The sequence below is a fragment of the Arthrobacter sp. AOP29-A2-19 genome (assembly GCF_058138025.1).
The window spans coordinates 3,108,512-3,165,864 of sequence record NZ_CM176894.1 but is presented as its reverse complement, the minus strand read 5'-3'; the positions used below and the strand labels follow the sequence as shown (position 1 = coordinate 3,165,864).

General features: G+C 69.7%; 46 protein-coding genes, 1 tRNA gene, 1 other RNA gene and 1 pseudogene (1 of these 49 cut by a window edge). 25 read left to right on the top strand and 24 right to left on the bottom strand.

Features of this window, described 5'->3' with window-relative positions:
• The first annotated feature begins 35 nt into the window (after positions 1–35).
• The 3 genes from AC3ZJJ_RS14565 to AC3ZJJ_RS14555 all read left to right on the top strand — a co-directional run bounded on the left by AC3ZJJ_RS14565 (position 36) and on the right by AC3ZJJ_RS14555 (position 3,171).
• The gene (locus AC3ZJJ_RS14565) at positions 36–1,457 is read left to right on the top strand and encodes a DUF1990 family protein (protein WP_489892537.1); all 1,422 of its coding nucleotides are present in this window, start codon (positions 36–38) and stop codon (positions 1,455–1,457) included.
• Positions 1,458–1,466: 9 nt separating this feature from the next.
• Entirely contained in the window at positions 1,467–2,369 is a 903-nt protein-coding gene (locus AC3ZJJ_RS14560; RefSeq protein WP_489892536.1) for an SDR family oxidoreductase, read from the top strand.
• A 106-nt stretch (positions 2,370–2,475) separates the two neighbouring features.
• Positions 2,476–3,171, top strand: coding sequence for a TetR/AcrR family transcriptional regulator (locus tag AC3ZJJ_RS14555; protein WP_489892535.1), 696 nt, complete (start codon positions 2,476–2,478; stop codon positions 3,169–3,171).
• 66 nt (positions 3,172–3,237) lie between these two features.
• On the opposite strand, the gene purL is transcribed toward AC3ZJJ_RS14555, so the two are convergent.
• From purL to purS, 3 genes are read right to left on the bottom strand one after another with little or no spacing between them, the layout of a single operon-like run.
• The gene (gene purL / locus AC3ZJJ_RS14550) at positions 3,238–5,544 is read right to left on the bottom strand and encodes a phosphoribosylformylglycinamidine synthase subunit PurL (protein WP_489892534.1); all 2,307 of its coding nucleotides are present in this window, start codon (positions 5,542–5,544) and stop codon (positions 3,238–3,240) included.
• Positions 5,541–6,296, bottom strand: a complete 756-nt coding sequence (gene purQ, locus AC3ZJJ_RS14545; protein ID WP_489892533.1) for a phosphoribosylformylglycinamidine synthase subunit PurQ — start codon at positions 6,294–6,296, stop codon at positions 5,541–5,543. The genes purL and purQ overlap by 4 nt, the downstream gene beginning before the upstream one ends.
• Entirely contained in the window at positions 6,296–6,547 is a 252-nt protein-coding gene (purS, locus tag AC3ZJJ_RS14540; protein WP_489892532.1) for a phosphoribosylformylglycinamidine synthase subunit PurS, read from the bottom strand. Before purS ends, purQ begins: the two co-directional genes overlap by 1 nt.
• A 164-nt stretch (positions 6,548–6,711) precedes the next feature.
• On the opposite strand from purS, the gene AC3ZJJ_RS14535 reads away from it, so the two are divergent.
• Both AC3ZJJ_RS14535 and AC3ZJJ_RS14530 read left to right on the top strand, forming a co-directional pair.
• The gene (locus AC3ZJJ_RS14535; RefSeq protein ID WP_489892531.1) at positions 6,712–6,915 is read left to right on the top strand and encodes a hypothetical protein; all 204 of its coding nucleotides are present in this window, start codon (positions 6,712–6,714) and stop codon (positions 6,913–6,915) included.
• A complete protein-coding gene (locus AC3ZJJ_RS14530; RefSeq protein WP_489892530.1) occupies positions 6,912–7,307 on the top strand; it encodes a YchJ family protein in 396 nt (131 codons plus the stop codon). Before AC3ZJJ_RS14535 ends, AC3ZJJ_RS14530 begins: the two co-directional genes overlap by 4 nt.
• Before the next feature lie 10 nt (positions 7,308–7,317).
• Here the strand turns inward: AC3ZJJ_RS14530 and AC3ZJJ_RS14525 are convergent, their stop codons facing one another.
• The gene (locus AC3ZJJ_RS14525; RefSeq protein WP_489892529.1) at positions 7,318–8,886 is read right to left on the bottom strand and encodes a Na+/H+ antiporter; all 1,569 of its coding nucleotides are present in this window, start codon (positions 8,884–8,886) and stop codon (positions 7,318–7,320) included.
• A 293-nt stretch (positions 8,887–9,179) separates the two neighbouring features.
• Here AC3ZJJ_RS14525 and AC3ZJJ_RS14520 point away from each other — a divergent pair, with 293 nt between their 5' ends.
• Complete coding sequence (locus AC3ZJJ_RS14520) at positions 9,180–9,464, top strand: hypothetical protein (protein WP_489892528.1); 285 nt, start codon at positions 9,180–9,182, stop codon at positions 9,462–9,464.
• Positions 9,465–9,805: 341 nt separating this feature from the next.
• On the opposite strand, the gene AC3ZJJ_RS14515 is transcribed toward AC3ZJJ_RS14520, so the two are convergent.
• The 3 genes from AC3ZJJ_RS14515 to AC3ZJJ_RS14505 form a co-directional block, all read right to left on the bottom strand.
• Positions 9,806–11,050, bottom strand: coding sequence for an acyl-CoA dehydrogenase family protein (locus AC3ZJJ_RS14515; protein ID WP_489892527.1), 1,245 nt, complete (start codon positions 11,048–11,050; stop codon positions 9,806–9,808).
• Positions 11,051–11,308: 258 nt separating this feature from the next.
• On the bottom strand, positions 11,309–11,785 hold the full coding sequence (locus tag AC3ZJJ_RS14510; protein ID WP_489892525.1) for a universal stress protein: 477 nt from the start codon (positions 11,783–11,785) through the stop codon (positions 11,309–11,311).
• A 26-nt stretch (positions 11,786–11,811) separates the two neighbouring features.
• Positions 11,812–13,236, bottom strand: coding sequence for a CitMHS family transporter (locus AC3ZJJ_RS14505; protein ID WP_489892524.1), 1,425 nt, complete (start codon positions 13,234–13,236; stop codon positions 11,812–11,814).
• A 190-nt stretch (positions 13,237–13,426) separates the two neighbouring features.
• Here AC3ZJJ_RS14505 and AC3ZJJ_RS14500 point away from each other — a divergent pair, with 190 nt between their 5' ends.
• From AC3ZJJ_RS14500 to AC3ZJJ_RS14480, 5 genes and pseudogenes are all read left to right on the top strand, one after another.
• Positions 13,427–15,151: a sensor histidine kinase gene (locus AC3ZJJ_RS14500; RefSeq protein WP_489892523.1), complete on the top strand. Its 1,725-nt coding sequence runs from the start codon at positions 13,427–13,429 to the stop codon at positions 15,149–15,151.
• 4 nt (positions 15,152–15,155) lie between these two features.
• Positions 15,156–15,827: a response regulator gene (locus AC3ZJJ_RS14495; protein ID WP_489892521.1), complete on the top strand. Its 672-nt coding sequence runs from the start codon at positions 15,156–15,158 to the stop codon at positions 15,825–15,827.
• 193 nt (positions 15,828–16,020) lie between these two features.
• Complete coding sequence (locus tag AC3ZJJ_RS14490) at positions 16,021–17,319, top strand: DUF222 domain-containing protein (RefSeq protein ID WP_489892520.1); 1,299 nt, start codon at positions 16,021–16,023, stop codon at positions 17,317–17,319.
• Between the two features lie 58 nt (positions 17,320–17,377).
• Positions 17,378–17,569 (top strand): annotated as a pseudogene (locus AC3ZJJ_RS14485) (HNH endonuclease); the annotation flags it as partial.
• Positions 17,546–17,824, top strand: coding sequence for a hypothetical protein (locus tag AC3ZJJ_RS14480; RefSeq protein WP_489895911.1), 279 nt, complete (start codon positions 17,546–17,548; stop codon positions 17,822–17,824). The pseudogene AC3ZJJ_RS14485 and the gene AC3ZJJ_RS14480, both read left to right, overlap by 24 nt.
• A gap of 126 nt (positions 17,825–17,950) precedes the next feature.
• Here the strand turns inward: AC3ZJJ_RS14480 and AC3ZJJ_RS14475 are convergent, their stop codons facing one another.
• Positions 17,951–18,337: an SSI family serine proteinase inhibitor gene (locus tag AC3ZJJ_RS14475; RefSeq protein ID WP_489892519.1), complete on the bottom strand. Its 387-nt coding sequence runs from the start codon at positions 18,335–18,337 to the stop codon at positions 17,951–17,953.
• 104 nt (positions 18,338–18,441) lie between these two features.
• Positions 18,442–19,341: a 3-methyladenine DNA glycosylase gene (locus AC3ZJJ_RS14470; protein ID WP_489892517.1), complete on the bottom strand. Its 900-nt coding sequence runs from the start codon at positions 19,339–19,341 to the stop codon at positions 18,442–18,444.
• A 193-nt stretch (positions 19,342–19,534) separates the two neighbouring features.
• Between AC3ZJJ_RS14470 and AC3ZJJ_RS14465 the strand changes: the two genes are divergently transcribed.
• Together AC3ZJJ_RS14465 and AC3ZJJ_RS14460 are read left to right on the top strand one after the other, a co-directional pair.
• Positions 19,535–22,636 (top strand): S8 family serine peptidase, encoded by a 3,102-nt coding sequence (locus AC3ZJJ_RS14465; protein WP_489892516.1) that lies wholly within the window; start codon positions 19,535–19,537, stop codon positions 22,634–22,636.
• A gap of 170 nt (positions 22,637–22,806) precedes the next feature.
• Entirely contained in the window at positions 22,807–23,502 is a 696-nt protein-coding gene (locus tag AC3ZJJ_RS14460; protein WP_489892515.1) for a GntR family transcriptional regulator, read from the top strand.
• Between the two features lie 12 nt (positions 23,503–23,514).
• On the opposite strand, the gene AC3ZJJ_RS14455 is transcribed toward AC3ZJJ_RS14460, so the two are convergent.
• The 7 genes from AC3ZJJ_RS14455 to AC3ZJJ_RS14425 form a co-directional block, all read right to left on the bottom strand.
• The gene (locus AC3ZJJ_RS14455) at positions 23,515–24,966 is read right to left on the bottom strand and encodes an MFS transporter (RefSeq protein WP_489892514.1); all 1,452 of its coding nucleotides are present in this window, start codon (positions 24,964–24,966) and stop codon (positions 23,515–23,517) included.
• The gene (locus tag AC3ZJJ_RS14450) at positions 24,963–26,267 is read right to left on the bottom strand and encodes a M20 family metallopeptidase (RefSeq protein ID WP_489892513.1); all 1,305 of its coding nucleotides are present in this window, start codon (positions 26,265–26,267) and stop codon (positions 24,963–24,965) included. The genes AC3ZJJ_RS14455 and AC3ZJJ_RS14450 overlap by 4 nt, the downstream gene beginning before the upstream one ends.
• Positions 26,264–27,484 (bottom strand): aminotransferase-like domain-containing protein, encoded by a 1,221-nt coding sequence (locus AC3ZJJ_RS14445; RefSeq protein ID WP_489892512.1) that lies wholly within the window; start codon positions 27,482–27,484, stop codon positions 26,264–26,266. Before AC3ZJJ_RS14445 ends, AC3ZJJ_RS14450 begins: the two co-directional genes overlap by 4 nt.
• The gene (locus tag AC3ZJJ_RS14440; RefSeq protein WP_489892511.1) at positions 27,481–28,722 is read right to left on the bottom strand and encodes a M24 family metallopeptidase; all 1,242 of its coding nucleotides are present in this window, start codon (positions 28,720–28,722) and stop codon (positions 27,481–27,483) included. Before AC3ZJJ_RS14440 ends, AC3ZJJ_RS14445 begins: the two co-directional genes overlap by 4 nt.
• A 149-nt stretch (positions 28,723–28,871) precedes the next feature.
• The gene (locus tag AC3ZJJ_RS14435; RefSeq protein ID WP_489892510.1) at positions 28,872–30,341 is read right to left on the bottom strand and encodes an NAD-dependent succinate-semialdehyde dehydrogenase; all 1,470 of its coding nucleotides are present in this window, start codon (positions 30,339–30,341) and stop codon (positions 28,872–28,874) included.
• Complete coding sequence (locus AC3ZJJ_RS14430) at positions 30,319–33,387, bottom strand: FAD-binding and (Fe-S)-binding domain-containing protein (RefSeq protein WP_489892509.1); 3,069 nt, start codon at positions 33,385–33,387, stop codon at positions 30,319–30,321. The genes AC3ZJJ_RS14435 and AC3ZJJ_RS14430 overlap by 23 nt, the downstream gene beginning before the upstream one ends.
• Positions 33,384–34,694 carry an aspartate aminotransferase family protein gene (locus AC3ZJJ_RS14425; RefSeq protein WP_489892508.1) on the bottom strand — a complete coding sequence of 437 codons (1,311 nt, stop codon included), beginning with the start codon at positions 34,692–34,694 and terminating at the stop codon, positions 33,384–33,386. Before AC3ZJJ_RS14425 ends, AC3ZJJ_RS14430 begins: the two co-directional genes overlap by 4 nt.
• Before the next feature lie 65 nt (positions 34,695–34,759).
• On the opposite strand from AC3ZJJ_RS14425, the gene AC3ZJJ_RS14420 reads away from it, so the two are divergent.
• The 3 genes from AC3ZJJ_RS14420 (at position 34,760) to AC3ZJJ_RS14410 (ending at position 38,223) form a co-directional block, all read left to right on the top strand.
• Entirely contained in the window at positions 34,760–35,752 is a 993-nt protein-coding gene (locus AC3ZJJ_RS14420) for a D-2-hydroxyacid dehydrogenase (RefSeq protein ID WP_489892507.1), read from the top strand.
• Positions 35,753–36,097: 345 nt separating this feature from the next.
• Positions 36,098–37,270 (top strand): heparan-alpha-glucosaminide N-acetyltransferase domain-containing protein, encoded by a 1,173-nt coding sequence (locus AC3ZJJ_RS14415; RefSeq protein WP_489892506.1) that lies wholly within the window; start codon positions 36,098–36,100, stop codon positions 37,268–37,270.
• Complete coding sequence (locus AC3ZJJ_RS14410; protein WP_489892505.1) at positions 37,267–38,223, top strand: ketopantoate reductase family protein; 957 nt, start codon at positions 37,267–37,269, stop codon at positions 38,221–38,223. The genes AC3ZJJ_RS14415 and AC3ZJJ_RS14410 overlap by 4 nt, the downstream gene beginning before the upstream one ends.
• Here AC3ZJJ_RS14410 and AC3ZJJ_RS14405 read toward each other — a convergent pair.
• Entirely contained in the window at positions 38,220–39,506 is a 1,287-nt protein-coding gene (locus AC3ZJJ_RS14405; protein ID WP_489892504.1) for an aspartate kinase, read from the bottom strand. The genes AC3ZJJ_RS14410 and AC3ZJJ_RS14405 overlap by 4 nt on opposite strands.
• A 235-nt stretch (positions 39,507–39,741) precedes the next feature.
• Between AC3ZJJ_RS14405 and AC3ZJJ_RS14400 the strand changes: the two genes are divergently transcribed.
• Complete coding sequence (locus AC3ZJJ_RS14400; RefSeq protein WP_489892503.1) at positions 39,742–40,701, top strand: ABC transporter ATP-binding protein; 960 nt, start codon at positions 39,742–39,744, stop codon at positions 40,699–40,701.
• A complete protein-coding gene (locus AC3ZJJ_RS14395; protein ID WP_489892502.1) occupies positions 40,698–41,900 on the top strand; it encodes an ABC transporter permease in 1,203 nt (400 codons plus the stop codon). The genes AC3ZJJ_RS14400 and AC3ZJJ_RS14395 overlap by 4 nt, the downstream gene beginning before the upstream one ends.
• Before the next feature lie 36 nt (positions 41,901–41,936).
• Here AC3ZJJ_RS14395 and recR read toward each other — a convergent pair whose 3' ends face one another.
• The 4 genes from recR to ffs form a co-directional block, all read right to left on the bottom strand.
• Positions 41,937–42,536, bottom strand: a complete 600-nt coding sequence (gene recR, locus AC3ZJJ_RS14390) for a recombination mediator RecR (protein ID WP_489892501.1) — start codon at positions 42,534–42,536, stop codon at positions 41,937–41,939.
• Positions 42,537–42,587: 51 nt separating this feature from the next.
• Positions 42,588–45,962 carry a DNA polymerase III subunit gamma and tau gene (locus AC3ZJJ_RS14385; protein ID WP_489892499.1) on the bottom strand — a complete coding sequence of 1,125 codons (3,375 nt, stop codon included), beginning with the start codon at positions 45,960–45,962 and terminating at the stop codon, positions 42,588–42,590.
• Positions 45,959–46,897, bottom strand: a complete 939-nt coding sequence (gluQRS, locus tag AC3ZJJ_RS14380; protein WP_489892498.1) for a tRNA glutamyl-Q(34) synthetase GluQRS — start codon at positions 46,895–46,897, stop codon at positions 45,959–45,961. The genes AC3ZJJ_RS14385 and gluQRS overlap by 4 nt, the downstream gene beginning before the upstream one ends.
• A gap of 20 nt (positions 46,898–46,917) precedes the next feature.
• An RNA gene (gene ffs, locus AC3ZJJ_RS14375) (signal recognition particle sRNA small type) lies at positions 46,918–47,014 on the bottom strand.
• 143 nt (positions 47,015–47,157) lie between these two features.
• On the opposite strand from ffs, the gene AC3ZJJ_RS14370 reads away from it, so the two are divergent.
• The 5 genes from AC3ZJJ_RS14370 to mmsB all read left to right on the top strand — a co-directional run bounded on the left by AC3ZJJ_RS14370 (position 47,158) and on the right by mmsB (position 52,207).
• Positions 47,158–47,242 (top strand) — tRNA-Ser (locus AC3ZJJ_RS14370).
• A gap of 314 nt (positions 47,243–47,556) precedes the next feature.
• The gene (locus AC3ZJJ_RS14365) at positions 47,557–48,168 is read left to right on the top strand and encodes a hypothetical protein (protein WP_489892497.1); all 612 of its coding nucleotides are present in this window, start codon (positions 47,557–47,559) and stop codon (positions 48,166–48,168) included.
• Positions 48,161–49,555: a multicopper oxidase domain-containing protein gene (locus tag AC3ZJJ_RS14360; RefSeq protein WP_489892496.1), complete on the top strand. Its 1,395-nt coding sequence runs from the start codon at positions 48,161–48,163 to the stop codon at positions 49,553–49,555. Before AC3ZJJ_RS14365 ends, AC3ZJJ_RS14360 begins: the two co-directional genes overlap by 8 nt.
• 36 nt (positions 49,556–49,591) lie before the next feature.
• A complete protein-coding gene (locus tag AC3ZJJ_RS14355; protein WP_489892495.1) occupies positions 49,592–51,145 on the top strand; it encodes a multicopper oxidase domain-containing protein in 1,554 nt (517 codons plus the stop codon).
• 138 nt (positions 51,146–51,283) lie between these two features.
• On the top strand, positions 51,284–52,207 hold the full coding sequence (mmsB, locus tag AC3ZJJ_RS14350; RefSeq protein WP_489892494.1) for a 3-hydroxyisobutyrate dehydrogenase: 924 nt from the start codon (positions 51,284–51,286) through the stop codon (positions 52,205–52,207).
• Positions 52,208–52,219: 12 nt separating this feature from the next.
• Here the strand turns inward: mmsB and AC3ZJJ_RS14345 are convergent, their stop codons facing one another.
• Both AC3ZJJ_RS14345 and AC3ZJJ_RS14340 read right to left on the bottom strand, forming a co-directional pair.
• Entirely contained in the window at positions 52,220–53,422 is a 1,203-nt protein-coding gene (locus tag AC3ZJJ_RS14345) for a glycoside hydrolase family 26 protein (protein WP_489892493.1), read from the bottom strand.
• Positions 53,423–53,819: 397 nt separating this feature from the next.
• Entirely contained in the window at positions 53,820–54,506 is a 687-nt protein-coding gene (locus AC3ZJJ_RS14340; protein WP_489892492.1) for a DUF2848 domain-containing protein, read from the bottom strand.
• Positions 54,507–54,650: 144 nt separating this feature from the next.
• Here AC3ZJJ_RS14340 and AC3ZJJ_RS14335 point away from each other — a divergent pair, with 144 nt between their 5' ends.
• Complete coding sequence (locus AC3ZJJ_RS14335; protein ID WP_489892491.1) at positions 54,651–56,039, top strand: MFS transporter; 1,389 nt, start codon at positions 54,651–54,653, stop codon at positions 56,037–56,039.
• Positions 56,040–56,052: 13 nt separating this feature from the next.
• Here AC3ZJJ_RS14335 and AC3ZJJ_RS14330 read toward each other — a convergent pair whose 3' ends face one another.
• Entirely contained in the window at positions 56,053–56,709 is a 657-nt protein-coding gene (locus AC3ZJJ_RS14330; RefSeq protein ID WP_489892490.1) for a GntR family transcriptional regulator, read from the bottom strand.
• A 32-nt stretch (positions 56,710–56,741) separates the two neighbouring features.
• Between AC3ZJJ_RS14330 and AC3ZJJ_RS14325 the strand changes: the two genes are divergently transcribed.
• A protein-coding gene (locus AC3ZJJ_RS14325; protein ID WP_489892489.1) for a carbon-nitrogen hydrolase family protein crosses the window boundary here: on the top strand, positions 56,742–57,353 show its 5' portion. The gene runs 216 nt beyond the window's last position; only the first 612 of its 828 coding nucleotides appear in the window; its start codon is at positions 56,742–56,744; its stop codon lies off the right edge, out of view.

Sequence of the window (57,353 nt, the reverse complement as noted above, 5' to 3'; positions counted from 1 at the left end):
CGACACTTTCCCGGCGCCCGGCGTAGGCTCGGGGCATGGACGTCTTGGCCCCGCTGCGCTCCCGGCTCCGCATGACCTTCGCAGGTCAGAGCGAGGGCGTACCGGCGTGGGAGGACGCGCTCGCGGAGGGCGAAGACGCCGGGTACTTCGCCCCGGGCTCCGCCGTCTGGACGGTCAACGGCGGCATGACGCCGATCGCCGCCGGCATCCGCGCGCTCCTGGTCCAGGCGCTCCACCCCGGCGTGCTCGCCGGCGTCGCGGAGCACTCCGACTACCGGGCCGACCCGCTCGCCAGGCTCGCGGGAACCATCCGCTGGATCTTCACCGTCACCTATGGGGACACCGGGGCGGCCAGGCGTGCGTGCGAGTACGTCAGGAGGCGGCACGTTCCCGTCAGCGGGACGTACGTGGACGGCCGGGGCGCCGATTTGGAGTATTCCGCCAACGATCCGGGGCTTTCGGAGTGGGTGCACCTTGCCTTTATGGACGCCTTCCTGCGCAGCTACGAGGTCTTCGCCGGCCCCGTGCCACAGGGCGCCGATGCCTACGTGCGCGAATGGGCCATCGCGGCGGAACTGATGGGGATCGACGACCCGCCCCGCACCGAGGCGGGACTGCGCGCCAGGATGCGGGAGTACGACGACGGTGGCCGGCTCAGCGGCGGTCCCCGCGTCGAGGAGGTGGTGTCCTTCCTGAAGGAGCCGCCCCTGGATCCCCTCCTGCTGCCCGGGTATCGGCTCCTATTCGCCGCGGTCGTGGACACCCTGCCGGACCGCTACCTGGACCTGCTGGGGCTGCGGCGCCCACGGATGCGGTTGCCGCTTGTCCCCGCCAGCCGCGTGGCGCTGGCGGTCATCGGCGCGGCCCTGGGAGCGAAGGGTCCCAGCGAGCTTGCGGCGCGACGCCGGCTGGCCCGGCTCGGGGTGCTCCCGGACGCGGCTCCGCCCTTCCCGGACCTGACCTACACCGGTTGGGGGTTGACCCGCTCGGGGCGCGCGCCGGACGGCTACCGGACCGCGTTCCACCGCGTCCACGTCGGCAACGGACGCCGGGACTTCGAGCGCCTGGCCGCCGGAATCCTGGGCTGGGACCTTCACCGCGGCGCCGGGCTCACGGTGCGCGCGGACGCACCTGTCGCCGCGGTGGGCGGGCGCATCGTCAGCGGCTTCGGGCTCGGCAAGTTCAGGATTCCGGCGCCCTGCAGGGTGGTTTGGGCCGAAGAGGCCGGGAACCGGGCGGGCTTCGGCTACGGCACACTGCGCGGGCATCCGGAATCGGGCGAGGAGAGCTTCCTCGCCGTCCTGGACGGCGACGGGAGCGTGTACTTCGAGCTTTTCGCCTTCAGCCGGCATGCCAACTGGTTCTACCGCCTGGGCGCACCCGTCGCCTCCGCATGCCAGGCGCTCGTAACGCGCCGCTACATCGGGGCAGCGAAGGCGCTCGCGGCCGGGAGGTAGCCTGAGCACATGCTGCTACCGGATCTGAACGGACAACGCGCCATCGTCACGGGCGCGAACTCGGGCCTCGGCTTCGAGACGGCCAAGGCGCTCGCCGGGGCGGGGGCCGACGTCGTGGTGGCGGTCCGCAACGCCGCCAAGGGACGGGAGGCCATCGCGAGCCTGCGCGGGGCCCATCCGGACGCCCGGCTGGAGCTCGAGGACCTCGACGTCTCGTCCCTGGCCTCCGTGCGTTCCTTCGCGGACCGCCAGGCGGGCCGGGGCATCGACCTGCTGGTCAACAACGCGGGAGTTATGGCGATTCCCGAGCGGCGGGAGAGCGTGGACGGGCTGGAGTTGCAGTGGGCCACCAACTACGTCGGCCCCTACGCGCTCACCGCGCGGCTGCTCCCGGAGCTGGGAGCGTCCCGGGGGCGCGTGGTGATGGTCGGATCCGTCGCGGCCTGGGCCGGCCGCATCCACTGGAGAGACCCGAACCACACGCGGCGCTACTCCGCCTGGGCCGCCTACGGCCAGACGAAGCTCGCCGACGTAATGTTCGCGCTGGAGCTCGAGGAGCGGAGCCGCGTCGAGGGGTGGGGAATCTCCGCACGCGCCGCTCACCCCGGCCTGGCCCGCACCGAGCTGGTCAACAACGGCCCCCTGGACGGCAAGGCGGGTGGCGGCCTGCGCCGGATGGTCGGCGCGGGGCTGGGCTGGGACCGGTTCGGGCACGCGGCCGACGCCGGCTCGCTGCCCGTGCTGATGGCAGCCACGGATGCCGAGGGGGCCATGTACTTCGGACCGCACGGCACCCTTGGCCTGGCCGGTCCGCCGGTGCCCGCCAAACTGCCGCCGGCCGCCCGCAGGGCGGCGGACCGGCGCCGCCTGTTCGACGAGACCGGGCGCGCGGCCGGCGTCGCCTTTCCCTAGGGCGAGGGGCCGGACGTCGAACAACCGCAGTCGCGGCGCCGATTATGTAGCCGGATCCACAGCATTCGGACGTAGGCTGGGCCTAAACCTACGTAAGGGTAAGCACGTGAGACTATCCGATAGCCAAGCACCCGACAGGCAGCCGTCCAAACGGCGACTGGAACGGCGCATGATCCTCGAGGCCGGCGCCGCCTACATTGACGAGCACGGGCTCAGGCAGCTTTCCATGCGCCACCTGGGGGCGGAGCTGGGGGTGGAGGCCATGTCCCTCTACCGCTATGTTCCGTCGCGGGACGACCTGCTCGACGGGATCGTCGACGTTGTGTTGGACGAGCTGTCCACCGACCCCGAGGTGCACGCCGCGCCGCAGGACGGTTGGCAGGACTACCTGGTGAGGCTCGCCCACGGCGTGCGGCGCGTCGCACTCGCGCATCCGCTGATTTTCCCGCTGGTGGCCACCCAGCCGGCGCAGGCGCCCTGGGTTCAGCCGCCGCTGCGGAACCTCGGGCTCATCGACTCCTTCCTCGAGGGCCTCAAGGCGGCCGGTTTCAGCGATCAGGGGGCGGTGGCGGCCTACCGCGCGTTCAGCAGTTTCCTGCTGGGACACCTGCTGCTCGAGGTGGCGGCCATGGGAGCCGCGATCGGGGGCGTCGACGAGGTGTCGGACGCGTCGTCGGAGTCGGATCTGGGCGAATATCCGCAACTGTTGCGCCTGAAGGGCCTGCTCTCCGAGGACCGCACGGGCGAGGAGTTCGAGGAAGCGCTGGAAAACCTCATGAACCGGATCGAACTGATGCGCTAGCGGCAAACGCCGCGGGGGCGTCCCAGCGAACCGGGACGCCCCCGCGGGGAACTGGGCTGGACCGCCCTAGAAGTACTTCGGAAGCGTTGCCTCGTGGGCCTCGCGCAGTTCGGCGAGGTCCAGCTCAAACAGCCCCTGGACCTCCAGTGCGCTGGATTCCGTGTCCACAACGCCGAGGCGCACCACCGGATACTGGCGCGCGGTGGCCATGTCGTTGAACCGGACCTCCTCCGAGCGGGGGACGGCCACCACGGCGCGTCCCTGCGTCTCGGAGAAGAGCGCCGTGAAGGCGTCCACGCCGTCGCGGTCGCACAGGTCGTTCAGCGCCACGCGGGCGCCCACGCCGTAGCGCAGCGACATCTCCGCCAAGGTGGCCGCGAGGCCGCCTTCGGAGAGGTCGTGCGCGGAATCGATCATCCCGTCGCGGGAGGCGTTGATCAGGATCGCGCCGAGCGTCTTCTCCGCCGCCAGGTCCACCCGCGGCGGCAGTCCGCCGAGGTGGCCGCGGATGTTCGCGAACTCCGACCCGTCCAGCTCGTCGCGGGTGGATCCGAGCAGGTAGATGGCCTGGCCGTCGGCATCGTCGCGCCAGCCCGACGGCGTGCGGCGCGCCACGTCGTCGAACTTGCCCAACATCGCCACCACGGGTGTCGGGTGGATCGGGGTGCTGCCGGTCTGGTTGTACAGGGAGACGTTGCCGCCGGTGACCGGGACGCCGAGTTCCATGCAGGCGTCGGAGAGGCCGCGGACGGCCTCGGCGAACTGCCACATAACGTCGGAATCCTCCGGGGAACCGAAGTTCAGGCAGTCGGAGACCGCCATCGGGATGGCGCCGGAGGTGGCGACGTTGCGGTACGACTCGGCCAGGGCCAGTTGGGCGCCCGTGTACGGATCCAGGAACGTGTAGCGCCCGTTGGCGTCGGTGGCCAGGGCGACGCCCAGTCCGGTCTCCTCGTCGACGCGGATCACTCCGGCGTCGTCCGGGGCGGCGAGGGCGGTATTGCCTCCGACGTAGCGGTCGTACTGGTTGGTCACCCACGCCTTGTCGCACATGTTCGGCGACGCCATGAGCTCCAACACGGCCGCCTTGAGCTGGTCGCCCGTCGAGGGCAGGTTGGCGCCGGCGGCGGAGGCCTTGAACGTGTCGGCCTGCAGCGCGTCCTGCCACTCGGGGCGGGCGTAGGGGCGGTCGTAGACCGGCCCGTCGTGCGCCACGGTGCGCGGGTCCACGTCGACGATGACCTCGCCGTCCCACTTGATGATCAGGCGACCGGTGTCGGTGACCTCGCCGAGCCAGGAGTACTCGACGGCCCACTTCTCCATCACGGCCTCGAAGGCATCGATGTTCTCCGGGGAGACCACCGCCATCATGCGTTCCTGCGACTCGGACATCAGGATCTCGCCCGGCGTCAGGGTGGGATCGCGCAGCAGCACCGAGGTCAGCTCGACCTCCATGCCGCCGTCGCCATTGGAGGCCAGCTCAGACGTGGCGCAGGAGATGCCCGCGGCGCCGAGGTCCTGGATGCCCTCCACGAGCGAACCCTTGAACAGTTCCAGGCAGCACTCGATGAGCACCTTTTCCGCGAACGGGTCGCCGACCTGGACGGCGGGACGCTTGGACGGCTTCGTGTCGTCGAAGGACTCGGACGCAAGCACCGAGGCGCCGCCGATGCCGTCGCCACCGGTGCGCGCGCCGAAGAGCACCACCTTGTTCCCCTGGCCCGAGGCGTTGGCCAGGCGGATGTCCTCGTGGCGCATCACTCCGACGGCCAGGGCGTTGACCAGCGGGTTGCCCTGGTAGACGGAGTCGAAGACCACCTCGCCGCCGATGTTGGGCAGGCCCAGGGAGTTGCCGTAGGCCCCGATGCCGGCGACGGCTCCGTGGATGACGCGTGCCGTGTCCGGGTGGTCGATCGCGCCGAAGCGCAGCGGGTCCATGACCGCGACAGGGCGGGCGCCCATGGAGATGATGTCGCGCACGATCCCGCCGATGCCGGTCGCGGCGCCCTGGAACGGCTCGACCATGGTGGGGGAGTTGTGCGATTCGATCTTGAAGGTCACGGCCCAGCCGTCGCCCAGGTTGGTCACGCCGGCGTTCTCGCCGATGCCCACCAGCATGTCCTTCTTCATTTCCTCGGTGACCTTGTCGCCGAACTGGCGCAGGTGGTTCTTGGAGGACTTGTAGGAGCAGTGCTCGGACCACATGACCGAGTACATGGCCAGTTCCGCGGCGGTGGGGCGGCGGCCCAGGACCTTGACGACCTCGTCGAACTCGTTCCGCTTCAGGCCAAGCTCGGCCCACGGCAGCTCCGTCTCCGGCGTGGCGGCCGCGTGTTCGACCGTGTCGATGTTGAACTGCTGGGTCGTGGTCACTTGGTGCCTCCAACGAGGGTGGTCAGGACGGAGGTGAACATGCCCAGCCCGTCGGTTCCGGTGTGGTCCGGGCCGTAGCCCGCTTCCACGGCGTGCTCGGGGTGCGGCATCAGGCCCACCACGTTGCCGGCCGCGTTGGAGATGCCGGCGATGTCGCGGCGGGAGCCGTTCGGGTTCCAGCCGACGTAGCGGAACACCACCCGGCCCTCGGCCTCGAGGGAGTCGAGGGTCTTCTCGTCGGCGACGTACTGCCCGTCCTGGTTCTTCAGGACGATCGAGATCTCCTGACCCGCGGAGTAGGCGCCGGTCCATGCCGTGCCGTTGTTCTCGACGCGGAGCATCTGATCGCGGCAGATGAACTTCAGGTGGTCGTTCTTGATCATCGAGCCCGGCAGTAGGTGGGACTCGGTGAGGATCTGGAAGCCGTTGCAGATGCCCAGCACGGGCAGCTTCGCGTCCGAGTTGGCGGCGTCGATGATCTTGGACATCATCGGGGCGAAACGGGCGATCGCGCCGGCGCGCAGGTAGTCGCCGTAGGAGAAGCCGCCGGGGATCACCACGGCGTCGACGCCGGAGAGCGAGTCGTCGCCGTGCCACAGCGGCACGGCCTCGGCGCCGGCCAGGCGCACGGCCCGTGCCGCGTCGCGGTCGTCAAGCGTTCCGGGGAACGTCACGACGCCGATGCGGGCGCCGGTCAGCTCGGCGCCCTGTGCGGGCGAGTAGTCGCCGATGAGGGGGATTTCGGTGCTCATTAGTCGGCGACGACCTCGACGTTGACGACGTCCTCGATCACCGGGTTGGAAAGCAGCGTCTCGGCGGCGTTGCGGGCCTGGGCCAGCACGGCCTCGGTCACCTCGCCCTCGACCGTGAGTTCGAACCGCTTGCCCTGGCGGACGCCGCTGAAGGCGTCGAAACCGAGCCGGGGAAGTGCCCCCACGATTGCCTTGCCCTGCGGGTCAAGGATTTCGGGCTTGGGCATAACATCAACAACGATCCGGGGCATCCGGGGTCTCCTGTGCGCGAGGGGTGTGATTAAGCCGCCTGCGGAGGTGCCGTCTCACGCCAAGGTGTGGGCGCTCCGCGAGCTTGCGTGCCCAGTCTACCGGCTCCCCGCGGGGCCAACCCGGCGGCCGTGACCGGTGCCACTGGGCAACGTAATCTGGTGCCATGGCTACGAAACATTCCGCCGACGGCCGGCCGCCGTCCTTCCTGCTGCCCATCATGGCGGCCGCCGTCGCGGCCGGGCTGGTGCGGATGGTCCTGCGCAAGCGCAGCGACGACCGCGTCGCCGCGGACCGCGCCGAACGTGCCGCCGAACGCGCGGCGGCCGCGCACCTCCAGTCCGTGCAGCGGGAGGGTCCCGGGGCGTGACGGGGGGAACGGCGGCTCCATGCCCCTGCCTCTCCGGCGAAACCTACGGCGAGTGTTGCGGGAGGTTCCACGAGGGCTTCGCCGGCGGCGTGTGGCCGGCGACGGCAGTGGAGCTGATGCGTTCGCGGTACAGCGCCTTCGTCGCCGGCCGGCCCGACTATCTGCTCGCCACGTGGCATCCGTCCACCCGCCCGGCCACGCTGGTCCTGGACGAAGACATCCGGTGGCGCCGCCTCGACGTCGTCCGCACCGCGGCCGGCGGCCCCTTCGACGACCGCGGCACGGTGGAGTTCGCCGCGCACTACCTGCACGACGGCGAACGCGGAGTCCAGCGCGAGGTCAGCAGGTTCGCGCGCGAGGACTCCCGGTGGTACTACGTGGACGGCGGTTAGACGGGCGTCCCTACCGCTCGAGCGTGACCGTCCGAAGGTCCAGCCGCCGCAAAACCCGGTCGACGGCCTCGGGGTCCACGCCCGGCTGGCGCCGAGCGTCGAGGACCTCGCGGCGGGCGGCGTCCAGTGCCTCCCGCTGGACGTCGTCCATCACGGAGAGGACCGACTTGATGGCGTGCATCTTGTCCGCGTCGTCCTCGAAGTCGCTCTCCAGTAGCGTGTGCAGCGATGACATCCTTCGGGCCAGCGCGGCGCGGCGCTCGGGCGGCAGCCGGTCCGCGGCCTTCGAGCGCTTCATGGTCTCGAGTGCGACCCGCTCCGCGCGCCTGGCAAGGTCGCGCACCTTGCGCTCCACCGCGGCGTGGTCGTTGGGAAGTTGGAGCTTGCGCATCAGGGCGGGCAGGGTGAGGCCGGGGACCACAAGCGTCACGAGCAGCACCGAGCAGGCGGCCGCGATGATGAAGTTCCGCCCGGGGAAGGGTGTCCCGTCCGCCATGGTGGACGGCAGGGCCAGGGCGAGGGCCAGCGTGGCGAGCCCGCGCATGCCGCACCACGTGAGCACCAGCACTTCCTTCAGCGAGCCGGGAGGCTGGTTCTTCTGCGCCCCTCCCAGCCTGTAGATCGCGACCATCCACAGGAAGCGGACAGCGAGCACCGCCACGCAGATCGCCGTGATGCCGGGGATGAAGTCCAGGATGCCGCGGCCCTCGTCCTCGATGACGTAGCGCATCTCGATGCCCACCAGCCCGAACGCGACGCCGGTGGTCAGCAGCTCCACGACGTCCCAGAAGGCGCGGCGGGTCAGCCGCTCCTCGGAGTCCTGGGGCCGGGCCCGGCGGCCAAGGTCCAGGGCCGTGACGACCACGGCGACGACGCCGGAGAAATGCATCTCCTCGGCCAGCAGATAGACGGCGAAGGGGGCGACCAGCGTGGTGGCCGAGCGCGCCACCAGGTTGGGGACAAAGCGGTTCATCGTGCCGACCAGCCACGCCATGGCGAGTCCCAGCACCACGGCGCCCGCGGCGGCCACGAGGAAGTTCGGGACGACCTCCCAGCCCACGTGCCCGCCGCTGACGGACGCCGCGACCGCAGCCTGGAAAATGACGATGGCGATGGCGTCGTTGAAGAGGCCCTCGGTCTGCAACACGGTGATCAGCCGCCGGGGCATCTTGACCTTGCCGGCGACGGCCTCCACGGCCACGGGGTCCGGCGGCGCCACCAGCGCGCCGAGGGCGATCAGGGCGGGAAGGCCAATGGAGGGCACGATCGCCCATGCGACGCCGGCGACGACTGCCGTGGTGGCGGCAACGAGGAGGACGGCCAGCAGCACCAGGGACCGCCAGCGGAGCCGGAAGACGGACCACGAGCTTCGTTGCGCGGCGGCGAAAAGCAGCGGGGGCAGGAAGAGCGGGAGGATCAGCTCCGGGTTGATGTGGACCTCGGGGATGAAGGGCAGGAAGGCCACGAGGGCCGAGAAGACCAGCATCAAGACGGGATAAGGAAGCCTGATCCTTTCGCCAAGGCCCACAACGAGGACCGTTCCGAACAGCAATCCGACGAGCAGGATAAGGAATTCCATGTATTTGTGCCCCCTTTGTGCCATTTTCCCACGCTGTTCGAACCTCCCTTCGCAGGGGTGCGCAAAACCGCCCGTGTGTGACGCCACCACACGCCCCGCAGGGACACTTTCTTGCGGGGCGGGACGGCGTTAGAACACAGGTTCACTCTGGCGATTTTTATTAGAACAGGATTTCTAGTACGCTGACTGGGCCGGCACGTGAGAAGGCCGGCACGCAGTCCTCCCCGGCTGCGTTGGGAAGCGGGCGCGCCCCGCCCGGTCACGGGCGGGGCAACGTCCCTTGAGGGGCGACAGTGAACAAGTACGACGTCGAGAAGTCGCTGAAGACCATCCATGAGACTGACCGGGCACTCACGGCCCAGCGCCGGGCGAAAGCACAGCAGCCGGAAACGGCCTCGCCGGCCCAACGGCAGATCAAGCCCATTCCACGGCGGCGCCACCTGTTGCCCAACGAGTTTCCCCCGGAATTGCACCCGGACGACTGGGAACCCGACGACGAGGGGGACAGGGGCCCGGCGGTTGGACAGTTCCCGACGGCGGGTTCCCCGACCGCCCGCCGGTGGCGGGACGACTTCTAGAGGATCGCGGTCGCGTTGGCGGGCGAGCCGACCAGCACGATGCGTTCGTCAGCGGAAACCCGACGGAATCCATCTCACTGACGTCCCCGGTGGAGTCGTCGTCGCGCGGGACGCTGGAGGCGCGGGTGCCCGCGTTGCGCCATTCGGCGCGCCGCTTGGCCGACCTCCTGGCCAGCACCATGTACTAGCCGGGATCCACGGGACCACGACAGGGGCCCCAGCCGAATCAACGGCTGGGGCCCTGCGTCATCACTCGCACCTCCATGAGGTGCTTCCCACGCTAGTGGGCCATGCTGGGGGGCGCCTGTGCGCAGCGTGGGAGGATGCCGCCCGGATCCGGCTCAGGTGTACCAAGTGGGCGCCGGGACCTGGTTCAGCAGGACGTACTCGCCGACCTCGCGCTTCTTGTAGGCGATCGGGTCGTGCAGGCTGTGTGTCCTGAGGTTTCGCCAGAAGATGTCCAGGCCCACCGACCCGGCGGAGGCCCGGGCGCCGGTCAGCTCGAACACCTTCGTCGCCACCTCCAGGCCGTCGTCGACAATCCGCAACTTGCCCGCGGCGATCCGCACGGCGATCTCGCCGCGGCGGCGCTCGGTGAGCTCATCGCGGGGCGCGTGCAGCACCGCGCTGATCTCGGCCCCGGCGGCGTCGAGCAACGCCTCGTCGGCCCAGAGCTTGGACTGCAACTCGCCATAGCCCTCCAGGAGGTACCACTCCTCGCTCGCCCGCTCCTTGTTGTCGCCGCCGTACGGCCATGCCCGGGTCGAACTGCGCGTATAGGCCGACGCCGTCTCCAGGGCACCCTGCGCGATGCCCAGATAGAAGTTCGCGAACACCAACTGGATGGCCGGGACATTCAGGGTGTTGTAGGTCAGGGGTTGGAACACGCGGTCCGCGAAGCCGGCCGCCGAGGCCCAGTCGACGCGCACGTCGCGGATCTCCACGGAGCCGGACTCCGTGAGCCGCTGGCCGAGGCTGTCCCAGTCGCCGGCGAAGACAATCCCGGGCTGGGCCGTCGGCACGATCGCGAAGACGTGTGTGTCCGTTCCCTCCAGGACACCCTCGAGCACGGTCAGGTCCGAGATCTGGCCCCCGGTCGAGAACGACTTGCGGCCGGAGAAAACGAGCTCGTCGCCCTCTTCGCGGATCGTCAGGTCCGAATCCCGTGGGTTCACCGCGCCCCCGAAGAGGAAGTTGTTGCGTGTGTAGAGCTCCTCGACGGCGGCGATCTGCGCGTCGGTGCCAACGAGACGGGCGGCCCACGCCCAGAGGTAGTGGTAGCCGAGAACTTGCCCGATCGACCCGTCGCCCCGGGCGACGGCGCGGATGATCCTGTAGGCGGTGGCCCAACTCTCGCCCGCCCCGCCATGCTCGCGCGGGCCGAGCAGCGTGACCAGGCCCGACTCCTTGAGGAGACGCACCTCTGCGTGGGGAGCCGCGTTCGCGCGGTCCCGCTGGACGGCGTCGACGGCAAGGACGTCGGCAACTTCCTTGGCCCGGGCGAGCCACTCGGCGGCGTTTCGGGGCGTTGCCGCGTCCCGCCAGCGGTCGGCGAAACCTGCTGTCACTGAATCCGTGGTTGTCACGTTCGTACCTCTCCGGTTGGTTCATGGGGTGTTGGAGTGGGCGCCCAATCGCAACAGTAGGAGAGCGTGCGGGCCCGCTGGCCCGTGTGTCCCAGAATGACCCGCATTACCTGGAGTGACCTCCGCGGGTCCGCCCCGCGGAGGCAACTGTGACCCGGAATGACGCGAAAAGACGAGGGCCTCCCCCTCCGGTCCACACGCTTGCGCGGTGATTCGGCGGGGGAGGCCCTCGTCGTGTGTTGCGCCGGGCCGCGGCGGCTACTTGACCGCCAGCACGGGGCAGGGGGCCTCGAGGATCAGCTGCTGGGCCACGGATCCCAGGAACAGCTTCATCATCGGCGACCTGCGCCGCACCGAGATCGCGAGGAGCTCGGCGTTCGTGCGCTCGACGAGGTCCAGGATCTGGTCGGCGGCCTCCGCGCCGGCCCGATAGACGCGGAACTCGATGCCCGCCTCAGTGAGCTGGCGGGCGATGTCCTCCGCCTCCGCCTGTTCGCCGAGCGAGGGGCTCGAGGCCTGGTCCGAGCGGAACGAAACGACGTGGAGTGCCGCCGGATTCCCGGCCGCGCCCCGGTACACGGACTCACGGACCGCCTCGTCGAGCACGGACCGGCCCGCTTCGCCGCGCAGGGAGGCGACGACGATGGCGGTGGGTGCCGCGTCGACGGCTCCGGACTCGGCGACCACGTGGTCGCGGACGGGGGTGGAACCGGTGGTGGTCAGGAAGTTGGACACGGGATTCCTTTCGGGGTGGGGGCGGGTCAGCCGATGCCGATGGCGCCGACGAGCACACCGACGGCGAGCATCACGAGCGAAACCACCAGGGCCCGCCACAAGACCTTCTTATGGTGGTCGCCCAAGTCGACGCCGGCCAGGCTGACAAGGAGCAGGATGGCGGGAACCAGCGGGCTCTGCATGTGCACCGGCTGGCCGGTGATCGAGGCGCGGGCCATGTCGACGGCCGGGATGCCGTAGTGCGCGCCGGTCTCGGTGAGCACGGGGAGGATGCCGAAGTAGAAGGCGTCGTTGCTCATAAAGAACGTTGCAGGGATGCTGATGAGTCCGGTGATGACGGCCAGGTAGGGGCCCATGCTGTCCGGAATCACGTCGACGAGCCACACGGACATCGCGTCAACCATGCCCGTGCCGGAGAGCACGCCGGTGAGGACGGCGGCGGCGAGCACCATGGAGACGACGGCGATCACGGACGACGAGTGCGAGGCCAGCATCTTCGCCTGGTCGGAGACCCGGGGGAAGTTGACCACGAGGGCGATCGCGCTGCCGACCATAAACAGGTACGGCAGGGGGAGGATGTCCACCACGAGCAGGACCATGATGGTGACCGTCATCGCGAGGTTGAACCACAACAGCTTCGGGCGAAGCGTGGGACGGTTCGGATCCAAGACCGTGTCGGCCAAGCTGGAGCTCGAGGCCCCCGAGTCCTCGCGTTCCAGGACCGCGACCGAGCCGGAGCCCGCGGCCATGCCGGAGCCGCCGGGAACGCGCGGGGAGCTGGCGGTTTTGGACGATCCCGTGGCCGAGCCGGCGGGGTCCCAGCGCTCCGGGTCCTCGCGGCGCAGGCGGCGTCGCTCGGAGAGTCCCAGGGTCCAGGCGAACGCGAAGACCACCACAAGGCCGATGGCCAGGGCGGGAAGCATCGGAACAAAGACGTCGGAGGCGTCGACGCCGAGTGCGGCGGCGGCGCGGGCGGTCGGCCCGCCCCACGGGACGATGTTCAGGGTGCCGTTGGTCAGGCCGGCGACACAGGTCAGGACCACCGGGCTCAGGCCCAGGCGCTGGTAAACGGGCAACAGTGCGGCGGTGACCACGATGAACGTGGTGGACCCGTCGCCGTCGAGCGAGATCACGCCGGTGAGGATGGCGGTGCCGACGACGACCTTGGCGGGGTCGTGTCCGACAAGCCGTACGATGCCGGAGACCAGCTTGTCGAACAGGCCTACGTCGATCATCAGGCCGAAGTAGATGATGGCGAACATCAGCAGGGCGGCCGTCGAGGACATGTCCGCGACGGACTCCAGGACCATGTCGCCGATCCCGAGGCCGGCGCCGGCGAAGAGGCCGAACGCGGTGGGGACAATGATGAGTGCCAGGAGCGGCGTCAGCCGCTTGGTCATGATGAGCGCCATAAACGTGGCGACCATCGCGAACCCGAGTATGACCAGCATGGGTGCTCCTCGTCGTTGAGAACCGGGGGGATTCCGGTGTTCGGGGGGAAAGTGGGGCGGGCCACAGGCCTGCGTTCCAGATCACGTTACGGAGCCGCATGCGGGCGGGCGCGTTTGTGATGTCTTCGCACCGATCTACCCATTACGCCGATTAAGTGCGTTTTGCTCGCGGTGCTTCTAGTCTGGACGGGTGCGTAGCAATCGATCCTCCGGTAGCTTCACCCGCAGGATGATGCTGCTCCAGTTGGGAGTCGTGGGCGGCATTGTCCTCCTGTGCGTGGTGGCGGCCGGGTGGCTGACCATCGAGCGTGTCCACGACCAGGCGGAGCAGGAGGCCCTTGGCATCGCCCGCACGCTGGCCGCCGACCCCGAGATCCGCACGGAGGTGACCAGGCAGGCCGCCCTCGACGACCTGGATGCGCCGGCTTTGCGCAGCGGGCCCGTGCAGCGGGCGGCGGAGGCCGCGCGGCAGCGGACCGGGGCACTGTTTGTGGTGGTGACCGAGGACCGCGGATTCCGGCTCTCCCATCCGAATCCGGCGCTGGTGGGCGGCATGGTCAGCACCGAGCCCACGGCGTTGGGCGGGGGTGAATCGGTGTCGCGGGATCGTGGCACGCTCGGCGAATCGGTCAGGGCCAAGGTGCCGGTGTTCGGGACGGGGGACCGTGTGGTCGGCGAGGTGAGCATCGGCGTCGCCGTCGCCCGGGTCGACGTCGAGGTCCGTCAGGCGGTGCTGTCCGTGCTGGCCGTGGGACTGGTGGCGCTGGCGCTTGGCGGCATCGCGGTGGCCACCCTGGTGCGCCGGCTCCGGCGCATGACCCTGGGCCTCGAGCCGGAGGACATGGCGCAACTGGTCCGCGACCAGGAGGCCGTGCTCTACGGCGTGGACGACGGCGTCGTCGGTATTGGCCCGGACGGCCGGATCACCCTGCGCAACCGCGCCGCCCGGCTGCTGCTCGGGCTTCCCCAGCGCACCGACCCGCGCGACATCGTGGGACTCGACTTCCGTGGGGCGGGGCTCCCGGAGGGTCTGGTGAGCACCATCGAGCGGCGGCCCCCCGCGCCCGTCCGGCTCGAGTTGCCCGAGCGGGTGGTCGTGGCCAGCGTGCGCGAGGTTGTCCGCGACGGCACCTCGCTGGGGCTGGTGGTGATGCTGCGTGACGTCACCGCCGTCGAATCGCTGGGCAGCCGCCTCGATGCCGTGGAGACCATGGCCTCGGCCCTGCGCGCCCAACGCCACGAGTTCGCGAACCGTCTCCACACCGTGTCCGGGCTCCTGGCGGGCGGCGAGGTGGAGCATGCCCGCACCTACCTTGGCGAGATCATCGAGTCCGGTCCCCTCAAAGAGCCGGTCGCGAACATCGCCGCCGTCCAGGACACCTACGTCAGGGCCTTCCTCGGCGCCAAGGGTGTGCAGGCGCACGAGCGCGGCGTCGCGTTGCGCGTGGGGGAGGCGACGGCGATCGGCGGGATGGTAGCCGAGGCGCAGGACGTCACGGCCGTTTTGGGCAACCTGGTGGACAACGCGCTGGAGGCGGCCGTCTCGGGATCCGGCGAGGGCGGCCGGTGGGTGGAGGTGGACCTGCTCGGGGAGGGCGACACGCTGCACCTGGCCGTCGCGGATTCGGGGGACGGGGTGTTACCCGGATTCGATGCCTTTGCCGAGGGTGCCACGACCCGGCAGGGGGCGCCCGGTGCCGAACACGGCCACGGCCTGGGGCTGGCGCTCTCCCGTCGCTTGGCACGCCAGCGCGGCGGCGACGTGTGGATCGCGGACAGTGGCGGGGCCGGCGAAGGGGGAGCGGTCTTCTGCGCCAGGCTGCCCGGAGTGCTGTCCCCTCCCGACCGTCCCGGCCAACCTCCGACCGCGCCGCCGCCGACAAGCCACCCCAACGCACCCACAAACGAGGAGTAGCAAGATGAGTGTCCCGGACTCCGACATCCGCGTCCTGATCGTCGACGACGACTTCCATGTGGCGGCGCTGCACGCGGGCTACGTCGATGCATTGCCCGGCTTTGTCGCCCTTCCCCCCGTCCACGATGCCCGCATGGTTCCCCGCGTGGTCGCCGAGCTCAAGCCGGACCTCCTGCTGCTGGACGTCTATCTCCCGCAGGGGTCCGGCCTTGACCTGCTGGCGCAGCTGGACGTGGATGCGTTTGTGCTCAGCGCCGCCGCCGAGGCGCCGACCGTGCGGACGGCGATGCGGCGCGGCGCGCTGGCCTACCTGGTGAAGCCGTTCGAGCCCAAGGTGCTTGCGGCCAAGCTGCGGGGCTACGCCCGCTACCGTCGCCTCCTGACCGCCTCCGCCGGCCTTGACCAGGCGGAGATCGACAGGGCGCAGCGTGCCCTCCTGGCCGGGGAGGAGCCGTCGTCTCCCTCTTCCGGCGCGGCCACCGAGCAGGCCGTCCTGGCGGCCGTGGCCTCCGCCGGCGGCGAGGTCACCGTGGTGGAAGTGGCCGAGGCTGTCGGGATCGCGCGGGCCACGGCGCAACGCTACCTGGCCCAACTGGCCCAGGCTGGCCACCTGCGGCTTGACCTGCGGTACGGCAGCCGCGGGCGCCCGGAGCACCGCTACTCGGCGCGCGGATAGCAGGGAAGCGGCGCGACATGACTTGGTTGGCCCGGACCGGCCACCTGCGGCTGGACCTGCGGTACGGCAGCCGCGAGCGCCCGGAGCGCCGCTACCGGCGCCGGAGCTTCCCCCACATCCCCGGTGTCGGGGGTGCCATCCACATTCGAATTTTTGTTCCCATTTTGTCGGCGGCGACGCGTAGCGTGGAGGCATGTCGCAGGAACCGCGGGTGAAGCAGCCACTGGGGGTAGAAAGCCTCCGAGTGCACCCCGCCGCGTCACGCACCTTTGGGCGGGAGCTCGCTGCCGTCCAGGATGTGGCCGCTCGTTTGGCGATGTTAAGGTATTCGGATCTAGCTGCGTCGTCCCACGGCGCCTCTTGCAGCGGTGAGAGTGGCCACGCGCATCCCCAAGCCGCCCACGGCACCGCCAATACCAGCGGCCAGTGCGTCCCCTTCGACGCCGCCTCCGGGGCGATCGACTTGTTGCGTGCATTGGAACTGCTCAAGTCGGCCGCGTGCGCCGCGCAGGCGCGTCTCTCCGTGGGATTGGACGCCTCCGTGCGCGCCGCGAGGGCGTCGGCCGGGGTTCCTTTGGAGAAGCGTGGAGATGGCGTGGCGCATCAGGTGGCGCTGGCGCGGAGAGAATCCCCGCATCGGGGGCGAACCCATCTGGGACTCGCGAAGGCGCTGGTGAACGAGATGCCCCACACCTTGGCCGCTTTGGAGGCGGGCATGCTCAACGAATGGCGCGCTACGCTGGTCGTCCGCGAGACCGCGTGCCTAAGCGTGGAGGACCGCGCGCTGGTCGATGAGCAGGTCTGTGCGGACCCGGCCGTCCTTGACGGCATGGGCGACCAGACGATCAAGAACCGGGCCAAGGCCGCCTCCATCGCCTTGGATCCGCGCGCGGTGGTCAGGCGTGCCCGTCGAGCCGAATCCGAGCGGAGCGTGTCCTGCCGCCCCGCGCCGGACACCATGGTCTACCTGACCGGACTGTTGCCGGTCGCCCAAGGCGTGTCCGTCTATGCGGCCCTGTCGGCGGAGGCGGACCGCCTGCGAGCGACGGGGGACCCTCGCGGGCGCGGCCAAGTCATGGCCGACACGCTGGTCGAACGCGTCACGGGTCGCTCGGAGGCAGGAGCGGTGGACGTCTCAGTCCAATTGATCATGACGGATCGCGCCCTGTTTCAAGGCGACTCCGAAGCGGCACATCTCACCGGATACGGGACGGTACCTGCCCAGTGGGCCCGCGACCTCGTCCGGATCGGCCCAACAGGGGCCACCTCGCCGACGAATGCGGCTTCACAGGACACCGGTCGCAGGAACGGTTCGGCCATCCATCCAACAGATCCGGACGAGTTGAGAGTCAAGCCCGGGACCGCGCCGTGTCTCGAAGATCCAGCCGGACTTGGGGGCGGATCCAGAAGTAGCCCGCGACCCGCACTACCTGCCGCAATCCACAGCCGAATCTGGCGGCGGGGAGACGACGGCCGAGCCAGCTTCCGATGACCCGCCACTCCATCCCGATGGTCTGCCGCCGGATCCCGCTGACATGCCGCCGTATGTCAGGGTGTGGTTGCGCCGGCTCTACACGGAGCCGTCGACGGGAGAATTGCAGGCCATGGACTCCAGGTCCCGGATCTTCCCGGAGGGCATGCGCCGTTTTGTCGCCGCTCGGGACAAAACGTGCCGCACTCCGTTTTGTGATGCGCCGATCCGGCACCATGATCACGTTGTGCCCGCCGCCATGGGAGGAGCCACCGGAATCGAGAACGCCCAGGGCCTCTGCGAGGCCTGCAACTATGCCAAGGAGGCCGACGGATGGTCCGCGGAGCCAACAGCCGGCGAACGGCATGCGGTGGCATGGACGGCGCCGACTGGGCACCGCTACACGTCCACGGCGCCGTCACAGCCCGGGGCGCCGGCGCCCGGCCGGATGAACGGTGAACTGGTGCTGCACCGCGGCCGCCGCCGTCGGACCTTCCTGCTACAGCACCTCAGAACGCCGGCCTAGGCAAGCACATCAAACGGTAGTGGTGAGGGCGTCAGGCCGCCGATATAGGAAGGCGCAGATATGGCAAGCGCATCAGGCGGCCGGCCGGGGGCGTATGAAGCGGTCGGAGGCGCAAACCCCGTGCGCCTAGACCCCGGACGAGCTGCCGCGCCCGAGGAGCGCCTCCGCTGCCTTCCACGCGGAGATCTCGCAGCCATCGCGCAGCGCGAACCTCTTGTTGACCGGCGTGCCGTCCACGGTCCCGGTCACCACGGCGACCTGGGGCCCGCCGTAGACCTGGGTGCACCGCACGTTCTTGTTCGGCAGCGCAGTGAGTGCGGCCTCGCCGCTTTCGGTGAGGAACGCGCAGGCCTCCTCGGGGCTGGGGTGGTCCGTCCCCGCTGCGGGCGCTCCGTCCACGCACACCACCCGGTAGGTCGTGTCCACGCAGCTCCCGTTGGGCATCATTTCCACGATCACGTCCGTGGTGCCCTCCGCGGGCGATCCGCTCGGGCTGGACGGGCAGGGGCTCACGCTCGGCTCCTCCGGTGGGGTCGGCACACACGCGGACACGGCGAGCAGGGCCGCCATGACGCATAGAAACATCACACGACGCGGCCTGCGGTGAGCGGCCGGTCTCATGGTCGAGCGCTCCAGGCCCCGAAGGCGTCGATGGCCGCCAGTAGCCGGACGCGCAGCCCGGCGGAGCGTTCCGCGAATCCCTTTTGCAGGGCCACGTAGCGCGCCTTGCCCTGCGGGGTCTCGATCCTGATCGGCTCGTGGCCCCAATCGCCCAGATCGTACGGGGAGGCCTGCATATCCATGGTTCGAATGTCCCACGCCAGCTCGAAACAGTCCATGACCAGGTCGCTGGGAACTGCCGGGGAAAGCTTGTAAGCCCACTTGTAAAGGTCCATGTTGGCGTGCAGGCAGCCCGGCTGCTCCAGCTCCCGTTGTGTTTCGCGCGTCGGCACCACCTCGTTCAGGCCAACCGCCTGCGGCGTGTAGAAGCGGAAAGCGTCGAAGTGGGTGCACCGGATCCGGTTCTCCTCAACGACCCGGTCTGTCCCGCCCGCGCCGAGACGCAGCGGCAGGTATTCGTGGCGGATCCCATTCTCCTCGGAGCGGTACGCCATGGCCCATTCGTGGAGGCCGAAACAGGAGAACTGGGCCGGACGTGCCGCCGTGCCTCCAAGGATGATGCGGGCGAACTCCACGGCCTCGGTCCGGGCCGCAACGAACGTGCCGGCGTCCAGCGCCATACCGGCCCCGTCGGTGGATGGCGCGTAAAACTTCCACCCCTCCCTCTCGCGGGCCGCACCTCCGGCGAGCACCACGCCTGGCCCCGGGTGCCAACGCCGGAGCTGGCCCGGCTTTTGCGTGTAGTAGGTGAAAAGGAAGTCCTCGATGGGGTGCTTGCGCCCTGTCATGCGTCGGGCAAGGAAGGGCTCGGCGAACCGGTCCACGCGCCGGGCATGGGCCTCGGCACGCGGAAGCCACTGCCCCTCGGTCAGGAGTGTGGCCGTCGGTGAGTTCATGACGCTTATTATCCCGCGGGGTGTGACGTTGTCCGCAAATCTACGAAAAGTGTCAATCACTCATTTCATTTCTACTTGACATGCGGTAGGTTTCTTTCAGATTTCCCCTCGTGTGAGTTGGGACACGCTGGTAGCCGGGCGGGAAATCGCGCCCCACGGGCATCGTCACCGCACCCACGAAAGGTACCTTGTTATGGAGAACGTCTCAGGGCGGACGGGACGGCGGCCCACGTGGCGCGCCGCGACCGCCGTCGCCATGGGCCTGCCGCTCATCGTCACCATGGGCCTCGGCGCCCAGCAGGCAACGGCGGCACCCCAGCAGGACACGACGGCAGTGGCCGTCACCCCCCAGGCCTTCGAGGCCGGCAACTACATCGTCGTCCTGAAGGACGCCCCTGTGGCCAGCTACGACGGCGGGGTCGCCGGCATCGCGTCCACAAAGCCGGACCGCGGCGAGAAGCTCAACGTCAAGGCGCCGAACGTCAAGGCCTACGAGGCCCACCTGAAGAAGCAGCACAAGGCCGTCGCGGCAACGCAGGACGTGTCCGTGCAGCGCGAGTTCACCACCGCCGTCAACGGCTTCCAGGCGGACCTCTCCGCGGGCCAGGCGCAGGAGCTCTCCAAGGACAAGAACGTTCTCTCGGTCAGCGAGAACGTCCAGTTCGCGCCCGACTACACCTCCACGGACTTCCTCGACCTGCGCGGCAACAAGGGCGTGTGGAAGGACCAGTACAAGGGTGAGGCGAATGCCGGCAAGGGCACCGTCGTCGGTGTCATCGACACCGGCTACCTGCCCAGCAGCCCGTACCTCCAAGGCGCGGAGGTTTCCGCGCTTCCGGGCAAGAAGAAGGCCAAGGTCGGCGAGCCGTACCTGGCGGCCGACGGCCAGATCGCCATGCTCAAGTCGGACGGCACCGTCTTCAAGGGCGAGTGCGAGGTCGGCGAGGGCTTCGACGGTTCGCTCTGCAACGACAAGGTCGTCTCTGCGCGCTACTTCGCCGACGATTTCGTCAAGTACGTGCCCGTGACGGAGCGCGCGCCCGAGGAAGTCCTTTCGCCGGTCGACGTCGCCAGCCACGGCACCCACACCGCCTCCACGGCCGCCGGCAACAACGGCACCGAGCAGTCGGTCAACGGCCGCGACTTCGGCACCGGCTCCGGCGTGGCCCCGGCCGCAAAGGTCTCCGTCTACAAGATCTGCTGGGAGGACAAGGACCCGGACACGGGCGGCTGCTATTCGTCGTCGTCCGTCCAGGCGATCGAGCAGGCCATCATCGATGGCGTCGACGTCCTGAACTACTCCATCTCCGGCAACAACAACTCCGTCGTCGACCCCGTGGCCATGGCGTTCAAGAACGCCGCCGCCGCGGGAATCTTCGTCGCCGCCTCGGCCGGCAACTCCGGACCGACCGTCTCCACCGTCAACCACGCCTCGCCGTGGTTGACCACGGTCGCCGCCGCAACACACTCGGCGGAGCTCACGGGCACGGTCGAGATGGCGGATGGCACCAAGTACCGAGGCGTCTCCGTGGCGTCCAACGAGGTGCTGGACACCGAGGTGGTGCTCGCCGCCGATGCCGCAGTCGCCGGCGCCGCGAACGCCAACCTCTGCCTGCCCAACACGCTCGATCCCGCCAAGGCCGAGGGGAAGATCGTGGTCTGCGACCGCGGCAGCAACGCCCGCGCCGAAAAGTCCATCGTGGTCGGCGCCGCCGGCGGCGCCGGCATGGTGCTGGTGAACGTGACCGCCGGTTCGGAGGATTCCGACATCCACGCCGTGCCGACCGTCCACATCTCGGATCCGGCCATCAAGACCCAGGTCGCGGCCAACCCCGGCATCACCGCCTCGATCCGCATCACGGACACCACCGGGCTTGCCTCGGTCACGTTCCCGCAGATCGCCGCCTTCTCCTCCCGCGGACCCTCGCTGGCCGAGAACTCCGACCTGCTCAAGCCCGATCTCGCCGCCCCCGGCGTGAACGTGCTGGCCGGCGTCGTCCCCGCCGCGTACAACGGCGACAACACGGGCTTTATGTCCGGCACGTCGATGGCCGCACCGCACGCCGCGGGCATGGGCGCCCTGATGCTGGGCAAGTACCCGCTGTGGTCCCCGGCCTCGGTCAAGTCGGCCATGATGACGACGGCGTACGACGCGGTCACGGCCGACGGTTCGGCCGATCTGGACAACTTCGCCACCGGAGCCGGCATGGCCGACCCGTCGGCGATGACCGCTCCGGGCCTGGTCTACGACAACAACGTTGACGACTGGAACGCGCTGTTGGACGGCAAGCTCGAGGCGAAGAACGTGAACGTCGCCTCGTACGCGCTCGGGAACCTTATCGGCGAAACCACCGTCACGCGCACCGTCACCGCGGTCACCCCGGGCACCTACACGGCCTCGGCCGATGTTCCCGGCGTAGACGTCACCGTCAGCCCCGCGAAGCTGAGTTTCAAGAAAGCCGGCGAGTCCCGGGACTTCACGGTCACCTTCAAGCGCACGACGGCGGCGGCGGACCAGTTCACGCACGGCTCACTGACGTGGGCGCTCGCCGGCAAGGGCAACAAGGCCGGCACCACGGTGACCTCCCCGGTCAGCGTCCGTCCCGTTACCGTCCAGGCACCGGCGGTGGCCACGTTCGAGTCCGCCACCGGCAAGGGCTCCGGGACCATCGAGGTTGTCGGAGGCGTCGACCAGACGGTCGGGCTGGCCGTCGACGGCCTGGCCAAGGGCGACAGCACGGCCACGGAGAAGTTGCCCGGTGGCACACCCTCCACAAAAGCCGACGCGTCCAACGACGTGAAGACCGTGACGGTCGCACCGGGCACCAAGTCTGCGACCTTCGCGGTCAACGCCGACGACGCCGCGGACGACTGGGACATGTATGTGATCACCCCGTCCAAGTCGGTCATTTCAGTGGGCACGGCCTCCGCCAGTGAGCGCCTCGTCCTGAACGCGCCGGACGCGGGCGAGTACACGCTGATCGCCAACCTCTTCGCCACGTCCGACGGACAGTCCGCGAAGGCCAGCATGGACTTCGTTGGTCTCTCCGGCGACGCCGGCAACCTGGTTGTCTCCCCGGACCCGCTGGCGCTGGTCAACGGCGAGCCCAAGTCCATCACCGCGGCATGGTCCGGACTCGAGTCCGGCGTGTACTTCGGCAACCTGGCACTGGGCGACACCGGCAAGACCATCGCCGTCCAGGTCTCGGTCGGCGGCACCCCCGCGCCGGCCGACTCCCCGGTTGTTCTGACGGGCGACGAGGCGGCCAAGCTGCCGCAGTCCACCCTGAAGTAGGGCCGCAGGGCAAAACAGGCACCTCACGGCGGTGGCCGCCGGACTTAGGTCCGGCGGCCACCGCTCTTCTGCGGGCTGATTACCTGTGGGCGAGCGTCTCGTCCGACCGACGGCGTGGGTTGTAGGATTGTCTGCATCAGGACAACCTCCCGGACCGGAAGATCAACGCCATGGCCACGCGCAGCCCGCTCGAACCCCTTCGGCAGGAGTCCACGCCGGAAATCATCGCCCGAAAACTCCGCACCGCCATGGGCAACGGCGAGTTCAGGCCGGGTGAGCAACTCGGCGAGGCGGAACTGGCCCGTCAGCTGGGCGTGAGCCGGGGTCCCTTGCGGGAGGCCATGCAGCGACTGGCGCAGGAGGGGCTGCTGGTCAGCATCCGCAACCGCGGGTTGTTCGTCGCCCAGCCGACGGCCGCCGACGTCTCCGACATCTACCTGGCCCGCACCGCCGTCGAGCGCTCGGCATGCCTGAAGATCGTCGAACTCGACGCGCGGCACCCCGAGGTTGCCCCGGTGCTGGAGGATATCGTGGCGCGGATGGAGTCGCTCGTGGAGTCGGGCACGGCGGATCCGCGCGCGCTGACGGAACTGGACATCGCGTTCCACGAGACGCTGGTGCGCCTCGCCGGAAGCCCGCGACTGTCACGCATGCACGCCACACTCGTCACCGAGACGCGGATGTGCCTGGCCGCCCTCGAGGACACCGGCTACACGCCCGAGGACCGGATCAACGAGCACCGCGGCATCGCCCGCGCCCTGGCCGCGGCGGACGTGCCTTTGCTGCACAGGCTGTTGGCACGCCACATGGACAGCGCCGTGGAGCAGATCGCCGCGCACCTGTTTGGCAGGACCGACGCGGTCTAGTCTCCCCGGCCCCTAGCGCGCCAGCGCCTTGCCCGCGTCCGCCTTCTGCCGGTTCACCCGCACCCACTTGGTGCTCGGGAAGCCCACCGACTCGGGATCGCCCGGCAGTTCCTCGTGGCGCAGGGAGGCCTGCGCCGTCTCACGCATGCAGAGGATGCTGACGAAGCCGACAACGCCGGCGATGGCAAGGTACCAGCCGGGGATGAGGTTGTTGCCGGTGGACTCCACCAAAGCGTTCGCGAACGTCTGCGACGGACCCGCGAAGAACGCCGTGGAGAAGTTGTAGCCGATCGCGAAGCCCGTGTAGCGGACGGCCGTGGGGAACAGCGCCGGGAGCGTGGACGACACGGACGACACCAGGATCACCAACAGCAGGCCGAGGACCGCCAGTCCGATGAACTGCAGGAACAGGTTGCCCAGGCCCAGCAGCATGATGGCGGGCACGGACAGCACCGCGTAGCCGCCCGCCGCGGCGAGCAGCAGCGGCTTGCGCCCCACCCTGTCCGAGAGGGCGCCCATGGGCGGGATGGCGACGAGCATCAGGGCCATGATGCCCACCAGCATCCAGTTGCCCTGCGCGGTGCTGTGGTCCAGTTGGGTGCTCAGATAGGTGGGCATGTAGCCCAGGATCAGGTAGAACGCCACGTTGAGCAAAACGACGAATCCCATCAGCACCAGGATCTGGCGCCAGTTGCGGCGCAGGACATCGCGGATCGGTGACTTGGTGGTCTCGTGGGACTCGCTGGCCTCGGAGAACACCTGCGGCTCGCCGAGGCGGGTCCGGATGTACAGGGCGGTCAGGCCCAGCGGCACGGTGAGTAGGAAGGGCAGGCGCCACCAGCCGTCCATCATGGCCTGTTCGCCGACGATGGTGACCAGCGACGTGCAGACGATCGCGGCCAGGATAAAGCCCACCGTGGTGCCGAATTCCAGGAACGAGCCGAGGAAGCCGCGGCGCCGATCGGGGGCGTACTCGGCCATGTAGACGGCCGCCCCGCCGTATTCGCCGCCCGCGGAGAAGCCCTGGACCAGACGGCAAAGCAACAGCAGGACGGGTGCCAGGGCACCAACCGCGGCGATGGTCGGCAGCAGGCCGATCGCCCCCGTGGCCACGGTCATCATGGTCACGGTGAGCACCATGACCTTCTGCCGGCCGATCCTGTCGCCCAATGGCCCCAGCAGGAGGCCGCCGAGCGGCCGCACGAGGAAGGAAAGTGCCAGTGTGGCCAGCGTCAGGGTCACGCCCAAGCCGCCGTCCCCCTCCTCGGAGCCGAAGAAGTTGACCGCCATAAAGACGGTCAGGTAGCCGTAGACCCCGTAGTCGAACCACTCCACCGCGTTGCCGAGCGCGGATCCGAGGATGGAGCGCCTCAGCGCATTCTTGCCCTCCGCGGTCTGCGGCTCGGCGCCGGGCGCGTTGGAGTCCTCCACGCTCGTCTCGCCGCCCATGGGATGCTCGTTCATCTGGTCCTACCTTCCGTCTGGACCCGCGGCGGTGCCGGGGCGCGGTTCTCGGTTGGGTTGAGGGTGTTTGGTTCCGTGGCACCCGCGGCCAATAACCGGTGTGCGAGCAGGGCGTAGGCGCGGGCGGCCGTCGCCAGTTCCGACAGGCCGACGGACTCGTCCGCCTGGTGCGCCTGGTCGTTCAGGCCGCCGGGCCCCATAACGATGGTCGGCACTCCGAAGTCCCGGGCAATAAATCCGCCGTCGCAGGCGGCCGTCCAGCCCGTCACGCGCGGGTCCGTTCCCGCGTCGCGCATGGCCCCGGTGGCGGCGCGGACCAACGGATGGTCCGGCGGTGTGGAGAAGCCCGGCATGGCCATGGTGACCTCCGCGTCGACCCGGATGCCGTCGCCGTCGATGCCCGCCGCCGAGATGCGGCGCAACAGGTCCGCGCACAGTTCGTCGGCGTCCTCGCCGGGCATCAGACGGCGGTCCAGCGACAGCCGGCACTCGGGGGCGACGATCGACGTCCCGCGTCCGCCCTCGATGACGCCGACGTTCCACGAGCCCGCCCCGAGCAGCGGATCCGGGTTGGCCTGCAGTCTCCGGTGGTCCTCGCCGACCAGCGCGCAGATGCGGGCGGCGGCGTCGATGGCGTTGCGCCCGTCTCCCGGCCGGCCGGAGTGGGCCGCCCGCCCGGTCACGGCGATCTCCAGGTAGCTGTCGCCCCGGCAGGCGATGACGGTCTCCAGGTCGGTCGGCTCGGCGACGACGCACGCGGCGTAATCATGGGGCAGTCCCGAGCGGGCGAGCGCCCGGATGCCCAGGCCCAAGTCCTCCTCGTCCACGGTGCACACCAAAGTGACCGGTCCGGTTCGTGGTGCCCCGCAGGCCCGCAGCGCGGCCATGGCGGCCAGTACGGCCGCGAGCCCGCCCTTCATGTCGGTCGCGCCGCGGCCGTACAGGCGTCCGTCCTCGATCGCGGGGGTGAAGGGTTCCCTGCTCCAGCCGGGGCCGGCGGGAACAACGTCCGAATGGCCGAGGAAGAGGATGCCCCCGGCGCCGCCCGGTGGCGCGGTGTTGCCCGGAAGCGTCGCCGTGAGGTTCGGCCGGTCGGCGGCCACGTGGTCCAGCCGGACCTCGAACCCCAGGCGCTCGGCGGCAATCGCCAAGACGTCGACCGTCGCCCCCTCCGATCCCCCGGAATTCTCTCCGCCCGCCGCGATCAGTCCCCGCGCGAGCTCCACCATGGCATCGACGTCGACCGACTCAACCAGCAGGGCCTCCGCCGGCGTCAGGCCCTGCGCCCGGGGAGCGGTCACGTGCCCACCAGTTCGGCCCGCGCGAGGTCCAGGGCGCCGGCGAGGCGCCGGATGCCCTCTTCCGTGCGCTCCGGGTCGCTGGAGGCGAAACACAGCCGGAACGCGTCGGGGAACCGGCCGCCGGCGGAGAGCGCCGGGCCGGGAATGAAGGCCACACCCTCGGCCAGGGCGATCTCGAACAGCCGCCGGCTGTCCACCGCGGCGTCGGGCCCCAGCAGCGTCACCCAGAGAAAAAAGCCGCCTTCGGGGTCCGTGGTGCGGACCCGCCCGGCCAGGTGGCGCCCGATGCTGTCCATCATGGCCGCCTTGCGGCTCCGGTACTCGCGACGCAGTCCGGCCAGGTGGGCATCCAACCCGCCCCTCCGGATGAACTCCGCGACCACGTGCTGGGCGGGAACGTTGGTGCAGGTGTCCATGGCCTGTTTGGCATTGATCACCAGCTGGCGCAGCGACGGATCGGCGTCGACCCACCCCACGCGCAGTCCCGGAGCCAGGATCTTGGAGAACGTCCGGACGGAGAAGACCAGGGGATCCTCGCCGCTGAGCTCGCGGAAGCCGGGAAGATCCTCGCCGGCGAAGCGCAGCAGGCCGTAGGGGTCGTCGTCGATGATCACGGCGTTCCAGCGGCGGGCCAGCTCGATGAGCCGGACCCGCCGTGCGGTGGAGAGCGTGGTGCCGGACGGGTTCTGGAAGTTGGGGATCGTGTAGATCGCCTTGGGCGCCCGCCCGCCCGCCTCGACGAGACGCTCGAGTTCGTCGACATCGAGACCGTCGGCGTCCATGGGAACCTCCAGCAGCTCCGCCCCGTAGCTCAGGGCGGTGGCCGATCCGTTCGTGTAGGTCGGGGATTCGACCACCACGAGGTCGCCTGGGTCGACGAAAAGCTTGAAGGCCAGGTCCAGGCCCTGCATGCCACCCGACGTGATGGTCACGCGCTCCTCCGTGGTCGCCTCCGGCGTCGAGGCAAGGTAGCCCAGCAGTGCGGCGAGCAGCCTCGGCTCGCCCTCCGTCGCGCCGTAGGTGTACGAGTCGGCGTCGTGCAGGGTGGCGGCGATGTCATTGAAGACCCCGACGGGGACAAACTCGTGCGCCGGCGAACCCATGGCGAACCGAACGACGTCGTGCTTCTGGGCGGCGAGCAGCGACGTGCTGGAATCAATGACCGAGCCGACCAGCGTGTCCGCTCGGGCCGCCAGGGGAAGTTTGGTTGTCCTCATGTGCCGTCCTTCGGATTGTCGTGGCGTTGACCCCCGACGCCGGCGGGGACCAGCCCGCGGCCGAAGGCCGTGAACTGCTCCACACCGGATCCGGTCACGCGGATGGATTCGGAGACCTCGTAGCCGTAGCCGTCCATCCACATGCCGCAGATCAGGTGGAAGGTCATGTTTTCCCGGAGGACGGTTTGGTCCTCGCTGCGCAGGCTGATGGTCCGCTCGCCCCAGTCCGGCGGATAGCCGATGCCGATGGAGTAGCCGATCCGTGACGGCTTCTCGTAGCCGTACTGAAACAGCGCGAGGTTCCAGGCCTGGGCCAGGTCGTAGACCGGGACGCCGGCAGCAACGGTGTCGAGCACGGCCGCGAGACCATGGTCGGCGGCTTCCGCGAGGCGCTCCAATCTGGCCGACGGCCTGCCCGCCACGAAGGTCCTGGCCATGGGCACGTGGTAGCGGTGGTGGGCGCCGGCGAGTTCAACCACAACGGCCTGATCGGCGCGGATCGGATCGTCGTTCCAGGTCAGGTGGGGGGTGTCGGCCGATGCACCCGTGGGCAGCATGGGCACGATGGCGGGGTAGTCGCCGCCCTCCTCGGGGCTGCCGCCGATCTGTGCGGAGGAGATCGCTGCGGCGACGTCGCACTGGCGGACGCCGACGTCGATCGTCTCCTCGGCCGCGCGCATGGCCAGCCCGGTGACGATGGCGGCCCGGCGCATCAGAGCGATCTCGGTCGGCGACTTCACCACGCGGACCCAATTCACGAGTTCGAAGCTGTCCACCAGGGTCCATTCCGGGATGGCGTTCACAAGCGCCCGGTAGGCCTTGGGCGTGAAGAAGTGGGAGTCCATCTCCAACCCGACGCAGCCGCGGGACGCCTTGGCGATGAGGTGGCGCTGGCGCATGGCGTAGGCGACCCAATCGAAGGGGTGCACGTGCGGGCGCTGGACATAGCTCTCCGGGTAGCCAACGATGTTTTCGGGCGCCAGCCACGTGGTGCGGAACGCCCCGTTCGCGTCCATCTCCCGCGCGTAGAGGACCATGTCGCCCTCTTGCGGAACGAATACGAGTTGCGGGGTGTAGAAGGACCACGCGTTGTAGCCGGTGAGGTAGTAGATGTTGGCGGGGTCCGTGACGATCAGCGCGCTGAGCCCCTGCTGTTCCATGCGCGCCCGCACCGCCGCGAGCCGGGCGCCGAATTCCTCGGGGGTGAAGACCTGTTCGGCGATGCCCTCTTCGGTCATGCGCTGTCCTTTCGGCTGGGCGCCTCCGCGGGGAAGGCACCTCGGCGACGCGACGTCTCCGGTAGATTGTTGACAATCCTAGGGGTGGGTCGGGGGGGAGGCAAGGGGTGGGGCTGTGGCGTTGTTGATCACGCCGGAGCTCGGGGGTCCTAGCGCGGCATGGCCATGTACTTCGTCTCCAGGAACTCGTCGATGCCCAAGCGGCCGCCTTCGCGACCGAGCCCCGAGGACTTGATGCCACCGAAGGGCGCCGCGGGATTGGAGACGATTCCGGTGTTGAGTCCCACCATGCCAACCTCAAGGGCGTCGCCCACGCGGAATGCCCGGTCCAGATCTGACGTGAACAGGTAGCCGGCGAGGCCCCAGGGGGTGTCGTTGGCCAGGCGGACAACTTCCTCCTCGGTGTCGAACGCGATGAGCGGCGCGACAGGCCCGAAGATCTCCTCGGCCATCAACTTCGCGTCCGCGGGCACATCGGCCAGCACCGTGGGCCGGTAGAAGTAGCCCGGACGTTCGGGCCGCGAGCCGCCGCACAAGACCCTCGCGCCGCGGGACACGGCGTCGTCGACGAGCTCCGCGACCTTGTCCAGCGCCTTGCGCTCCACCAGGGGCCCGACGTCGGTGCCCGCCTCGGCGCCGTCGCCCAGGGACAGCGACCGCATGCGGGCAGCCAGGCGCTCGCCGAACTCCGCGGCCACCGTGCGCTGCACGAAGATCCGGTTGGCCGCCGTGCAGGCCTCGCCCATGTTGCGCATCTTGGCGGCCAGGGCCCCCTCGACCGCGCGGTCCAGGTCCGCGTCCTCGAACACCAGCAGCGGGGCGTTTCCCCCGAGCTCCATGGACGAGCGCATCACGTGCCGCGCGGCCTGCTCCAGTAGCCGGACGCCCACGCCGGTGGACCCGGTGAAGCTGACCTTCCGGGCGATCCCGCTCTCCATCCACGGGGTCACGACCGCCGCCGCGTTCGAGGTCGGGACCACGTTGAGCACCCCGGCGGGCAGTCCCGCCTCGACGAGGATGTCCACCAGCGCCAGCGAGGACAGCGGCGTCAGGTTCGCGGGCTTGAACACCATGGTGCAGCCGGCCGCGATCGCCGGGCCGATCTTCCGGGTGCCCATCGCCAGCGGGAAGTTCCACGGGGTGACCAGCACACACGGGCCCACCGGCTCCCGGGTCACCATGATGCGGTTCTTGCCGTCGCCGGTGGTGGTCATGTCCCCGCCGACGCGCACGGCCTCCTCGGAAAACCAGCGGAAAAACTCGGCGGCGTAGGCGACCTCGCCCCTCGCCTCGGCCAGCGGCTTGCCCATCTCGGTGGTCATCAGGAGCGCCAGCGGTTCCTGGCGCTCCATGATCAGATCGTAGGCGCGGCGCAGGATCTCGCTTCGCTCCCTGGGTGGCGTGCGGCCCCAGGAGGCCTGCGCCCGGCCGGCCGCCTCGATCGCCAGGCGCGCGTCCGCGGCATCGCCGTCGGCCACGGAGGCGACGACTTCCTCGGTGGCCGGATTGACGACGTCGAACCTCCGGCCGGACGCCGACCCGGTCCAGTTGCCGTCTATGAACAGCTCGGTCCGGAGCCCGGCAACGGCCGGAATCTCATGGTTCTGGAGGGTGGTCATGGGTCTCCTTCGGTTGTTCGTGTCCGGGCGGGCGGCGGATGCCCCTTCCCGGGTCCAAGAGTTCGGCCAGGTGGCGGCCGGACCGCGCGGGATCGAGTTGCCCGACCTGCATGGTGCAGGAAAATCCGTCGGCCAGCACCGGCACGTCGCCGTCCGATCCGGCGAGGGCGGGGGCCAGGGCCTGCTCGGCCACCTTCATCGAGATCTCGTAGTGCTCCTTCTCGAAGCCGAAGTTTCCCGCCACGCCGCAGCAGCCCGTCGCCTCCACGACGTCCGGGACGCCAAGTGCCGCGAGCGCCTTGCGCTGGGTGGTGGCGCCGAACACCGAGTACTCGTGGCAGTGCGTCTGCACCACCACACTGCGCGGCAGCGGAGCGGAGGGGATGGGCAGCGTTCCGGCCGCGGCCAGCTCCGAGGCGTGGCCCGCGAAGCTCCGGATCCGCGCCGCGACGCGCTTCGCCTGCTCCGTGTGGACAAGCTCCGGCAGGTCCTTCCGCAGTGCCGCGGCGCAGGAGGGTTCGACGACGACGATCGGGCGGTCCGTGCCGTCGTCGAGGCTTGCTGCCGCATGCGCGAGCTTCCTCTTGGCAATGCCGAGCTGTCCCGTCGAGATCCAGGTCAGGCCGCAGCAGGCGTCCGCCGAGCACTCGACCGGGTCGCCCGATCCCGTCAGCACCCTGGCGGCGGCCCCGGCGACCTCCGGGCGGAAACCCCTGGTGAAGGTGTCGACGAACAGCACAACGCCGCCCGCTTCGGCCGCACCGTCCCGTGCGCGCGCGCCGGGAGGACGCGCCCCGGCGTCGTACACTTCGCGGCGCCACGCGGACGCGGCGGCGAAGCGCGGCATGGTCCGGTGCGGGGTCACGCCCGCTAGCGGGGCTAGTCGGGCCAGGGGCGTCGCCAGCGCCGCGTTGACCAGCGGGGCGATCCGTCCGGCGACCTTGAGCCAGCGCGGCAGCCAGCCGAGCGAGTAGTGGGCCGGCGGGCGGCGCCGCCCCGCGTAGAAGTGCGAGAAGAACTCGGACTTGTACGTGGCCATGTCCACGCCGGTCGGGCAGTCGCTGGAGCATGCCTTGCAGGAGAGGCACAGGTCCAGCGCCTCGCGGACCTCCTCCGACCGCCAGCCCTCGGCGACGGTGCGTGCGCCGCGGACCATGTCCTGAAGCACGCGCGCCCGTCCGCGGGTCGAGTCCTTCTCGTCGCCCGTGGCGCGGAAGCTCGGGCACATGACCCCGCCGGAGGGGGCGCGGCACCGGCCCACCCCGATGCAGCCCTGCAGCGCATGGACCCAGTCGTCCAGCTGCCCCGGATCGTCCGTCTCCGGGTGTGCCGGCTCGTTGTGTGCCCGGTCTCCGCCGCGGGGTCCCGTGTGGTGGCTCGCGAGCGGGCGGAGGTCGAAGCTGGTCCGCCATTCCCGCTCGGGCACGCCGTCCAATGACAGGTTGGCGTCGAAGGGATCGGGATCGGTCAGCGAACCGGGATTGAGGATCGCCGCCGGATCCCAGGCGGCGCGGAAGGCGCGGAAGGCCTCCAGGAGGGCGGGGGAGTACATCAGCGGCAAGAACTCGGAGCGGGCGCGCCCGTCGCCGTGCTCCCCGGAGAGCGACCCGCCGTGCGCCACCACCAGCTCGGCCGCCTCGTGGGTGAACCGGCGGAACACGCGCCGGCCGGCGTCGCTGCGCAGGTCGTAGGTGATCCGCACGTGCATGCAGCCGGCACCGAAGTGCCCGTACATCACTCCCGTGAGACCGTGCCGCGCCAAGAGGTCGCGGAAGTCGGCCAGATAGTCCGCGAGGTTCTCCGGCGCCACCGCCGAGTCCTCCCATCCCGGCCACGATTCCCCGCCGGTGTGCAGGCGCGAGGACAGTCCCGCGCCGTCCTCGCGGACCCGCCACAGGCTGGCGCGCTCGGTGGGGTCGGGCACGGCGCGGCCGTCGACCATCCGGCCGTTCGCGTTGAGCGCGGCAAGCAGCCGCTCCGCCGTGTCGGCGACCTCCGTGCGGTTCTCGCCGTCCAGGCCGATGTAGAGCCACGCCCGGCCCGCGGGCAGGCCGGTCACCGAGTCGTCTCCCCGGCGGAAGCGCATGGTTTCGACGATCGCGTCGTCGATTCCCTCGACGGCGGCCGGATCGAAGCCGAGGATCGTTGGCACGTCGCGCGCGGCCTCGACGACGTCGGGATAGCCGACGCACAGGAGCAGCTCGCTCGCCGGCTTGGGAACCAGGCGCAACCGGGCGCGGACGATGACGGCGCACGTCCCCTCGGAGCCCACAAGCGCCCGGGCCACATCGAACCCGCGCTCCGGCAGCAGGTGGTCCAGGTGGTATCCCGAGACCTGGCGCTGGATGCGGCCGAGGCCCACGCGGAACTCCGCCAGGTGGGCCGCGGTGAGCGCCTCCAGTTCGCGGGACAGTCCCTCGGCCCGGAGGACCGAGGCGGCGTCGCCCGGGTCGGTGGCGCGCAGGCCGGCGCGGTGCGCCGTGAGCCGGGCGCCGTCGGAGAGGACCACGTCCAACTCCTCGACGTGGTCGCTGGTCCGGCCGTGCCGCACCGAATGGTTGCCGCAGGCGTCGTTGCCGATCGCGCCGCCGACCGTGGCGCGGGTCTTGGTGGAGGGATCCGGCGCGAAGGTAAGCCGGCCGCCGGTGCGGCGCTCGACGTCGGCGGACAGGGTCGCCAGCACCACGCCGGGCTCCACCTCGACCGTCATCGCGTCCTCGTCGATGGCGCCGATCCCGGTGAGGTGGCGGGAGAAGTCCAGGACCACTCCGGGGCCGATGGCGTTGCCCGCCATCGAGGTGCCGCCGCCGCGGCCGATCAGGGGCGTGCCGGCGGCGCGGCACGCGGCGACGGCGCGGACGACGTCGTCCGCGGAGCGCGGGAAGACCACGGCGAGAGGCGGAACCCGGTAGTTCGAGGCGTCGTAGGAGTACTCGGCGAGGCGCCGGGGGCCGCTCTCCGGCGCAAGGTTCGCCGCGCGCAGGAACTCCAGGACGGACTTTCGGCCGGTTGCCGGTTGGGCGGCGAGCGCGGGCGTGGCCGTCATCGGGGCAGCGGCTCCCCGGCCGGTGACGCGCGGAACACGGGCGCCTCTGTGGCGGCATCCGCGACCGCGTCCAGCGCGGCCTCGAAGCGGGCCAGCCCGGCGTCGATCTCCTCCTCCGTCACCACGAGCGCGGGGATCAGGCGGACCACGTTGCCGGCGGGACCGCAGGTCAACGTCAGGAGGTCCTGTTCGGTGGTGGCCCGCTGGACGGCGGCCGCGGTGTCCGCGTCCGGGGTTCCGTCCCCGCGGGTGAACTCGATGCCTTGCATCAATCCCAGCCCTCGCACGTCACCGATGGCGGGGAAGCGGTCCCGTAGGCGCACCAGACCCGCCTGTAGCTGGTCTCCGCGGATCCTGGAGTTCTCCACGAGCCGCTCTTCCTCGACGACCTGCAGCGTGGCTACGCCCGCCGCGGCGGACACCGCGTTGCCCCCATAGGTTCCGCCCTGGGAGCCGGGCCAGGCCTTGGACATGGTGTCGGCGGACGCCGCGATCGCGGAGATGGGGAAGCCGGAGGCGATGCCCTTGGCCGTGACGAGGATGTCCGGCTCGGCGGAGGAAAACTGATGGCCCCAGAAGCGGCCCATGCGCCCGACCCCGGCCTGGACTTCGTCGACAATGAGCTGGATGCCGTGGTGCGTGGCGCGTTCCCGCAGGCCCTCGAGGAAGGCCGGCGGGGTGGGAAGGTAGCCGCCGTCGCCGAGCGCCGGCTCGATCAGGAACGCGGCCGTGTCGTTGGGGGCGGTGCGGGTCTGCAGGAGATAGTCCAGCTCCCGCAGGGCGAAGGCGACGGCGTACTCCTCGTCCCACCCGTAGCGGTAGGCGTAGGGGAACGCGGACATGTGCACTCCCGCCATCAGTGGCGCGAAGCCGGCGGAGAAGCGGGTCCCGGCGGTGGTCAGCGACGCCGCGGCGACCGTTCGGCCGTGGAAGCCGCCCTGGAAGACAACGATGTTCGGGCGCCCGGTGGCCATGCGGGCCAGGCGGACCGCCGCCTCGACGGCCTCCGAACCAGAGTTTGCGTAGAAGACGGAATCCAATCCGCGGGGCAGGACCTCGCCCAGCTTGTCCGTGAGATCCAGCAGCGGCCGGTGCATCACGGTGGTGTATTGCGCGTGGATGATCTTCCCGGTCTGCTCCCGGGCCGCGTTGACCACTTTGGGATGGCAATGGCCCGTGCTGGTCACGCCAATCCCCGTGGTGAAGTCCAGATAGGCGCGACCGTCCACGCCGTGGATCCAGGAGCCCAAGGCATGATCCACCAGCACGGGCGTTGCTTGTTTCAGGACGGGGCTCAGGCTTGTCATGGGTTCCATGGTGCGCGTCACTCCGGATGATTGTCAACAATCTACCGGTGGCGTAGCGTGGAGGGGTGACACAGACCCAAGGCAGGCCCCGCGTTGTTGTCCTGACGGCCCCCGATGTCCCGCCGCCACACAATCTCGAGGCCGTCCGCGGGCGGGCCGAGGTCGTCCTGAGCGACGCCGGGCACCTCCGGCAGGCGCTCGCGGGTGCCGACGCCGTACTGCTGTGGGACTTCTTCAGTTCGGCGCTGAGCGATGCCTGGGCTGGAGCGGACCGCCTTCGATGGGTCCACGTGGCCGCGGCTGGGGTGGACGCCATGCTGTTCGACGGCCTCCGGGAGTCGGACGTGGTTCTGACCAATGCGCACGGCTACTTCGACGTCCCCATCGCCGAGTTTGTGCTGGCGTCGATTCTGGCGCACCAGAAGCAACTGCACGGCAGCAAGGACCTGCAGCGCTCTGCCGTCTGGAGCCACCGGGAATTGACGGCGACGAACGGGTCGCGCGCGCTTGTTGTCGGGACCGGCGGGATCGGACGCGCCACGGCGCGGCTGCTGCGCGCCGTCGGCATGCAGGTCCGCGGGGCGGGAACGGCGGCACGGGAGGGCGATCCCGACTTCGGCACCGTCGTCGCCAGCGCCGACCTGCCCGCACACGTCGGGTGGGCGGATCACGTGGTGCTGGCGGCCCCACTCACCCGGCACACCCGGGGCCTGCTGGACGGGCGGGTGCTTGGCGCGATGGCGGCGCACGCGCACCTGGTCAACGTGGGCAGGGGCGCGCTCGTGGACGAACCGGAGTTGGTCCGCGCACTGAGGGAGGGCCGGATCGCGGCGGCGTCGTTGGACGTCTTCGCCGTCGAGCCCCTGCCCGCGGGGCACCCGTTCTGGGCCATGGACAACGTCCACGTCTCGGCGCACATGTGCGGTGACGTGTCCGGGTGGCGGGACGCCTTGGCCGACCAGTTTCTGGACAACCTGGACGCGTTCGTGGCGGGGCGGGGGCTCTCGAACGTGGTGGACAAGGACCGCGGGTACGTCCCCTCGCGCTGCGGTCGGTGATGCTCCGGCGGCGGCAGATCGGTCAACCGGCGCGTCCCACACCATCGCACCCGGATAATGGGCCGATAACACGCCGGTGACGCGCCGATAACGCGGTGACGTGAAAATGTCTGGGTGTGATGAGTCCGCGGCCCGGTCAGCGAGCCGGGTTGCCGTCGGTTTGCTGCCACGACACCGAGATGGACCACGAGGCCGGCCCTGCGCCCTCTGCGACAAAAAGAAACACCCACCACGGAACCCGAGCCCCGGCACCCGCCTGCGCGAGCCGGGGTTGCGCCGGCCGCGGTGGCGGCGCCGCCCACACCCGCGGCCCCGGCACCGTCGCGGAGAGCCATCGGTGTCGACGTGGCCCGTGCCATCGCGCTAATCGGCATGATCTCGGTCCACGTCTTCCCGGAGGAGGGTGACGATGGGGCCATGGTGCCTGCGTATGCCATCTTCGGCGGACGGGCCTCGGCGCTCTTCGCCGTGCTGGCGGGCGTCTCGATCGCGTTTGTGGAGCGGCGCTCCCGCGGCGAGCTCTCCGGGCGCTCTCTTGCGGCGGACCGGGCGGCCCTGGTGGTCCGCGGCCTGCTTCTGTTGTTTGCCGGCCTGCTACTGGGATACCTGGACGCGCCGATCGACGTGATCATCCCCTACTTCGGGATCCTCTTCTTTCTGGCGGTGCCGCTCTACGCCCGGTCGTCGCGGACCCTGTTGATCACGGCCGCCTTCTTCGCCGTCGTGGGGCCGATCGTGTTGCACCTCTACGGCTCAGCGATCCTCGGCGACCGGGTACCGGATCCCAACTACACACTTGCCTCCGTGGCGAAAGACCCCCTGCCGTTCGTGGCAGATGCGCTGCTGACAGGCTATTACCCGGTCATCCTCTGGATGGTCTACATCTGCGTTGGTATGGTCATCGGTCGTCAGGTATTGACATCCACAAGGACCGCCGTGTTGCTCGCGGGGTGGGGGGCCGCGCTAGCTGCCAGCACTTGGGCGCTTTCCAAGTTCCTCTTAGGCCCCGCCGGAGGCTTCGAACGTCTCGTGGCGGCCACCCCGGAACTCACCCGGGAGGACATTGCCTACAACGTGGCCTATCGACCTGACGTGACGTTGATGCCGGACACCACCTGGTGGTGGCTGGCGACCCTGTCGCCGTACTCTCACACCCACTTAAACATCCTTCACAACCTCGGCTCCGTGGTCGCGGCCTTCGGCATCATCCTGCTGCTCACGAGCAGGGGAGGCAAAGTCTTCACCCCCCTCGCGGCTATGGGGGCCATGTCGCTGACGGTGTACTCCTCGCACTGCGTTTTCCTCTCCCTCGAAATCGTGGACGAGGAAAACCCGATGATCTCACTGTGGGTCCAGGTCATCTCGTTTATGTTGTTCGCCCTCCTGTGGCGCTCGTCCATGGGAAGGGGGCCACTGGAAACCATCATTTCGGACGCCAGCGACTGGGTCCGGAAACGCGTGCGGAAATCGCAGTCCGGGCAGACCCGGCGTGAGACAGCGAAAGGTGGAACGGCATGAGAACGCTGATTGTCGGTGCCGGGGCCACCGGCGGGTACTTCGGGTCGCGGCTTGCCCGGGCGGGGCGCGATGTGACGTTCCTGGTCCACCCCCACCGGGCGGACCAGCTGCGCGGGGGGCTGCGCGTCCACGGGCCGGGGTACGACGAGATCGTGCCGGTGCGGACGACCACGGCGGAGGAGTTGGACCGGACGTACGACCTGGTCCTGCTGATGGTCAAGGCCTGGTCGCTGGCGGCGGCCATGGAGGACATCGCCCCCGCCGTCGGGCCGGAGACCAACGTCCTTCCGCTGCTCAACGGCATGGCCCACCTCGATGCGCTCAACGGGCGGTTCGGCCGCGACGCCGTGCTGGGCGGGATCGTCCGGGTCGTGGTCACGGTGGCGCCCGACGGGTCCGTGTTCCAGATGAAGCCGCACGCCTCCCTGACCCTGGGTTCGCAGGACAGGCGGCAGACCGAACGCATCGCGCGGATCGGCCGGGAGGTGGACGCGCCGGGCTTCCGCTCGTCCATTGCCGGCGACATCCTGGCGTCCATGTGGCACAAGTGGGCGTTCATCACCGCGGGAGGAGTCATCACCTGCCTGATGCGGGGCACCGTGGGGAACGTCATGGCCGTGCCCGGAGGCAAGGACTTCGCCCTCGACGTCATCGAGGAGACCGAGCGCGTGGCCAAGGCCGCGGGCTACGCCGCTTCGGCGGCGGCCCACGCGGCCAGCCTGGAGATGTTCACGGAGGAGGGCTCGGTCTTCACGTCCTCGCTGTACCGGGACGTGGTCGCGGACGCCCCGCACGAGGGCGAGCATCTCCTCGGCGAGTACGTCGCAGTCGCGGAGCGGCTGGGCGTGGAGGTTCCGTTGACCCGCCTTGCCCTGACCCAACTCCGGGTGCACGACCAGGCCAGGCTCCTGGACCCCCGGAAGCAGGGGGCGATCCGGAGCGGGACGGGCTAGCGCCCGGTGCCGCCGTAGACGGTTGCCTCCGCCTCGCCATCGAGGTCGAAAGCGGCGTGGACGGCCCGCACCGCGGTGTCCAGCTTGTCCGCGTGGGTGACGATCGAGATGCGGATCTCCGACGTGGAGATCATGTCCACGTTCACGCCCGCCTTGTGCAGCGCGTCGAAGAAGCGGTAGGAGACGCCCGGGTTGGAACGCATGCCCGCGCCGATGAGGGACAGCTTGCCGACCTGGTCGTCGTATTCGATGCCCTCGAACCCGATCTCCGCCTGCGCGGACCGCAGCGCGTCCAGGGCTTCCTTGCCCTCGACGATCGGGAGCGTGAAGGAGATGTCGGTCTTGCCGGAGCCCGCGGTGGAGAAGTTCTGCACGATCATGTCGATGTTCGCGTGCGCGCCGGCGATGACGCCGAAGATCTGGGCCGCCTTGCCCGGGATGTCGGGGACGCCGGTCACGGTTACCTTGGCCTCGGAGCGGTCGTGTGCGACACCGGAGATGATGGGCTGTTCCATGGGTGCTCCCTCTTCGATCTTGATCTGGTCGTCGGGGCTGGGCAGCACCCAAGTCCCCTCTTTGTTGCTGAACGACGAACGCACGTGCAATGGGACCCCGAAGCGGCGCGCGTACTCCACGCAACGCAGGTGCAGGATCTTGGCGCCGGACGCGGCCATCTCCAGCATCTCCTCGGAGGAAATCCGGTCCAGCTTCTGGGCGGAGGCCACGATGCGCGGATCGGCCGTGTAAATGCCGTCGACGTCGGTGTAGATCTCGCACACGTCGGCCCCTAGGGCGGCGGCGAGCGCCACGGCCGTGGTGTCGGAGCCGCCGCGGCCCATGGTGGTGATGTCGTTGGAGTCCTTGGCCATCCCCTGGAAGCCGGCGACGATGGCGACGTAGCCGCGGTCGATCGCGCGGCGCACCCGGTGCGGCGAGACGTCGATGATGCGTGCCTTGCCGTGGATGGCATCGGTGATCATGCCCGCCTGGCTGCCGGTGAAGGACACGGCCTTGCCGCCGAGGCTGTCGATGGAGATGGCCAGCAGGGCCATGGAGATTCGCTCGCCGGCGGAGAGAAGCATGTCCATTTCGCGTGCCGGCGGCTCCGCCGTCAGCTTCCCGGCGAGGTCGAGCAGTTCGTCGGTGCTGTCGCCCATGGCGGAAACGACCACAACGACGTCGTTGCCCGCGGCCTGGGTCTCGATGACCCGGCGCGCCACGCGCTTAATGCCCTCGGCATCGGCAACGGACGAACCGCCGAACTTCTGGACAATCAGGCTCATGGGACAGCACACTCCACGGGGTAGGGATCGGATGCGGGGCGCCATGGTTGTAGGCGCGCACTTTTTTAGTCTAGCGAGACGCTTTCGGGCAGAACGGTTTCGTGACCGCAACGGGTCACATAGGCGGGGCGATGTCATCCCTGGGTAGGTCGTCACTGGCGCGCGGGCTGGGTAGCGTGGGCCGTATGTTGTCCGCGTGGAGTGTCCGCGCGGGCGGGCCGGGGGAGGGTATGGCGTGGCATTTGATGCGTACGACGGCGGAATAGTCGCCGAGGGTTTGGCTCGGGGCTTCGGCCCCGTGCGGGCCGTGGAGGAAATGGACTTCGTCGCGCCGCCGGGGGAGGTCACGGCGCTGATCGGCCCGAACGGGGCGGGCAAAACAACACTTTTGCTGATGCTCGCGTCCCTTCTGCGGCCCGATGCCGGGACCATCTCGGTGTGCGGCGTGGATCCGGTCAAGGATCCGCGGGCCGTGCGGGCGCTGCTGGGCTGGATGCCGGACACGCTGGGGGTGTGGGAAGCGCTGACGGCCCACGAGATTCTCAGCACCATGGGGCGGCTCTACGGGCTGCAAGCCGCGCCGGCCTCGGCACGCGCCGACGAACTCCTGGACCTGGTCAAGCTGGCTCCGCTGGCGAGGCAGCCGGCGCGCGTCCTGTCCAGGGGGCAGCAACAGCGTTTGTCGCTCGCGCGCGCCATGATGAACGATCCCGCCGTGCTCCTGCTCGACGAGCCGGCGTCTGGACTGGACCCGGGAGCGCGCATCGATCTGCGCAACCTCTTGCGCCGGCTGGCCGGCGAGGGGCGCACCGTCGTCGTCAGTTCGCACGTGCTCTCAGAGCTGGACGAGGTTGCGGACCGTGCGGTGTTTGTGGCGAAGGGGCGCACCCTGCGGATGCAATCCGTGGACGCCGCCGACGTGCAGAGCCGGCGCTACAGCGTGCAGTCGCTGGATCCCGCCGCGCTGTCAGCCGCCCTGTCCCGTGCGGGCGTCCCGTTCTCGCTGCCGGAGGCCCAGCGAAGGGTCGAGGCGCTGGTGAGGGTCTCCTCGGAGGCCGAGGCCGCGGCGCTACTGCGCGCCCTCGTGGACGCCGGGGTGGCCGTGACAAGCTTCGCCCCGGCGGCGGGGGCCCTGGAGGAGACCTACCTCAGCACCATGTCCGACGCACACGAATCAGGGAAGGGCGCACGATGAGCATCACGAGCAACGACACACAAGCCCGGACACCCTCGCCACGGCCGGGCCCGAGCCCATTGCGCTACCGCGACGCCGTGGGGGCGGTGCTTCTGCTGGAGATGAGGCAGCGACTGCGTTCCCGCGGGTGGTACGTGATGCTTGCCGTGTGGTTCGGGGTCATTGCCCTGGTGACCGCGCTGGCGGGGTATGTCGCCGGGTTCGAGGACGGCGTGGGGCAGGTGATGTTCGAGCTGGTTGTGGGATTTGTGCTGTTCTTCGGCCTGCTGGTGGCCCCGGCGCTCTCCGCCAATTCGATCACCGGGGACCGGTCCGCCGGGACGCTGGCCATTCTGCAGAACACCCTGCTGACGCCCGGCCAGCTGCTGTGGGGCAAGTGGCTGGCCGCCTGGTTGGCGTCGCTGGGGTTCCTGGTGGTGTCACTGCCGATGATCGCCTGGGCCATGTCCTATGGCGATGTGTATCTTCCGGCGGTGCCCGTGTTCGTGCTGATGACCGCCGTCGAACTGGGCATCGCGTGCGCGATCGGCGTCGGTGTCTCGGCGCGGTCCAGCCGTCCACTGTTCGCCATCGTCGCCTCCTATCTGCTGGTCGCGATGCTTGGACTCGGGACGCTCATTGCCTACGGACTCAGCCTCCAGCTGGTGCGCGAGGAGGCGCGGGCCTCGGAGCAGGTCTGGCCGGGCGATCCGTGGCCGGCGGTGGAGTACGACGCCAACGGACAGATCCTGGACGATCAGGGCCAGGTGGTGGAGGACCAGGACGCTGCATACCGTGAGCTCGACGACCTCAGTGCCGCGGCCCAGAGCGACCCCAACGCATTCGTCTGCTCGTCCTTCTCCTACGACGTCAGCATTTTCCACACCGAGCGCATCACCTGGCTGTTGGCGGCCAATCCCTTTGTTGTGGTCGCGGACGCGGTGCCCATGCGCGCACCGACTCCGGACACGAACGCCTTGATGGGCGCCGGACCCATGGGCGCCATCAGCGAGGGTGTGCGCGCCTCGCAGGCGGGCGGCATGGACCAGCAGCCATGCCTCAACGGTGAGAAGCAGGTCCTCACCACACCGGAGGTGGCGCCCGTCTGGCCGCTGGGCCTGGCGATCCAGTCCGCGCTGGCCGCCGGCCTCGTGGTTGCCGGGCGTCGTCGGCTGGTGACGCCGGCTGGCAGGCTTCCGACCGGGACGCGCGTCGCCTAGGGGCGCGGGCCAAGGGCCCTCGAGGGGCACGGCACGTCAGCCAATGGCGCTGCGGCGCCCCTCGAAGGCACGGCCCAGCGTGACCTCGTCCGCGTACTCGAGGTCTCCGCCGACCGGCAGCCCGGAAGCGAGCCGGGTGACCTTGATGCCGATGGTCTTGAGCATGCGCGCCAGATAGGTCGCCGTGGCCTCACCCTCGAGGTTCGGGTCGGTGGCGATGATGACCTCTTCGATCTTGTCGTCGTGGAGGCGGCCGAGGAGCTCCCGGATGTGCAGCTGGTCGGGCCCGATTCCCGCGATGGGATTGATGGACCCGCCGAGGACGTGGTAGCGGCCGCGGAAGGAGCGCGTGCGCTCGACGGCCATCACGTCCTTGGATTCCTCCACGACACAGAGGATGGTCTCGTCCCGGCGGGTGTCGCGGCAGATGTTGCAGGTCTCCTGCTCAGAGACATTGAAGCAAATGGAGCAGAACTTGACCTTGTCCTTGACCGCCCGGATGGCGTCGGCAAGCCGGTCCATGTCCTCGCGGTTCGCCTCCAGGATGTGGAAGGCGATCCGTTGCGCGGACTTGGGGCCGATTCCAGGTAGTCGGCCGAACTCGTCGATCAGATCCTGGACTGCGCCTTCGTACACAAAACCTCACACTGCAGGGGGTGGGACGGAACTACGGTGACTTCGGCGGGATCAGGTGACGGGCGAGCCGTCGTGGTTGCGCTCCTCGATCAGGCGCCCGTTCAGTAGGCGCTCGATCGCGGGCCGACCGACCACGCCGGATTCCTCGATCGCGATGTCATCGTCGCTGGGGATGTCCTCAACGTACTTCGAGTCTACGGCGTCGCCGCCCGCGGGAGCGGCAGCGGGGGCGCCGGGACGGCCGTAGGGTGGCGCCGGTTGCTGGGTGCGGGCGTCCGGGCCGTCCGACTCGCGTGCCTGGCTCAGCAGCTGCTGGTAGCGGCTCAACCGCTTTTGGCCGGATCCGCCGGCGGCGGGGACGGGCGCCGCGGGTGCGGCGGGTGCGCTCGGCCCGGCCTCGGCGGGCGCCGACGTCGGCGTCCGGAATGCCTCGGGGGCGCTGAACGGCCGGCCCGGCGCGGGCGCCACGGCCTGTTCTCCCGGGCGGGGTGCCGCCGGTGAGGCCGCCCGTGCGGACGACGGAGAGGCGGGCGACAGTGGCGCAGCCGACGCTGGCGCGACGCTCCCGCGCTGCATTGGCGCCTGGTTGTCGGCCGCCGTCGGTGCGGAAGGCGCGGACGGCGCGGACTGTGCCAGGGTAGCCGTGGCCGGCTGGGCGGAACCTGCCGCAGGCAGCTCCCAGTCCGGGACCGGGACGTTGTCCGCTCCCCAGTCGTAGCCACCCTCGTCATCGGGTTCGGGCCCGTAGTCCGGGATGTCTTCGGTGGAGGGGGCGGCCGCGGCCTTCCGGCCGCCGCCGCGCAGGGGAGCTTGCCCGGCCGACGGTGGTTGCGGGGCGCGGTTCGCCCGCCGCGAGGCCAGGGCCTGGGCCGGCGCCGGGGCGGCGGATGTTGCCTCCCCGGACGGTCGGGCGGCCTCCGGTGCCGGAGCAGATGCCGCCTGCGGCTTGGCTGCGGGGGCGGGCTGCTCGCGGGGCGCTGGAGCTGGCGCGGCCGGGCCCGCCGTCGAGGTGCGGCTGGACGGCGTGGGGGCAGACGCGGTAGCGGGAGCGGGGGCGGCAACAGGAGCAGCCGCGGCCGCCGTCCGCGGAACGGGGGCGGGGATGCGCGTCGCTTGATCCGTGGGCGGCGCAACCCGCCCTTCCGCACCCGACGGCGCATTCACGGGCGTGGTGGTGCCAGTGCGGGTGGCTGCGGGGGCGTCCGCCGGCGTGGGCCGGCGGTCAGCTTTTGGGCCCGAACCACCCGCCGGAGCGGAACCTCCGGCGGTGATGACGATTTCACACTTGACCCCGAGGACCTTGTGGATGCACTGCTGGAGCAGCCCCACGTTCTCGGCCTTTCCGGAGAACGCGTTCATGGGTCCCGGGTTGGCAAACGCGACCGTCAAGGTTCGGCCGTCGTAGCCGGCCAGCGAGGCGTGTGGCTGGATGGTCAGCCACACGAACTTCTTCTCTTCCTTCAGGGCCGCCATGATTTCGGGCCAGGCGCGGCGGAACATTTCGATCGAACCGGCCGCGGGTGGCCCGGCAGACGATGCCCCCGTCGGCGGCGCCGCGGAGGAGGGTTCCGAGGGAAGCTTGGCGGCGGTTGGGGCCGCCGGCGACGCGGGCGCGGACGCGGCGGGCGCGCCGGAGGAGGAGGAAGAGGAGGAGCGCGCGTCGGCAGCGGGTCGCGTTCCGTCGTCGGGGCGCTGGCCTTGCCGTGCTGCCGGGCCGGGCCGCGCCTCTTGGTGCGCAGTGGAGGCACGCTCGTCACGTGCGGGGTCCGGAGCGACCGGGCCGCCCCGGGCCGGTTCCGGCCTTGTGGGCTCGGGCTCAGGCACGGCACCCCAGTTGCCGCCCCAGTCGGGGGAGGCCTGGGGGGCCGGGGAGGCCGCCGCCGGCGGCGCCGCGGCGCCGCCGGCCAAGGCAGGTGCGGCGGCGCGTTCCGCGGCGACGTGTTCGTCCGCGGCGGTCGGCGTTTCCAGGGACTGCGGTGCGTTGGACTCGTCGGCCGCGGGCACGGCAGCCACCGGCTCCGCATCGGCAGGCTCCGCGGCCGCGGCGGGTGCCGCCTCCGTTGCCGTCTCCCGAACGTCCACCGTGTCCTGCTTGCGGGCGGAGCGCAGCGCCTCGCGGACCTGGGCGGCGCCCTGCTCGCGCGGCGATTCGAACGTGTGTCCCGAGGGGGAACCGTTGGATTCCGGCGCGGCACCGCCGTCGTACCGGGCGGCGGTCGGCGGCCCGGCCGTCCCGGAAGGTCCCGCGGCGGGAGTGTCCCCCGCGTAGGCCAGCCGGCGGTCGATCCTGTCGATGCGGGCGTTGATGCCGCGCTCGGTGGTGTCCGAGGCTGGGAGCAACAGGCGGGCACACAAGAGCTCGAGGTGGAGGCGCGGGCTCGTGGCGCCCGTCATCTCGGTCAGCGCCTGGTTGGTCACGTCCGCCGAACGGCTGAGTTCCGCCTGTCCGAGCTGCGACGCCTGTTGCCGCATGCGGTTGAGCTGGTCCTCGGGTAGGCCCCGGATGATCTGGGCGGCGTTGTCCGGCATGGCCTTGACGATGATCAGGTCGCGGAAGCGCTCGAGGAGGTCCTCGACGAAGCGGCGGGGGTCGTGGCCGGTTTGGATGACGCGGTCCACGGCGCCGAAGACCACGGAGGCGTCCTGCGCGGCCATCGCGTCCACCACGTCGTCAAGCAACGAGGCGTGTGTGTAGCCGAGGAGCGAGACGGCCAGTTCGTAGTCGAGGCCGTCGGGGCCGGCGCCGGCGATCAGCTGGTCCAGGACAGACAGCGAGTCGCGGACCGAACCTCCTCCGGCCCGGACCACAAGAGAGAGGACGCCGGGCGCCACGGGCACGCCCTCGGATTCGCTGAGGCGTTCGAGATATGCCATCAGCGGCTCGGGAGGCACCAGCCGGAACGGGTAGTGGTGCGTGCGGGAACGGATGGTGCCGATGACCTTGTCGGGCTCCGTGGTGGCGAAGATGAACTTGATGTGCTCCGGCGGCTCCTCCACGATCTTGAGCAGCGCGTTGAAGCCGGCCGACGTGACCATGTGGGCCTCGTCGATGATGAAGATCTTGTAGCGGTCGCGGACCGGCGCGAAGGTTGCGCGCTCGCGCAGGTCGCGGGCGTCGTCGACACCGCCGTGGCTGGCCGCGTCGATTTCGATCACGTCGAGGGAGCCCGGGCCACCGGTCGCCAGTTCCCTGCAGCTGTCGCAGGTCCCGCAAGGCATGGCGGTGGGGCCCTGCTCGCAGTTCAGGCAGCGGGCGAGGATGCGGGCGGAGGTCGTCTTGCCGCAGCCGCGTGGACCGGAGAAGAGGTAGGCGTGGTTGACGCGATTCTTTTCCAGCGCGGCCATCAACGGTGTGGTGACATGCTCCTGCCCGATCACGTCCGCGAAAGTATCGGGACGGTAGCGACGGTAAAGGGCTGTACTCACCCCTGCACCCTATCCGTTTGCGATGCCTCGTCGCATCCTTCGTCGAGCGCTGTGAGGGGCGAGTGGATCCACGGATCGCGCGGCAGGCGCGCCGGGTCGAAGGCGGCCAGGGCGGAGGCCAGGGAGTCCTCCGGGAGGCGCAGCGAACGCAGCAGCAGGCTTCGGGTGCGGAATGCGGAAACGCCCGTCTTTTCGAGGTCCGCTAGGGTGACCGCGCCATCCCGTTTGGCGAGCCGTCGGCCCTCGGAGTTCAGCACCAGCGGCACGTGCGCATACTCGGGGATCGCCTCCGGCCCGTACAGCAGGGAGGCGAGGTACGCCTGCCGCGGGGAGGAGCTGAGCAGGTCGTCGCCGCGCACCACCTGGTCGATGCCCTGCAGCGCGTCGTCGACCACAACGGCGAGGTTGTAGGCGGGAACGCCGTCGTTGCGAACGACTACGAAGTCGTCGACGGCACCGGTGTGGGCGCCGTGGAGCGCGTCTGTCACGGTGAACTCCCCGACGTCGGAACGGAGCCGCAGGGCGGCGGGCCGGGACCGGCGCCGTTCTGCGCGAACCGCGTCGCCCAGGTCCCTGCAGGTGCCCGGATAGGCGCCGGGGGCGGCGTGCGGCGCGGAAGCCGCCTCGACGACGTCGCGCCGCGTGCAGAAGCACTCGTAAAGGAGTCCCCGTTCGCGGAGGTCCTCCACCGCGGAGAGGAGGCCGTCCAATCGCTCCGATTGGCGTTCGACCGGTCCGTCCCAGTCGAGGCCGATGGCCGCGAGGTCGCGGAGCTGGATCGCTTCCGCGCCGGCGCGTGCGCGGTCGAGGTCTTCCACGCGCATCAGGAATCGGCGGCCCGTTGAGCGCGCGAAGAGCCAGGCGAGGATGGCGGTGCGGAGGTTCCCGATGTGCAGCTCGCCGGAGGGGCTCGGGGCGAATCGTCCTGCTCCCACGGCGCAACCTCCCGAAAAAAATTAAAGACCCCTCATGCACCTGCCAGAGCCCATCTACCCTTGCTACCTTCCGGTCCTGGGGGAGTTCGACAGGATGACACCACATGAGGGGCCGACAAATAGTCTACCCGAACCGGCGCGCGGGTTCGAAACCGGGGAAGGCGCCCCGCGCTTGCTGGCCGCTTCCCGGGCGAGCGGCCGCCCGATTCGTCCCACGGGGGAATGTCCGGTACGCTGGAGACTGCTCTTTTGAGCAAACTGGAGGATTCGCCTAGCGGCCTATGGCGCACGCCTGGAACGCGTGTTGGGTTCACGCCCTCGGGGGTTCAAATCCCCCATCCTCCGCGGATCGGAAAAAGGTCCCGCCCTTGTGGCGGGGCCTTCTTTCGTTTGTCGGACGTGTAAAAGAATCGTCAAAACAGGGCTCCGGAGGGGTGGCGTCGCCGGGAGCGGCGGCTTTTCGGGCCCGGCGAGCACCTCTGATTATTGCCTCGACGTGAGTATTTACAGCCCCTTGACACGCATGCATACTGAACGTGATTGGGGCGGTGGGGGACTCTCCGCCACGCGATTTGGGGCAATACCGGGGGGTCCTTCGATGCTTGGGGCATCGAGTGAAAGACGGTTCTGTTGTGCTGAAAACTTGGGGTAGGTCGCCAGTGCGCGACCGCAGTGGGGTAGACACGTCCGGTAGGGCCGGCAACGGCCTGTCGCGCCGCGGTTTCGGCGTGGTGCTGGGCTCTTCGATTGTGGTGGGGGCGGGGGGACTCAGTGCGCTGGCGGCCGCCTTCGCGGCGGCCGGCCCTCCGGGCACCACCACCGTGGCCGCGAGCTTCGGCAAGGTCAGGATCGCCGGCGCGCAGCGCCAGTCGAGGCTGGCCGCCGGGACGGGAGCTTCGGCTCACGGGGGCCACACGGTCGCGGGAACGACGTCGGCGCAGCCGGCGAACATGACCTACGGCGACCATCTGGTGCTGCGGCTGGACGTTTTCAACGAATCCGACGAAGACATCCTCTTTTCACCCGGACAACTACGGGTCAGGCCGAACACCCAGCCGTGGCTCGTGGTCAACAGGGGGTCGGACCTGCGGGCCGACGTCCTGCCCTCGGGAGGATCGGTCAGCGGGAACGTCAGCTTCCTGGTCCCTTCCGACGCAGGCGCATTTTCCGCCCAGTTCGACGACGTTGTGGGCAAGGACCCACAAGCGCTGCACTTGCCGTTGCCGTCGGTCGCCTGGCGACCGGGATACCTGGAGGTGGGTCATGCTTGAGGATCCGCAAGGCGCGCGGATGGACCGCGCTGGAGTGTTGAGGATCGGCGCAGCCGCCGGTGTGGTGGCGGCAACGGCCCTGGCGGCCGGCGCAGCGCCCGCGGCGGCCGCCGCCAAGCCGGTGCGCGCCCCGGCCAGCCTGCCCACCGCGGAAGTTCCCCTGCCCGGTGTGCTGGACGTCTACATCAACGAGGGCTACGCGAAGATGGTGGACGATTCGCTGGTCTACCATCGTGGATTCGGGGACGCGCCGACCGCGCTCAACGCGGCCAATCCCGCCCTCAGGATGAGGCCCAGGGTCTTCACGCGGGACGGGCAGATCGTCCAGTCCAGGACGTACCCGCTGGGTGCCGCGGTGCCGGTGGAGGGCACGCCGACGCCCGCCGGCCCGGACGCGGCCAACGTGGGGCAGTTCCTGATCCGGCGCAACCACTGGGCCAGCCAGTTCCCCGCCCGCACGCTGATCGCCGAGCTGGGCGCGACGATTCGGCTGCGCGTCTTCAACACGCTGGCCGGAACGCACCGGCTGACCGTCTCGCGCGCCGGCCCGGGCGGCGCGGACGTGTCCACCGGCGACATAGCGCCGGGTGGCCACGCCATGCTTGAGTTCGCGGCGCCTCCCGCCGGCACGTACATCTACCACGACCCCACCAACGCTCCCGTGCAGAGAACCCTCGGCCTGTTCGGATGCCTGCTGGTGGCCGACCCGGACGAGGCCTGGCACGTGGCCCGGGACCAGGCCAGTTTCGAAAGGCAGTGGCTGTGGGTGACCCACGCGGTCGATCCCGAGTGGGCGGCCATCGAGGCCGCGGGCGGGACGGTGGATCCGGAAGTGAATCCGGCGACGCCGCGCTACTTCCTGTTGAACGACCGCAGCGGCTACGAGGCGCTGGCCCACTCGCCCAACCGGGCCATCAACCTGGCCAGCCACGAGGAGTCGCTGGTGTCCGGCTATCCGCGGCAGATCGACGTGCGCCAGTTCGGCGAGGACCTGGTGGCCGGCACGATCCGCGCCGGGCAGATGGTGCGCCTGGTCAACCCGGGCATCGTCTTCCATCAGATCCACTTCCACGGCAACCACCTGTGGACGGTGCGGCGCAACAACGTTGAATGGCCGCGCGAGCGTGGGCATGTCGATGCGGACGGTCACGTGGTCCTACAGCAGTGGGAGGACGTGGTGGAGCTGGAGCCCATGGACACCAAGGACTGCATGATCCCGATGAAGCGGCCACCGGACGCCACGGATCAGGTGTGGGCGAACCGGACCACGGACTGGAAGTACCCCATGCACTGCCACGCCGAGCCGTCCCAGACGGCCGCGGGCGGCATGTATCCGGGCGGATTGGTCGCCCACTGGAATCTGAAGTCGATGTCGGGGGGCGTGTAGGCCATGGTTTCACCGTTGGAAACGATCAGTTCGGGTATGGACGCAGGGGCCCCGAGGCTGCGGACGGCCCTGTCCGCGGCGGAGAGGAAGCGCGCCGAGGCGGCGGCGAAGGCCGCGAAGAAGGCCAAGGAGGACGCGGCGAAGGCGGCGAAGAAGGCGAAGGAGGCCGCCGAGAAGGCCGCCAAGAAGGCCAAGGAGGACGCGGCGAAGGCCGCGAAGAAGGCCAAGGAGGAGGCTGAGAAGGCCGCCAAGAAGTCGCCGAAACCCACGAAGTCGCCGACGCCGAAGCCAACCAAGCCCCCGACGCCGTCGCCGAGCCAAAGCACGTCGGCCCCGTCGTCGTCCGCGTCGTCCACAACGGGCTCGCCGACGTCCTCCGCGCCGCCGTCGTCTTCGAGCGCCCCGCCTTCGAGCGCATCCTCGTCGCCCGCCTCCTCGACCAGCGCCCCGCCTACGCGGCCGCCGGACGACGATGACGACGAGGAGCGGGACTACGACTCGCAGGCGGACTTCGCCTCGCACCAGATGCAACAGGGCAGTCCCGAGACCGAGTTCCGCGAGGAGCCGCAGTTTGAGGTCAAGCTGGGCGTCTCCAGCAGGGACCTGGTGTTTCCCGATGGCGCGGAATTCGAGATGTGGGTGTTCGACAGCGATGCCTCCGGCCGCGGATTCCCCGGGCCCACGCTTCGTCCGCGGGAGGACCAGATCTTCCACGCAACGGTGGAACCGAGCATGGGGCCGCACACCATTCACTGGCACGGCATGGAGCCTGATCCGCGGAACGATGGGGTGGGGCACACGTCGTTCGAGATCGACGACGTCTACACGTACCAGTGGAAGCCGGAACGCGGCCGCGCGGGCGACCCCAACTACGGCGCGGCGGGAACGTACTTCTACCACTGCCACGTGAACACGCCCCTGCACGCCCAGATGGGACTGCTGGGGCCCCTGATCGTGGATCCGATCGTGTTGCCGGAGTTCCCGGTGCCGGCGGGCATGCGGCGCGCGTTTGCGGACGGGCCGCTCTACGACATTGCCACCGAGTCCCTGATGATTCCGTATTCGGTGGACCCGCGCTGGCACACGTTGAACCACGCCGCCGGGCTGTCCGGAGAGGACGTGGGACTCAACCGCTTCGAGCCGACCAACTTCTACATCGGCGGCGGTCTTCTGGCGTCCAGGGTGGAGCGCGACGAGGCGGTGTGGGCGTCGACGGAGTTGCCGATCAACATCGAGGCCGAGGGGCGAGCCCCGAGCCTGATGCGGTTGCTGGACGGGAACTATCTGCCCAATAAGGTGAGGTTCCGGGGGCCGGACGGGTCGCCGGCCAGCATCGCGGAACTGATCGCGCACGACGGGCGGCCGTTCCGGCACACGTCCGTTCCGGGGGCGCCGGCCATCCCCACGAGCATGTCGGACGATCCGACTCACCGCCTGATGACCAGCGTGGTGGCGATGGGAGCGGCGGAGCGCTACGACGTCCTGCTGCACCCCGGGGCGCCCGGCGTCTACACGATGTCGGTGGAGTGGCACCACTGGATCACGGGGCGGCTGCTGGCGACGAGGTCCATCAGGCTGCGGGCCAGCTGAGAGTCGGCACGACGGCGGGCGGAGCGCGGCCGTGCTCCGCCCGCTTTTTTGTCCTCCGGGGCCCAGGACGCTAGCGTGGTGCGCGTCACAGTGCCGCGGCGCGCGGCGCGGGGCGGAGATCAGGACAAGGAGTTCCACATGTCCGTGTACGCATGGATTGGCCTGGGCAACATGGGCGGGCCGATGACGGCCAACATTGTGAAGGCCGGGCACACGGTCCGGGGCTTCGATCTCGTGGCGGAGGCCCGCGAGGCGGCGGCCGCGGCGGGCGTCGAGGTGGTCGACAGCGTCGCCGAGGCGGTCCGCGGGGCCGACGTCGTTTTCACGATGCTCCCCAAGGGCGAACACGTGCGGAGCGTGTTCGACGGCCCCGACGGAATCTGGGCCCACGCGGACCGCGCTGCCCTTCTGGTGGACTCGTCCACCGTGGACGTCGAGACGTCGCGGTTCTGTCACGGGCAGTCCGCGGACCGCGGATTCCGCTTCGTCGACGCGCCGGTGTCCGGCGGCATCAGCGGCGCAGCCGCGGGGACGCTGTGCTTTATGGTCGGCGGCGAGCCCGACGACGTCGAGCGCGCCACCGCCCACGTCGAACCGATGGCGGGCAAGACGATCGCGGCGGGCGGGCCGACCGCGGGCATCGCCGCGAAGATCTGCAACAACATGATGTTGTTCATCGACCTGATGGCCGCCGCCGAGGGCTCCCAGCTGGCCGAACACCTTGGGCTCGATCCGCGGGTGTTCTGGGAGATCGCCTCCGTGTCCAGCGGACGGTCATGGGCGCAGCAGACCTGGTACCCGGTGCCCGGGGTGATCGACACCTCGGCCGCCAACAACAACTTCGACGCCACGTTCCGCACCGACCTGGCGCGGAAGGACATCGGGCTCGCCTTGGAGGCCGGCGCGGCCACGGGCGTCAAGCTTCCCGCGGCGGAACTGGTCCGCAGCCACTTCGACGCGCTCATCAGCGAGGGGCTGGCCGACAAGGACTGCTCCCTCATCGTCAAGCAGGTGTCCCCGGACGGGACGGTCCGCGGCTACAGCGGGGAGGCCGCGTCCTGATCCGGCGACTGGTCAGTAGGCCGGCGTGCAGGGTGCCGGTTCGGCGGCGAACCGGTACCAGCCGGGCAGGTCGGCCGCGTACTTTTCGGCGAGCAGGGGACTGGCGCCGGCACGCCAATCCACCGTTCCGTCGACCTCGACCTCGTGCTTGTCCCACTCGAACCAGTTGACCATCTTCAGCGCGGGATAGTCATTGTGGAGCGCGGGGTCGAAGAGCTGCCCCCACCAGGCGCGCTTGATGGCCAGCTCCTCGGCGCCGGCCCCGCCCGACGCGACGAGCGCCGCGGTCTCCGGGATCGCGACCGGCTTGTCCCGCTCCTGGCCGTACTCCGCGTAGAAGTCCGGTACCGCCAGGTCGTTGCCGCCGGCCCCGTTGTAGTTCCCGGTGAGCTGTTCGGCGAACTTCCCGGATTCGGGGACCACGTTCGCGCCCCAGGGGTAGGTGTTGCCCCAGTGGTAGAGGGACATGCCCACCCAGTCGACCGCGTCGTCTCCGGGGTAGTAGGGCGCGTACGGGTCGTCGGCGCCGGTTAGTGTCCCATCCCGGTCGGTGTCCAGCGCCGCGAAGTCGGCGGTGCCCGGCCGGGCCTCGTGCCGGCCGCCGGTGAACGGGTAGCCGCCGCCGTAGTTCGGCGCCCACATCGTGGCGCTGCCCGGGGCGAGGCGGTGGATGGAGTCGGCCATCCGGCGGAAGGCCGCCTTGTAGGCCGCCGGCTGCTGGCCCCATTCGTACCAGGATCCATTCATCTCGTGCGCGAACCGCACGATCACGGGGACCCCTTCACGGTTGAACCGGTCGAGCATCCGGGCGAGACCGTCCGTCGTCTTCTCCGTGGCGGTGTCGAGGCCGCCGCGGGGCTCGAGGGTCAGCAGGAGCATGCCGCCGTTGTCGCGGACCTGCGCATGGGCGGCCTGGATGTTCCTGGTGTCCGTGGCGTTCAGCGGGAAGGACGAAAAGCTCACGGCGACGGACGGGCGGCGGCCCAGGGATTCCGTGTATTCGGCGAGTGTCTGGTTCGCCCAGTCCAGGTTCACCCCGGCCAGCACCCCGGCGTCCGGGGCCAGGCCGGCCCCGTCGACCGCCACGCAGGCGGAGGGGGAAGAGGGGAGCGGCATGGCCTCCACGGATTCCTCGGCCGAGGGGGCGGTCGCGCAGGAAGCCAACAGGACCGCCGTGGCCAAGGCGCCGATGATGGGCGCATAACGTCTAGTCACGGCTCCAATGTACCGAATGGTTCACATATGCTGTGGAAATGTTCCTCATGCTTGGACTCTGCGCCGGCCTGCTGTGTGGCACCGCCGCCGCGGTCGCCGGCCGCCTCTGGGGAACCGCGCTGGCCGTTGCTCCGGTTGCGGGCTGGTTCGTCTTTTTGATCGTTGCGCAGCGAGGCGGACTCGGCGAGACCGAGGCCGAACCGCTCGCAAACGGGCTCTTGGGAATTCTCCTCGGGTTGTTCGTTGGGCAAGTATTCGAACGGCGGAGGGCGTCTGAGCGTCGGGCGCCAAGCCGCGCAACTCTCCTGAAGGCGGCGTTGACCCGGCATCGTGGGACCGACCGGGAGATCGGCCGGCCGCGTGTCCAGGCGGATATTGCGAGGCGCGCGGACGTCGATCAGCCGATCGGTGCCGCCATTTCCTCGACGACGTATTGGGTCTCGATGGAGTCGCCGTTGGTGGGGTCGGCCATTTCCACTTTCCAGCTGCGTGCGAACTGGTCCACGCCGCCGCTCATGGCGACCGTGCCCGAGATGAGAACCGTGCCGGGCTTGTTCAGGCCGCGTTCGCTCAGCACGTCCAGCCAGTAGTCCGGCGTCAGTAGCGCCTCCAGGGAGCTGTCCTGAATCAGGGTGTCGGGAGTGTCTCCCCGGCCCACCCAGCCCTTCAGGGTGATCTGGTCCAGGTGGTCCCGGACGTCGTCGAGGCGCCAGGCCTTGAGGGCCAGGACGTCCGGGCTTGCGTTTTTGCTCCAGGCCACGCCATGCACCTCGAGCTCGCGGTCGGTGTGGTCGCAGGCAACGGTCAGCAGCACGCCCTCCTCGGTGACGACCAGGCCCCACTCGGCCTCGCCGGACGTCCGTCCGTGCTGGACGCGCACCTCGGAGACCTGCTGTGCGAGGTACGGGGACACCGGATAGAGGGCCGGCGTCGTGGAGGGGCCGGGGACGCCGAGTTCGGCGAGCTCGGCGATGTGGGCCTGAACTTCCTCCTGCTCGCGTCCCGCGTAGCCGGCGTTGAGGAGGTGCTTGACCTCCACGCTTCTGTTGCTGCCGTCGGGAAGTTCGAAGTTGAGGGTCGTCATGGTGTGTCCATCCTTTGCGTGTGCTGCGGGGAACATTTACAAACCGGAAACAGAAGCAGTAGCCAATGTACATCCAGTATGCGTAATGTATACATTCAACGCCAGCGTGACAGGCGTCACCCAAAAACTCATGGAGGACTCACCATGGCCAACGTGCCAGCGCCGGCGTCCGGCGCCGCCCCGCACCCGGACAAGCCGATTCGACCCAAGGGTCTTTACAAGGCCTTCGCCGCCAGCCTCACCGGTACCGCGCTCGAGTGGTACGACTTCGCCGTGTATTCGGCCGCGGCCGCCGTCGTATTTCCCATCATCTTCTTCCCCGCGTCCGACCCGTTGACCGGCACCATCCTGGCGTTCTCCACCTATGCGGTCGGCTACGTGTCCCGTCCCGTGGGCGGCATCATCTTCGGCCGGCTGGGCGACCGCATCGGGCGCAAGAAGGTCCTGGTGACCACGCTGATGATCATCGGCGTCGCGACCGTGCTCATCGGCGTGCTTCCGGGCTACGCCAGCATCGGCATCGCGGCCCCCATCATCCTGGTCCTTCTCCGGTTCGCCCAGGGCGTCGGGGTCGGCGGCGAGTGGGGCGGGGCGGTCCTGCTGTCGAGCGAATACGGAGATCCCCATCGGCGGGGCTTCTGGGCGTCAGCGGCGCAGGTCGGACCGCCCGCCGGAAACCTCATGGCCAACGGGGCCCTGGCGGTCCTCACCTTGTCCCTCACCGAGGAGCAGTTCCTCAGCTTTGGATGGCGCATCGCCTTCCTGGTCTCGGCGCTTCTCGTCGGATTCGGCCTCTGGATCCGGCTCAAGCTGGAGGACACCCCGATCTTCAAGGCCATCGAGGCACACGGGGAACAGCCCAGTGCGCCCATCAGGGAAGTCTTCAGCACCGAACTCCGCCCCCTGATCGCCGCCATCCTCTGCCGCGTGGGCCCCGACGTGTTGTACGCCCTGTTCACGGTGTTCACCCTGACCTACGGGATCCAGGTCCTCGGCTACGAGCGCGGCCAGGTTCTCACCGCCGTCCTCATCGGGTCTGCCTTCCAGCTCTTTATGATTCCGCTGGCGGGCGCGGTATCCGACCGCTTCAACCGACGCCTGGTGTACGGCATTGGCGCCGTCGTGGGCGCCGTCTGGACCTTCGTCTTCTTCGGCCTACTGGGCGGTGACAACCAGGGCATGCTCATTGTGGGCATCGTGCTGGGGCTGATGGCCCACTCTTTTATGTATGGCCCCCAGGCGGCCTTCATCGTGGAGCAGTTCTCGCCGCGGCTCCGTTCCACGGGCAGCTCGCTGGCCTACACCTTCGCCGGCATCATCGGCGGCGCCGTCGCGCCACTGATGTTCACGCTGCTGCTCTCGGAATTCGGAACTTGGATTCCCGTGGCCATCTACGTGGCGGTCGCCGGCGCGGTCACGCTCGTCGGGCTGGCCCTCGGGCGGGACTCCAACACCGTGGAGGACGAGGACTACCGACTTCTCCTCGAGGGGGCCGCCGAGCGCGTACCGTCCGAGCTTGGGCGATCCCGCTAGGCCACCGCTGCGCTCACGTGCGCAGCAGGACGTCCAGGGTCACCAGAAGATGTTGGTCGATGGCCTTCTGCGCTGCCGCGGCGTCGCCGGACACCAGGGCGTCGAGTATGCCCTGGTGTTCGGCGCAGACCTCCTGGCGCCGGCGGCCACTGCGGAAGAGGGCGGCGACACCGACCAGGATCTGGCGGACATGAAGCTTGCTGTACGTGCGGGAGATCAGATCGTTTCCCGCCGCGTCGATGAGCTGCTGGTGGAAAAGGGTGTCCAGCCGGATGAACTCGCGCGCGTCGTCCGGGTTCGGGACATCCGGCAGTGCCGCCTGCTGGTCCAGCGTCGCCTGCATCTGCGCCGCGGGTACCCGCTGCTCGTCGATCACCAGGCGCGCCGCATGGGTCTCGAGGATCCCGCGCAGCTCCATCAGTTCCGAGATTTCGCGGCCGGTGACGGGGGGGACGTAGGCACCACGCTGGGGAATGAGTTCCACCAGGCCGTCGGAGACCAGCAGCAGGAGGGCCTCGCGGACCGGCGTTCGCGAGACCCCGATCTCGACGGCGAGTTCCTGCTCGTTGAGGAACCGACCCTGGATCGCCGGATCGGTCAGAATGTTTTCGCGCAGGTACGCGTACGCCTTTTCCCGGCCGGACGCCGCCGTGCCCGATATCTTTCGCATACATCAGGTATACAACAGAGTGGAGCAACTTCATGCGTTTAGCGGTAGCCCAAATCATCAGCGGCGAGGACCTGGCGGGCAACCTTGCCCTCATCCGAGAGTATGCCACCCGGGCCAGAGACGCCGGCGCCGAGCTGGTGGTGTTCCCCGAAGCGGCCATGCGGGCCTTCGGCAACACGCTCGCCGACATCGCCGAACCCGTGGACGGGCCGTGGGCCACCGCCGTGCGGGACATGGCCAGGGAGCTCGGGATCGCCGTCGTTGCCGGCATGTTCACGCCCGGAATCGACGGGCGCGTGCGCAACACCCTCCTGGTCACCGGCCCGGGGCTCGACACGTCGTATGACAAGATCCACCTCTTCGACGCGTTCGGCTTCGCCGAATCCGACTCGGTGGACGCCGGCGCCGCGCCCGTCACCTTCGAACTCCATGGCGTGGTCGTTGGGCTTGCCACCTGCTACGACGTGCGGTTCCCCGCGCTCTTCACGGCCAATGCCCGGGCGGGGGCCCAGGTCAACATCGTCTGCGCGTCCTGGGGCGCCGGGGAGGGGAAGGCCGAGCAGTGGGATTTGCTCGTCCGTGCCCGCGCGGTCGACAGCACCACTTTCGTCGTGGCCAGCGGCCAGGGGGACCCCGCGAGCGTC

Coding starts and splice junctions, on each gene's coding strand:
- AC3ZJJ_RS14565 (WP_489892537.1), top strand. CDS start 36: ATGGACGTCTTGGCCCCGCTGCGCTCCCGGCTCCGCATGACCTTCGCA.
- AC3ZJJ_RS14560 (WP_489892536.1), top strand. CDS start 1,467: ATGCTGCTACCGGATCTGAACGGACAACGCGCCATCGTCACGGGCGCG.
- purQ (WP_489892533.1), bottom strand. CDS start 6,296: ATGAGCACCGAAATCCCCCTCATCGGCGACTACTCGCCCGCACAGGGC.
- purS (WP_489892532.1), bottom strand. CDS start 6,547: ATGCCCCGGATCGTTGTTGATGTTATGCCCAAGCCCGAAATCCTTGAC.
- AC3ZJJ_RS14535 (WP_489892531.1), top strand. CDS start 6,712: ATGGCTACGAAACATTCCGCCGACGGCCGGCCGCCGTCCTTCCTGCTG.
- AC3ZJJ_RS14525 (WP_489892529.1), bottom strand. CDS start 8,886: ATGGAATTCCTTATCCTGCTCGTCGGATTGCTGTTCGGAACGGTCCTC.
- AC3ZJJ_RS14505 (WP_489892524.1), bottom strand. CDS start 13,236: ATGCTGGTCATACTCGGGTTCGCGATGGTCGCCACGTTTATGGCGCTC.
- AC3ZJJ_RS14495 (WP_489892521.1), top strand. CDS start 15,156: ATGAGTGTCCCGGACTCCGACATCCGCGTCCTGATCGTCGACGACGAC.
- AC3ZJJ_RS14490 (WP_489892520.1), top strand. CDS start 16,021: ATGTCGCAGGAACCGCGGGTGAAGCAGCCACTGGGGGTAGAAAGCCTC.
- AC3ZJJ_RS14470 (WP_489892517.1), bottom strand. CDS start 19,341: ATGAACTCACCGACGGCCACACTCCTGACCGAGGGGCAGTGGCTTCCG.
- AC3ZJJ_RS14465 (WP_489892516.1), top strand. CDS start 19,535: ATGGAGAACGTCTCAGGGCGGACGGGACGGCGGCCCACGTGGCGCGCC.
- AC3ZJJ_RS14460 (WP_489892515.1), top strand. CDS start 22,807: ATGGCCACGCGCAGCCCGCTCGAACCCCTTCGGCAGGAGTCCACGCCG.
- AC3ZJJ_RS14455 (WP_489892514.1), bottom strand. CDS start 24,966: ATGAACGAGCATCCCATGGGCGGCGAGACGAGCGTGGAGGACTCCAAC.
- AC3ZJJ_RS14445 (WP_489892512.1), bottom strand. CDS start 27,484: ATGAGGACAACCAAACTTCCCCTGGCGGCCCGAGCGGACACGCTGGTC.
- AC3ZJJ_RS14440 (WP_489892511.1), bottom strand. CDS start 28,722: ATGACCGAAGAGGGCATCGCCGAACAGGTCTTCACCCCCGAGGAATTC.
- AC3ZJJ_RS14435 (WP_489892510.1), bottom strand. CDS start 30,341: ATGACCACCCTCCAGAACCATGAGATTCCGGCCGTTGCCGGGCTCCGG.
- AC3ZJJ_RS14430 (WP_489892509.1), bottom strand. CDS start 33,387: ATGACGGCCACGCCCGCGCTCGCCGCCCAACCGGCAACCGGCCGAAAG.
- AC3ZJJ_RS14425 (WP_489892508.1), bottom strand. CDS start 34,694: ATGACAAGCCTGAGCCCCGTCCTGAAACAAGCAACGCCCGTGCTGGTG.
- AC3ZJJ_RS14410 (WP_489892505.1), top strand. CDS start 37,267: ATGAGAACGCTGATTGTCGGTGCCGGGGCCACCGGCGGGTACTTCGGG.
- AC3ZJJ_RS14405 (WP_489892504.1), bottom strand. CDS start 39,506: ATGAGCCTGATTGTCCAGAAGTTCGGCGGTTCGTCCGTTGCCGATGCC.
- AC3ZJJ_RS14395 (WP_489892502.1), top strand. CDS start 40,698: ATGAGCATCACGAGCAACGACACACAAGCCCGGACACCCTCGCCACGG.
- AC3ZJJ_RS14360 (WP_489892496.1), top strand. CDS start 48,161: ATGCTTGAGGATCCGCAAGGCGCGCGGATGGACCGCGCTGGAGTGTTG.
- AC3ZJJ_RS14355 (WP_489892495.1), top strand. CDS start 49,592: ATGGACGCAGGGGCCCCGAGGCTGCGGACGGCCCTGTCCGCGGCGGAG.
- mmsB (WP_489892494.1), top strand. CDS start 51,284: ATGTCCGTGTACGCATGGATTGGCCTGGGCAACATGGGCGGGCCGATG.
- AC3ZJJ_RS14340 (WP_489892492.1), bottom strand. CDS start 54,506: ATGACGACCCTCAACTTCGAACTTCCCGACGGCAGCAACAGAAGCGTG.
- AC3ZJJ_RS14335 (WP_489892491.1), top strand. CDS start 54,651: ATGGCCAACGTGCCAGCGCCGGCGTCCGGCGCCGCCCCGCACCCGGAC.
- AC3ZJJ_RS14330 (WP_489892490.1), bottom strand. CDS start 56,709: ATGCGAAAGATATCGGGCACGGCGGCGTCCGGCCGGGAAAAGGCGTAC.